Annotated in this window: 59 protein-coding genes (1 of these 59 running past the window's edge); 25 read left to right on the top strand and 34 right to left on the bottom strand. The window is 70.9% G+C overall.

Annotated elements, in window-relative coordinates; genetic code table 11:
- The 6 genes in view from AB0E94_RS03360 to AB0E94_RS03335 are tightly spaced (at most 38 nt apart) and all read right to left on the bottom strand, a layout consistent with a single transcriptional unit that may run on beyond the window.
- Nucleotides 1-593, bottom strand: partial view of a Clp protease N-terminal domain-containing protein gene (locus AB0E94_RS03360; protein WP_360321809.1) — the 5' portion only. The gene continues 103 nt to the left of window position 1, outside the view; 593 of the gene's 696 nt are visible here — the first part of the coding sequence; its start codon is at nucleotides 591-593; the stop codon falls past the left edge of the window.
- A gap of 38 nt (nucleotides 594-631) precedes the next feature.
- Nucleotides 632-985 carry a DUF6204 family protein gene (locus AB0E94_RS03355; RefSeq protein ID WP_360321806.1) on the bottom strand — a complete coding sequence of 118 codons (354 nt, stop codon included), beginning with the start codon at nucleotides 983-985 and terminating at the stop codon, nucleotides 632-634.
- Nucleotides 986-1007: 22 nt separating this feature from the next.
- Complete coding sequence (locus AB0E94_RS03350; RefSeq protein ID WP_360321803.1) at nucleotides 1008-1829, bottom strand: sugar nucleotide-binding protein; 822 nt, start codon at nucleotides 1827-1829, stop codon at nucleotides 1008-1010.
- A complete protein-coding gene (locus AB0E94_RS03345) occupies nucleotides 1826-2518 on the bottom strand; it encodes a hypothetical protein (protein WP_360321800.1) in 693 nt (230 codons plus the stop codon). The genes AB0E94_RS03350 and AB0E94_RS03345 overlap by 4 nt, the downstream gene beginning before the upstream one ends.
- On the bottom strand, nucleotides 2515-3381 hold the full coding sequence (locus tag AB0E94_RS03340) for an ABC transporter ATP-binding protein (RefSeq protein ID WP_360321797.1): 867 nt from the start codon (nucleotides 3379-3381) through the stop codon (nucleotides 2515-2517). The genes AB0E94_RS03345 and AB0E94_RS03340 overlap by 4 nt, the downstream gene beginning before the upstream one ends.
- Nucleotides 3378-3746: a GntR family transcriptional regulator gene (locus AB0E94_RS03335; RefSeq protein ID WP_360321794.1), complete on the bottom strand. Its 369-nt coding sequence runs from the start codon at nucleotides 3744-3746 to the stop codon at nucleotides 3378-3380. Before AB0E94_RS03335 ends, AB0E94_RS03340 begins: the two co-directional genes overlap by 4 nt.
- An 88-nt stretch (nucleotides 3747-3834) precedes the next feature.
- Between AB0E94_RS03335 and AB0E94_RS03330 the strand changes: the two genes are divergently transcribed.
- Together AB0E94_RS03330 and AB0E94_RS03325 are read left to right on the top strand one after the other, a co-directional pair.
- A complete protein-coding gene (locus AB0E94_RS03330) occupies nucleotides 3835-5424 on the top strand; it encodes a methyl-accepting chemotaxis protein (protein ID WP_360321791.1) in 1590 nt (529 codons plus the stop codon).
- A gap of 183 nt (nucleotides 5425-5607) precedes the next feature.
- The gene (locus AB0E94_RS03325) at nucleotides 5608-6120 is read left to right on the top strand and encodes an N-acetyltransferase (protein WP_360321788.1); all 513 of its coding nucleotides are present in this window, start codon (nucleotides 5608-5610) and stop codon (nucleotides 6118-6120) included.
- Nucleotides 6121-6219: 99 nt separating this feature from the next.
- Here AB0E94_RS03325 and AB0E94_RS03320 read toward each other — a convergent pair whose 3' ends face one another.
- Complete coding sequence (locus AB0E94_RS03320; protein WP_360321785.1) at nucleotides 6220-7113, bottom strand: LLM class flavin-dependent oxidoreductase; 894 nt, start codon at nucleotides 7111-7113, stop codon at nucleotides 6220-6222.
- 49 nt (nucleotides 7114-7162) lie between these two features.
- Here AB0E94_RS03320 and AB0E94_RS03315 point away from each other — a divergent pair, with 49 nt between their 5' ends.
- The 5 genes from AB0E94_RS03315 to AB0E94_RS03295 are packed head-to-tail and all read left to right on the top strand — an operon-like array spanning nucleotide 7163 to nucleotide 12177.
- Nucleotides 7163-8017 (top strand): hypothetical protein, encoded by an 855-nt coding sequence (locus AB0E94_RS03315; protein WP_360321782.1) that lies wholly within the window; start codon nucleotides 7163-7165, stop codon nucleotides 8015-8017.
- Nucleotides 8014-8580 carry a DUF4129 domain-containing protein gene (locus AB0E94_RS03310; protein WP_360321779.1) on the top strand — a complete coding sequence of 189 codons (567 nt, stop codon included), beginning with the start codon at nucleotides 8014-8016 and terminating at the stop codon, nucleotides 8578-8580. Before AB0E94_RS03315 ends, AB0E94_RS03310 begins: the two co-directional genes overlap by 4 nt.
- Nucleotides 8577-9902: a DUF4350 domain-containing protein gene (locus AB0E94_RS03305; RefSeq protein WP_360321776.1), complete on the top strand. Its 1326-nt coding sequence runs from the start codon at nucleotides 8577-8579 to the stop codon at nucleotides 9900-9902. The genes AB0E94_RS03310 and AB0E94_RS03305 overlap by 4 nt, the downstream gene beginning before the upstream one ends.
- Nucleotides 9899-10861 carry a MoxR family ATPase gene (locus tag AB0E94_RS03300; protein ID WP_360321773.1) on the top strand — a complete coding sequence of 321 codons (963 nt, stop codon included), beginning with the start codon at nucleotides 9899-9901 and terminating at the stop codon, nucleotides 10859-10861. Before AB0E94_RS03305 ends, AB0E94_RS03300 begins: the two co-directional genes overlap by 4 nt.
- Nucleotides 10861-12177: a DUF58 domain-containing protein gene (locus AB0E94_RS03295; protein ID WP_360321770.1), complete on the top strand. Its 1317-nt coding sequence runs from the start codon at nucleotides 10861-10863 to the stop codon at nucleotides 12175-12177. Before AB0E94_RS03300 ends, AB0E94_RS03295 begins: the two co-directional genes overlap by 1 nt.
- On the opposite strand, the gene AB0E94_RS03290 is transcribed toward AB0E94_RS03295, so the two are convergent.
- Nucleotides 12144-13106: a stage II sporulation protein M gene (locus AB0E94_RS03290; RefSeq protein WP_360321767.1), complete on the bottom strand. Its 963-nt coding sequence runs from the start codon at nucleotides 13104-13106 to the stop codon at nucleotides 12144-12146. The genes AB0E94_RS03295 and AB0E94_RS03290 overlap by 34 nt on opposite strands.
- 23 nt (nucleotides 13107-13129) lie before the next feature.
- Here AB0E94_RS03290 and AB0E94_RS03285 point away from each other — a divergent pair, with 23 nt between their 5' ends.
- On the top strand, nucleotides 13130-13978 hold the full coding sequence (locus AB0E94_RS03285; protein ID WP_360321764.1) for an RDD family protein: 849 nt from the start codon (nucleotides 13130-13132) through the stop codon (nucleotides 13976-13978).
- Between the two features lie 49 nt (nucleotides 13979-14027).
- Here the strand turns inward: AB0E94_RS03285 and AB0E94_RS03280 are convergent, their stop codons facing one another.
- Together AB0E94_RS03280 and AB0E94_RS03275 are read right to left on the bottom strand one after the other, a co-directional pair.
- The gene (locus tag AB0E94_RS03280; protein WP_360321762.1) at nucleotides 14028-15188 is read right to left on the bottom strand and encodes a hypothetical protein; all 1161 of its coding nucleotides are present in this window, start codon (nucleotides 15186-15188) and stop codon (nucleotides 14028-14030) included.
- 53 nt (nucleotides 15189-15241) lie between these two features.
- Nucleotides 15242-16768 carry an FG-GAP-like repeat-containing protein gene (locus AB0E94_RS03275; protein WP_360321759.1) on the bottom strand — a complete coding sequence of 509 codons (1527 nt, stop codon included), beginning with the start codon at nucleotides 16766-16768 and terminating at the stop codon, nucleotides 15242-15244.
- Between the two features lie 158 nt (nucleotides 16769-16926).
- Here AB0E94_RS03275 and AB0E94_RS03270 point away from each other — a divergent pair, with 158 nt between their 5' ends.
- Nucleotides 16927-17658 carry a hypothetical protein gene (locus tag AB0E94_RS03270; protein ID WP_360321756.1) on the top strand — a complete coding sequence of 244 codons (732 nt, stop codon included), beginning with the start codon at nucleotides 16927-16929 and terminating at the stop codon, nucleotides 17656-17658.
- Nucleotides 17659-18058: 400 nt separating this feature from the next.
- Here the strand turns inward: AB0E94_RS03270 and AB0E94_RS03265 are convergent, their stop codons facing one another.
- A complete protein-coding gene (locus AB0E94_RS03265) occupies nucleotides 18059-18691 on the bottom strand; it encodes a metal-dependent phosphohydrolase (RefSeq protein ID WP_360321753.1) in 633 nt (210 codons plus the stop codon).
- A gap of 35 nt (nucleotides 18692-18726) precedes the next feature.
- On the opposite strand from AB0E94_RS03265, the gene AB0E94_RS03260 reads away from it, so the two are divergent.
- Nucleotides 18727-19176 carry a hypothetical protein gene (locus AB0E94_RS03260; RefSeq protein ID WP_360321750.1) on the top strand — a complete coding sequence of 150 codons (450 nt, stop codon included), beginning with the start codon at nucleotides 18727-18729 and terminating at the stop codon, nucleotides 19174-19176.
- Nucleotides 19177-19182: 6 nt separating this feature from the next.
- On the opposite strand, the gene AB0E94_RS03255 is transcribed toward AB0E94_RS03260, so the two are convergent.
- Nucleotides 19183-19767, bottom strand: coding sequence for a hypothetical protein (locus tag AB0E94_RS03255; protein WP_360321747.1), 585 nt, complete (start codon nucleotides 19765-19767; stop codon nucleotides 19183-19185).
- A gap of 159 nt (nucleotides 19768-19926) precedes the next feature.
- On the opposite strand from AB0E94_RS03255, the gene AB0E94_RS03250 reads away from it, so the two are divergent.
- Complete coding sequence (locus AB0E94_RS03250) at nucleotides 19927-21309, top strand: helix-turn-helix transcriptional regulator (RefSeq protein WP_360321908.1); 1383 nt, start codon at nucleotides 19927-19929, stop codon at nucleotides 21307-21309.
- A 31-nt stretch (nucleotides 21310-21340) separates the two neighbouring features.
- Here the strand turns inward: AB0E94_RS03250 and AB0E94_RS03245 are convergent, their stop codons facing one another.
- Nucleotides 21341-22102, bottom strand: coding sequence for a hypothetical protein (locus AB0E94_RS03245; RefSeq protein ID WP_360321744.1), 762 nt, complete (start codon nucleotides 22100-22102; stop codon nucleotides 21341-21343).
- 173 nt (nucleotides 22103-22275) lie between these two features.
- On the opposite strand from AB0E94_RS03245, the gene AB0E94_RS03240 reads away from it, so the two are divergent.
- Together AB0E94_RS03240 and AB0E94_RS03235 are read left to right on the top strand one after the other, a co-directional pair.
- Nucleotides 22276-22455, top strand: a complete 180-nt coding sequence (locus AB0E94_RS03240; RefSeq protein WP_360321741.1) for a hypothetical protein — start codon at nucleotides 22276-22278, stop codon at nucleotides 22453-22455.
- Nucleotides 22452-22865 carry a hypothetical protein gene (locus AB0E94_RS03235; protein WP_360321738.1) on the top strand — a complete coding sequence of 138 codons (414 nt, stop codon included), beginning with the start codon at nucleotides 22452-22454 and terminating at the stop codon, nucleotides 22863-22865. Before AB0E94_RS03240 ends, AB0E94_RS03235 begins: the two co-directional genes overlap by 4 nt.
- Nucleotides 22866-22921: 56 nt before the next feature.
- Here AB0E94_RS03235 and AB0E94_RS03230 read toward each other — a convergent pair whose 3' ends face one another.
- Nucleotides 22922-23929, bottom strand: coding sequence for a DUF808 domain-containing protein (locus AB0E94_RS03230; protein WP_360321735.1), 1008 nt, complete (start codon nucleotides 23927-23929; stop codon nucleotides 22922-22924).
- A 104-nt stretch (nucleotides 23930-24033) separates the two neighbouring features.
- Nucleotides 24034-24447, bottom strand: coding sequence for an NUDIX domain-containing protein (locus tag AB0E94_RS03225; protein WP_360321732.1), 414 nt, complete (start codon nucleotides 24445-24447; stop codon nucleotides 24034-24036).
- 78 nt (nucleotides 24448-24525) lie between these two features.
- On the opposite strand from AB0E94_RS03225, the gene AB0E94_RS03220 reads away from it, so the two are divergent.
- The gene (locus tag AB0E94_RS03220) at nucleotides 24526-25146 is read left to right on the top strand and encodes a helix-turn-helix domain-containing protein (protein WP_360321729.1); all 621 of its coding nucleotides are present in this window, start codon (nucleotides 24526-24528) and stop codon (nucleotides 25144-25146) included.
- Nucleotides 25147-25230: 84 nt separating this feature from the next.
- Nucleotides 25231-26757 carry an FAD-dependent monooxygenase gene (locus tag AB0E94_RS03215; RefSeq protein WP_360321726.1) on the top strand — a complete coding sequence of 509 codons (1527 nt, stop codon included), beginning with the start codon at nucleotides 25231-25233 and terminating at the stop codon, nucleotides 26755-26757.
- Nucleotides 26758-26767: 10 nt separating this feature from the next.
- Here the strand turns inward: AB0E94_RS03215 and AB0E94_RS03210 are convergent, their stop codons facing one another.
- The 9 genes from AB0E94_RS03210 to AB0E94_RS03170 form a co-directional block, all read right to left on the bottom strand.
- A complete protein-coding gene (locus AB0E94_RS03210) occupies nucleotides 26768-28417 on the bottom strand; it encodes a hypothetical protein (protein ID WP_360321723.1) in 1650 nt (549 codons plus the stop codon).
- 201 nt (nucleotides 28418-28618) lie between these two features.
- Nucleotides 28619-29653 (bottom strand): amidohydrolase family protein, encoded by a 1035-nt coding sequence (locus AB0E94_RS03205; RefSeq protein WP_360321720.1) that lies wholly within the window; start codon nucleotides 29651-29653, stop codon nucleotides 28619-28621.
- Nucleotides 29650-30279: a helix-turn-helix domain-containing protein gene (locus AB0E94_RS03200; RefSeq protein ID WP_360321905.1), complete on the bottom strand. Its 630-nt coding sequence runs from the start codon at nucleotides 30277-30279 to the stop codon at nucleotides 29650-29652. The genes AB0E94_RS03205 and AB0E94_RS03200 overlap by 4 nt, the downstream gene beginning before the upstream one ends.
- A gap of 34 nt (nucleotides 30280-30313) precedes the next feature.
- A complete protein-coding gene (gene dmpG, locus AB0E94_RS03195; RefSeq protein WP_360321717.1) occupies nucleotides 30314-31330 on the bottom strand; it encodes a 4-hydroxy-2-oxovalerate aldolase in 1017 nt (338 codons plus the stop codon).
- A complete protein-coding gene (locus AB0E94_RS03190) occupies nucleotides 31327-32247 on the bottom strand; it encodes an acetaldehyde dehydrogenase (acetylating) (RefSeq protein ID WP_360321714.1) in 921 nt (306 codons plus the stop codon). The genes dmpG and AB0E94_RS03190 overlap by 4 nt, the downstream gene beginning before the upstream one ends.
- Nucleotides 32244-33029 carry a fumarylacetoacetate hydrolase family protein gene (locus tag AB0E94_RS03185; RefSeq protein WP_360321902.1) on the bottom strand — a complete coding sequence of 262 codons (786 nt, stop codon included), beginning with the start codon at nucleotides 33027-33029 and terminating at the stop codon, nucleotides 32244-32246. Before AB0E94_RS03185 ends, AB0E94_RS03190 begins: the two co-directional genes overlap by 4 nt.
- Before the next feature lie 23 nt (nucleotides 33030-33052).
- Nucleotides 33053-34651 carry a bifunctional 3-(3-hydroxy-phenyl)propionate/3-hydroxycinnamic acid hydroxylase gene (locus AB0E94_RS03180; RefSeq protein WP_360321711.1) on the bottom strand — a complete coding sequence of 533 codons (1599 nt, stop codon included), beginning with the start codon at nucleotides 34649-34651 and terminating at the stop codon, nucleotides 33053-33055.
- Nucleotides 34648-35667, bottom strand: coding sequence for a VOC family protein (locus tag AB0E94_RS03175; RefSeq protein ID WP_360321708.1), 1020 nt, complete (start codon nucleotides 35665-35667; stop codon nucleotides 34648-34650). Before AB0E94_RS03175 ends, AB0E94_RS03180 begins: the two co-directional genes overlap by 4 nt.
- Nucleotides 35664-36560, bottom strand: coding sequence for an alpha/beta fold hydrolase (locus tag AB0E94_RS03170; protein ID WP_360321705.1), 897 nt, complete (start codon nucleotides 36558-36560; stop codon nucleotides 35664-35666). The genes AB0E94_RS03175 and AB0E94_RS03170 overlap by 4 nt, the downstream gene beginning before the upstream one ends.
- A gap of 729 nt (nucleotides 36561-37289) precedes the next feature.
- On the opposite strand from AB0E94_RS03170, the gene AB0E94_RS03165 reads away from it, so the two are divergent.
- From AB0E94_RS03165 to AB0E94_RS03155, 3 genes are all read left to right on the top strand, one after another.
- A complete protein-coding gene (locus AB0E94_RS03165; RefSeq protein WP_360321702.1) occupies nucleotides 37290-37874 on the top strand; it encodes a helix-turn-helix domain-containing protein in 585 nt (194 codons plus the stop codon).
- Complete coding sequence (locus AB0E94_RS03160) at nucleotides 37874-39130, top strand: MFS transporter (RefSeq protein ID WP_360321699.1); 1257 nt, start codon at nucleotides 37874-37876, stop codon at nucleotides 39128-39130. The genes AB0E94_RS03165 and AB0E94_RS03160 overlap by 1 nt, the downstream gene beginning before the upstream one ends.
- A gap of 162 nt (nucleotides 39131-39292) precedes the next feature.
- Nucleotides 39293-39988: a class I SAM-dependent methyltransferase gene (locus AB0E94_RS03155; protein WP_360321696.1), complete on the top strand. Its 696-nt coding sequence runs from the start codon at nucleotides 39293-39295 to the stop codon at nucleotides 39986-39988.
- Nucleotides 39989-40122: 134 nt separating this feature from the next.
- Here the strand turns inward: AB0E94_RS03155 and AB0E94_RS03150 are convergent, their stop codons facing one another.
- Together AB0E94_RS03150 and AB0E94_RS03145 are read right to left on the bottom strand one after the other, a co-directional pair.
- Nucleotides 40123-40341: a hypothetical protein gene (locus AB0E94_RS03150; RefSeq protein ID WP_360321693.1), complete on the bottom strand. Its 219-nt coding sequence runs from the start codon at nucleotides 40339-40341 to the stop codon at nucleotides 40123-40125.
- A gap of 35 nt (nucleotides 40342-40376) precedes the next feature.
- On the bottom strand, nucleotides 40377-41075 hold the full coding sequence (locus AB0E94_RS03145) for an alpha/beta hydrolase (RefSeq protein WP_360321690.1): 699 nt from the start codon (nucleotides 41073-41075) through the stop codon (nucleotides 40377-40379).
- A 127-nt stretch (nucleotides 41076-41202) separates the two neighbouring features.
- Here AB0E94_RS03145 and AB0E94_RS03140 point away from each other — a divergent pair, with 127 nt between their 5' ends.
- Nucleotides 41203-42693, top strand: a complete 1491-nt coding sequence (locus tag AB0E94_RS03140; RefSeq protein ID WP_360321687.1) for a S1 RNA-binding domain-containing protein — start codon at nucleotides 41203-41205, stop codon at nucleotides 42691-42693.
- Between the two features lie 39 nt (nucleotides 42694-42732).
- Here the strand turns inward: AB0E94_RS03140 and AB0E94_RS03135 are convergent, their stop codons facing one another.
- The 5 genes from AB0E94_RS03135 to AB0E94_RS03115 all read right to left on the bottom strand — a co-directional run bounded on the left by AB0E94_RS03135 (nucleotide 42733) and on the right by AB0E94_RS03115 (nucleotide 46026).
- The gene (locus AB0E94_RS03135) at nucleotides 42733-43575 is read right to left on the bottom strand and encodes a hypothetical protein (RefSeq protein WP_360321684.1); all 843 of its coding nucleotides are present in this window, start codon (nucleotides 43573-43575) and stop codon (nucleotides 42733-42735) included.
- A 3-nt stretch (nucleotides 43576-43578) separates the two neighbouring features.
- Nucleotides 43579-43929 carry an S-adenosylmethionine decarboxylase gene (locus tag AB0E94_RS03130; protein ID WP_360321681.1) on the bottom strand — a complete coding sequence of 117 codons (351 nt, stop codon included), beginning with the start codon at nucleotides 43927-43929 and terminating at the stop codon, nucleotides 43579-43581.
- A 117-nt stretch (nucleotides 43930-44046) separates the two neighbouring features.
- Nucleotides 44047-44688, bottom strand: a complete 642-nt coding sequence (locus AB0E94_RS03125) for a nucleotidyl transferase AbiEii/AbiGii toxin family protein (protein WP_360321678.1) — start codon at nucleotides 44686-44688, stop codon at nucleotides 44047-44049.
- 29 nt (nucleotides 44689-44717) lie between these two features.
- On the bottom strand, nucleotides 44718-45062 hold the full coding sequence (locus AB0E94_RS03120; protein WP_360321675.1) for a hypothetical protein: 345 nt from the start codon (nucleotides 45060-45062) through the stop codon (nucleotides 44718-44720).
- A gap of 31 nt (nucleotides 45063-45093) precedes the next feature.
- On the bottom strand, nucleotides 45094-46026 hold the full coding sequence (locus AB0E94_RS03115) for an aminoglycoside phosphotransferase family protein (RefSeq protein WP_360321672.1): 933 nt from the start codon (nucleotides 46024-46026) through the stop codon (nucleotides 45094-45096).
- A 57-nt stretch (nucleotides 46027-46083) separates the two neighbouring features.
- Between AB0E94_RS03115 and AB0E94_RS03110 the strand changes: the two genes are divergently transcribed.
- On the top strand, nucleotides 46084-46800 hold the full coding sequence (locus tag AB0E94_RS03110; RefSeq protein ID WP_360321670.1) for a class I SAM-dependent methyltransferase: 717 nt from the start codon (nucleotides 46084-46086) through the stop codon (nucleotides 46798-46800).
- Nucleotides 46797-47285, top strand: a complete 489-nt coding sequence (locus AB0E94_RS03105; protein ID WP_360321668.1) for an HAD domain-containing protein — start codon at nucleotides 46797-46799, stop codon at nucleotides 47283-47285. Before AB0E94_RS03110 ends, AB0E94_RS03105 begins: the two co-directional genes overlap by 4 nt.
- Here AB0E94_RS03105 and AB0E94_RS03100 read toward each other — a convergent pair.
- Entirely contained in the window at nucleotides 47273-48259 is a 987-nt protein-coding gene (locus AB0E94_RS03100; RefSeq protein WP_360321665.1) for a DUF2867 domain-containing protein, read from the bottom strand. The two genes, AB0E94_RS03105 and AB0E94_RS03100, sit on opposite strands and share 13 nt — an antisense overlap.
- Nucleotides 48260-48308: 49 nt before the next feature.
- Here AB0E94_RS03100 and AB0E94_RS03095 point away from each other — a divergent pair, with 49 nt between their 5' ends.
- Together AB0E94_RS03095 and AB0E94_RS03090 are read left to right on the top strand one after the other, a co-directional pair.
- Nucleotides 48309-48905, top strand: a complete 597-nt coding sequence (locus tag AB0E94_RS03095) for a TetR/AcrR family transcriptional regulator (protein ID WP_360321662.1) — start codon at nucleotides 48309-48311, stop codon at nucleotides 48903-48905.
- A gap of 18 nt (nucleotides 48906-48923) precedes the next feature.
- On the top strand, nucleotides 48924-49625 hold the full coding sequence (locus tag AB0E94_RS03090) for a GNAT family N-acetyltransferase (RefSeq protein ID WP_360321659.1): 702 nt from the start codon (nucleotides 48924-48926) through the stop codon (nucleotides 49623-49625).
- Between the two features lie 4 nt (nucleotides 49626-49629).
- Here the strand turns inward: AB0E94_RS03090 and AB0E94_RS03085 are convergent, their stop codons facing one another.
- Entirely contained in the window at nucleotides 49630-51642 is a 2013-nt protein-coding gene (locus AB0E94_RS03085) for a galactose oxidase-like domain-containing protein (RefSeq protein ID WP_360321656.1), read from the bottom strand.
- A gap of 311 nt (nucleotides 51643-51953) precedes the next feature.
- Between AB0E94_RS03085 and AB0E94_RS03080 the strand changes: the two genes are divergently transcribed.
- Both AB0E94_RS03080 and AB0E94_RS03075 read left to right on the top strand, forming a co-directional pair.
- Nucleotides 51954-52688: an aminoglycoside phosphotransferase family protein gene (locus AB0E94_RS03080; protein WP_360321653.1), complete on the top strand. Its 735-nt coding sequence runs from the start codon at nucleotides 51954-51956 to the stop codon at nucleotides 52686-52688.
- Complete coding sequence (locus AB0E94_RS03075) at nucleotides 52685-53284, top strand: SRPBCC family protein (RefSeq protein WP_360321650.1); 600 nt, start codon at nucleotides 52685-52687, stop codon at nucleotides 53282-53284. Before AB0E94_RS03080 ends, AB0E94_RS03075 begins: the two co-directional genes overlap by 4 nt.
- Here the strand turns inward: AB0E94_RS03075 and AB0E94_RS03070 are convergent.
- The gene (locus AB0E94_RS03070) at nucleotides 53268-53828 is read right to left on the bottom strand and encodes a HEAT repeat domain-containing protein (RefSeq protein ID WP_360321647.1); all 561 of its coding nucleotides are present in this window, start codon (nucleotides 53826-53828) and stop codon (nucleotides 53268-53270) included. The genes AB0E94_RS03075 and AB0E94_RS03070 overlap by 17 nt on opposite strands.
- Nucleotides 53829-53995: the final 167 nt, after the last annotated feature.

Raw genomic sequence — 53995 nt, 5'->3', positions numbered from 1 at the left:
TGCTCCTCCAGCAGGGCGAGCAGGACGTGGCCGGTGCCGACACGGTCGTGGCCCAGCCGCAGCGCCTCGCGGAAGGACAGCTCCAGGGCTTTACGGGCGTGGGCGTCGAACGGGATCAGCGGGGCCGGCTCGGACTCGCCGGGCAGCGCGGTGACCGCGGTGCGGATCTCGTCGAGGGTGCGGCCCTGGGCCAGGACGGCCTGGGCGGCCAGCCCGTCGGCCTGATCGAGCAGGCCGAGCACCAGGTGGCCGGGGCTGATCTCGGCGTGGCGCAGGCGGGCGGCGTGCGCCATCGAACCCACCACGGCGGCGCGGGCCAGATCGGAGTAACGGCTGAACCCCTGGGAGGCGTCCTGCTTGGGTGCCGGGACGAACCGTTTCTGGGCAGCCTGTTTGGTGACGCCCATGCTGCGGCCGATGTCGGTCCAGGAGGCGCCGGAGCGGCGGGCCTGGTCGACGAAGTGGCCGACCAGGTGGTCGGCGAGCTCGCCGAGGTGGTCGGAGAGGGCGACGGCGCCGGCGACCCGGTCCAGGGGGCTGTCGGGGTGGCCGGCGGTCACGGCGTGGATGAGGTCATCGAGACGAACAGTCATGCCGTCAACCTTAAGTTGACGACACGGCTGCCGTCAACTCAGAGTTGACGCTTGCGGCCGGCTTTGCCCATCGGCACCTCCGACAGGTCGACGGTCTGCGAGGTGATCCGCTTGAACCCGTACCCCCGCTCGGTCATCCAGGCCGCGGCCTTGGCCTCGGCCCGGGCCGTCACCTTCGGCACCTCCCGCTCGTCGTCGACCTGCTCGGCGAACCGGAAACAGAAGAACGGCCGGGCCGCGAGGTCGTAGGTCAGATGCCCGTCCTCGGTGTACTGCACCGCCAGGATGTCGGCATGGTCGGCGCCGGCCGCCATCAGCTGCGCCTTCTGCTGCTCGGACAGGTTGTCGAAGGACCCGCGGACGGTGACGCGGATCGTGCGGCTCGTGCTCATCGCGCCAGTATCTTGCCCACGCTCACGACGGGCGAACGAATTCCGTGGCCCCGCGCAGCCGCGTCGACAGCAGCTTGGCCGCCCGGGTGGTCGTCAGCCGCAGATCCGGCGGCCGCGACAGCCCCAGCGCGGCCAGGCTGGCCGCCGGGATCAGCGCCGGATCCAGCCCGTCCCGGCGCGCCACCAGCACCCCCAGCTCGTAGCGGCTGATCGCGTCGGCGCCGGCCACGTTCAGCACCCCGGCGTGATCGCCGGCCGCCAGCTCCAGCAGCGCGTCGGCCAGGTCGTCGACGTGCACCGGCTTGCGCACCTCGTCGGTGAACAGCGCGCCCCGCACCCGCCCGGCGATCAGGTCGTGGGTGAGGACCTCGTGCGCGCCACGGCCGTCGCCCAGGATCAGCGAGGTACGCACGACCGCCGCACCCGGATCGATGGCCCGCACCGCGGTCTCGGCGGCCGCCTTGGCCGCCCCGTAGGCGTACACCGGATCGGGCAGCGCGTCCTCGTCGTACTCCCCCAGCCGGCCGGAGAAGATCGCGTCACTGGACACGTGCACCAGCCGGATCCCGGCCGCGGCCAGCGCGACGTGCGCCGCGCCGTCGGCGGTGGCCGGCCAGTCGTTGCGGTCCCGGCCGGCCGCGGTGTGCACGATCGCGTCCGGCGCCACCTGCGCGATCACCCGGCGCACGTCGGCCGGGTCACGGATGTCCAGGCGCACCGTGGCCGTCGGCGCGCCCGCCGACACAAAGGTGCCGACCGGATCCCAGCCCGCGGCGGCGGCCCGGGCCATCACCCGCCGGCCCAGCGAGCCGGTGCCACCGGTGACGAGCAGCCGTCCGATCATGCCGACACCCTAGTGCGCAGGGAGACGTCGCGGACGCTGAGCCACAACAGGACCGCGCCGCCGGCCACCGCGGCGGCCGTCACCGCCAGCACGCCCGGCGCCCCGGACACGCCCGGGTCGACCAGCGGCAGGTCGAAGAAGCCGGTCATCGTCCCGCCGCCGGTCAGCAGCAGCGCCGCCGGCAGCAGCACCAGCACCCCGCCGCTCTCCCACCGGTAGAAACCGGTCGCGGTGAACGCCCCGGCCACCAGGCACAGCGCCAGCATGCACAGATACGCCACGAAGATCAGCGGGTAGTCGCCACTGCCGAAGATCCGCTGGTCCTGGAGGTTGCGGGTCCAGCCGGCCGCCCGGTACAGGGCCGCCTCACCCGCATACACGCCGGTGATCAGGCCGGCCAGCACCACCGCGGTCACCAGCTGGAACACCGGGTACTGGACGGCGAACTCGCGCCGGGTACGGCCGTGCGCCACCACCGTGGACAGCAGCCCCGCCGCGCCGTAGCCGTAACCGGCGGCCAGCCAGAACACCACCTGCCCGGCGATGTCCACCGCCGACAGGGTGACCGGCCGCCACAGCGCGAACACCGGCACCACCAGCACGGCCAGCAGATAACCACCGGCCAGGAACAGCAACAGGAACACCAGGTGCTCCGTGGTCAGGAAACGCAGGATCGGCCAGCGGCTCACGCGGCACCTCCGGTCAGGTGGATGAACAGGTCCTGCAACGCCACCGGGCCCAGCTGCAGCCCGTACCGGCCGGCCAGCGAGCGCCGCTCGTCGTCGAGGTCACCGAACACGGTCACCTCCTTGGTCGGGCCCAGCTGCCGCTGCGCCAGCACGGTCAGCCCGAACACGAAATCGTCGACCACGGCGTGCGGCCCGGTCACCGACACACCCCGCGAGCGCAGCTCGTCGACGTCGGCGCGCAGCAGCAGCCGGCCCTCGTGCAGGATCAGCACCTGCTCGAACAGCGGGCTCTGCTCCTCGATCAGATGCGTGGACAGGATCACCGTGCGGGGATGGGCCACGTAGTCGCGCAGCAGCTCGTCGTGGAACAGCTGCCGGCCGGGCGCGTCCATGCCCAGGTGGGCCTCGTCGAACATGGTCAGATCCGCCCGCGACGCCAGGCCCACCACGATCCCGAACGCCGAGCGCTGCCCCCGCGACAGCGTGCGCAGGGTGCGCTTGCGCGGCAGCGCGAACCGGTCCATCAGCTCGGCGGCATAGCGGGTGTCGAAACCGGGGCGCAGGATCGCGGCCATCGCCAGGATGTCGCGCAGGCTGTCGGTGGGATCGCCGGGGACGCCGTCGTCGCGGATCAGGCAGATCCGGCTGGTGGCGCGCAGGTTTTCGAAGATCGGCAGGCCGGCCAGCGTGGCCGTACCGCCGGAGGGTTTGCGAAATCCCGCCAGGGCGGACAGCAGGGTGGTCTTGCCGGCGCCGTTGCGGCCCAGCAGGCCGTAGATGCGCCCGGCGCTCAGGTCGAGGTCGAGGGGATGCAGGGCGGTGGTGTCACCGAACCGGACCTGCAGGGCACTGGTGCTGATCATCGGCTGTCTCCCGGGATGAGCTGATGAAGGCGGGCCACGATGTCGGCGACCGGGACGCCCAGAGCCCGGGCCTCGGCGGCCATCGGCTCGAGCACCTCGGCGAAGAACCGCTCCCGCCGGGACGTGCGGATCTGCTCGCGTGCGCCGGCGTGCACGAACATGCCCACACCACGGCGCTTGTAGATCACGCCCTCGTCGACGAGCTGCTGGAACGCTCGGGCGGCGGTCGCCGGGTTGATGCGGTAGTAGGCGGCGTACTGATTGGTCGACATCACCTGGTCGTCGGCGGCCAGCACCCCGCGCAGCACGTCGTCCTTGATCTGGTCGGCGATCTGCCGGTAGATCGGGCTCCGGTCGTCGAACACCCCAAGGCTCCCTGGTTCTTCGGTCAACCAACTAACCATAGAACATGCGGAAGCTTAATTCACGGCCCGAACATGCCGAATGAGGGGCATGAAGAACTTGACCATCGGAATGCGGCTGGGTGCCGGATTCGGCGCCGTTGTGCTCGCCATGGTCGCGCTGGTGGTCGTCGGCGTGGTCCAGGTAAACAAGATCAACAACGAGCTCAGCATCATCAACGACCAGAACGCCGTCAAACAGCGCTACGCGATCAACTTCCGCGGCAGCGTCCACGACCGGGCCATCTCCCTGCGTGACCTGGTCTACTCCGTCGACGACGCGGGCGTGGCCAAGGCCAAGGACGAGATCGCCGCCCTCGCCGCCAAGTACGCCGAGTCCGAGACGAAGATGAACAAGATCTTCGCCGACGACAGCCTGGTCAGCGCCGACGAGAAGAAGGCCTTCGACGGCATCAACGAGATCCAGGCCAAGACCAACCCGATGGTCGAGCAGGTCACCGCCCTGCGCGAAGCCGGCAACACCGCGCAGGCCATCGCCCTGCTCAACGAGGCCAAACCGGCCTTCAGCGCCTGGCTGAAGTCGATCAACGTGCTCATCGACCTGGAAGAGGCGATGAACCAGGGCGAGACCGCCACCGCCCGCAGCACCGCCGAGAACTTCAAGATCCTGATGATCGTGCTGCTGGCCGCCGCCGTCGTGCTCGCCGCCGCGGTCGCCTGGTGGGTCACCCGTACCATCACCCGGCCCCTCGGCGAAGCCGTCGACGTGCTCGCCGCCGTTGCCGACGGCGACCTCACCAAACGCCTCGACGTGCACTCCGCCGACGAGGTCGGCCGGATGAGCACCTCGATGAACGCCGCCCTGCAGTCCATCGGCACCGCCCTGAGCAGCATCGCCGCCGGCACCGACACCCTGTCGACGGCCAGCGAGCACATGGGCCGGCTGACCACCCAGCTCGCCGACGGCGCCAAGGAATCCTCCCGCCAGGCCGACGTCGTGGCCGCCTCCGCCGACGAGGTGTCGCGCAACGTGCACACCGTCGCCGCCGGCAGCGAGGAGATGGGCGCCTCCATCCGCGAGATCTCCACCAGCGCCGCCGAGGCCGCCACCGTCGCCTCCCGCGCGGTCGCCGCCGTGCAGACCACCACCGCCAGCGTGTCGCGCCTCGGCGAATCCAGCCGCGAGATCGGCGACGTCGTCAAAGCGATCACCAGCATCGCCGAACAGACCAACCTGCTCGCCCTCAACGCCACCATCGAAGCCGCCCGCGCCGGCGAGATGGGCAAAGGCTTCGCCGTCGTCGCCGGCGAGGTCAAGGACCTGGCCCAGGAGACCGCCCGCGCCACCGAGGACATCGCCCGCCGCGTCCAGGCCATCCAGGCCGACACCGCCGGCGCCGTGCACGCCATCACCGAGGTCGCCGAGGTCATCGAGCAGATCAACGACTACCAGACCACCATCGCCTCCGCCGTCGAGGAGCAGACCGCGACCACCCAGGAGATCAACCGCAGCGTCGGCGAGGCCGCCAGCGGCTCCAGCACCATCGCCGCCAACATCGGCACCGTCGCCACCGTCGCCCGCGACACCACCGAACTGGTCAACCAGTCCCAGCGCGCCGTCGGCGAACTCGGCCAGGTCACCGGCGACCTCAAGGCCCTGGTGTCACGCTTCCGGTTCTGACAACGACAGCACCGTCGTGGCCGGCGCCTTCGCGGGCGCCGGCCACGACGCGTTTCACGATCAAAGACCATCATCCGGTACGGGCACGCCGGCAACCGTGGCCGTCCCCACGCGTCTTTCGGGCGCAGGACGGCCCCTTTTGTAGACTCCGGGTCCGCCCACCGCGCTCGAACGGACACCACGTTGACGACCTGGACCACCCGCCCCGAAACCGCCGCGGACATCCCGGCGATCCACGGCATCGTCGCCGCCGCGTTCCCCACCGCCGACGAAGCCCACCTGGTCGACGCGTTACGCACCGACCCCGCCGCCTGGATCGACGGCCTGTCCATGCTCGCCGTCGACCCCGGCGGCACCCCGGCCGGGCACGCCCTGCTCACCCGCTGCCACATCGACGGCGAACCCGCCCTGGCCCTGGCCCCGTGCGCGGTCCTGCCCGCCGCCCAGCGCACCGGAGCCGGAAGCGCCGCGATCCGCGCCGTCCTGGCCGCCGCCCGCACCCGCAACCAGGAGAACCTGGTCGTGGTCCTGGGACACGCCGGCTACTACCCGCGGTTCGGCTTCACCCGGGCGTCGGCCGCCGGGATCACCGCCCCCATCGAGGTCCCCGACGAGGCGTTGATGACCCTGGCCCTCGACCCAGCCCGCCCCACCCCCACCGGAACGATCCGCTGGGCATCCGCCTTCGGCATCTGACCCCCGCATCAGCCCGGCGGCCGCGTTTCGGCCCCAGGCACCGGATCAGCTCGCGGGGTAGCCACGCGACCCTGCGTAGCCGTACCGAAAAAAGGAGTTTCAAGGTTTGACGATCGCCAGAATCGTGTCGAGGGCCTTCAACTTCCCGGCACCCGTGCCGAGCAACCCGTCCGGGATGATCAACTCGTCGAGGCCCAGCTCGCGATAGCCTTCCACGGTCGCCGCGATCGCCGACGGCGAACCACCGAAGACCGGCGCCCCCAGATCCGCCGGCACCGGACCGTCGACCACCACCAGCGCCTGCGCGGTCCGTTTGACCGCCTTCGGGTCGCGGCCCACCGTCGCGCAGTGCCCGTCCAGCACCGCCGACTTGTGGGCGATCACCTCCGGCAGGCCCCACGCGTTCCACTCGTCGGCGTACTCGGCGACGACTTTCAGCATCCGCTTCTCGCCCTTGGCGCCGATCAGGATCGGCAGCGGGTCCTGGACCGGTTTCGGATCGCAGGTCGCACCGGTCAGCTGGTAGTGCTCGCCCTGAAAATCGGTCACCGGAGTACGCAGCAGCCCGCGCATCACCTGCAAGGCTTCGACGAACCGGTCCAGCAGCTGCCGGACCGGCGGCAGGCCGATGCCGTACTGCGCGTGCTCGTTGACCTGCCAGCCCGCACCGACACCCAGCACGAACCGGCCACCGGTGATGTGGTCGACAGTCGCGGCCATGTTGGCCACCACCGCCGGATGCCGGTAGGTGTTGCCGTACACCAGCGTGCCGACACGCACCCGCGGCACCGCCGCACCCAGCGCCGCCACCAGCGAACCCGCCTCCAGCACCGGCAGGTCCACCGGCTCACCGACCGGCTTGTTGGCCATGAAGTGGTCAGCGATCCACACACCGTCCCAGCCGGTGCCGGCCGCATGGGCGGCCACATCGAGGATTTCCGAGTACGGCTGGGCGGCGCTGGGCCAGATCGAGAGTCGCATGCCGGCAACCATGCCAGACCGGACGCAGGACCTGATGCCCGGTTAACTTAGGATGCCCGCCATGCGGGTGGACGGGGAGACGGCGGTCATCCCCCTGCGGGCGATGACCGCGGGTGAGATCCTGGACGCGGCGGTCGCGCTGTTGCGCCGGCACGCCGCGCCGCTGCTCGCCCTGTCGCTGACGCTGGCCGCCGTGGAGCAGCTGATGCTGGCGCAGCTGCGCACGTTCGCCGCGCTGAACCCGCCGCTCTACTACTGGCGGATCAACTCCGAGGACATCGACTGGGTGCCGGTGGTCGCGGCCGGCCTGGCCAGCGAGGCGTTCATCATCGCGATGCTCGGCGCGGTCGCCGGCGCCGCCGCCGGCCCGGCCCTGCTCGGGCGCCGCATCGGCAACCGGGAGCTGTTCGCCCGGGTCCGGCCGCTGCCCGCGCTGCTGCTGGCCGTGACGCTGGCCGCGCTCACCTTCGGCGCCGCGATCGCCGGATTCCTCGGTGTGATCTTCGTCTACGGGCTGGCCGGGCTGGCGACCGTGGTGCTGACCGTGGACCGCACCGCCAACCCGTTCACCGCGATGGGCCGCGCCGTCGGCCGCGCCACCCGCGGCGGCATGCGCGGAGCGCTGCTGCGGCTGCTCGGCTACCTGGTGTGGCTGGCGATCCGGCTGGCCCTCGGCAGCGGCTGGGTCATCGCGGCGAGCACGGTCACCTCGGTCGCCGGCTGGACATGGTGGCTCGACTGGGCGGTCCCGGTCGCCTGGGCGATGGCCAACGCCGTCGCCTACGCCGCACTGGCCTGCCTGGACGCGGTGCTGCTGCTGGAGATCCGGGTCCGCACCGAGGGCCTGGACATCTCGGTCAGCCGGGCCCGCAGCCTCGGCCGGGACCCGGCGGCCGCCCTGGTGGTGCGCCGGTGAGAGGCTACGACGACTTCGTCGGCGACATCTTCACGATCATCCCGCCGGCCGTGCTGCTGCTGGCGCTGCTGGTGGTCACCGCGCTGATCGCCGCCGGCTGGTACTGGTTCCCGGCGTGGATCCCGCGGCGGCTGCCGCGGCTGCGGTTCCCGCGGTTCAGCCTGCCGAAACGCCGCCGCCGCAAGGCCAAGCACGGCACCGAGCCGGCCACCCGCCCCACCCGGCGCGCCAAAGCCGACACGACACCTGCCGCGGCCCGCGGGTCGCTTGCCGACCGGCTCGCCGCCGAGGGCCGCTACGCCGAAGCCATCCGCGAACGGCTGCGTGACACCGTCGCCGACCTGACCCGCGCCGGGCTGCTCACTCCCGAGCCGGGCGACACCGCCGCCGAACTGGCCACCGCGGCGAGCGCCGGCCGACCCGCCGTCAGCCCCGCCCTCGACGGCGCCACCGGCCTGTTCTCCGAGGTCTGGTACGGCCATCGCCCCGCCGGCCCGCCCGAGGACGAACGGATGCGCCACCTGACCGCCGAGATCCGCGACGGCCTCGGAGGCCCGCGATGAGACGCTGGATGCGCGCCGCGATCCCGTTCGCCGCCCTGACCGCCCTGATCACCGGCACCCTGATCGTGCACGCCGTCGAAACCCCGGACGACGACGACCCGGACTACCTGGCCCCGCAGCAGGTCCACGGCATCAGCGGCGGCACCCTCGCCGAACGGCTGCGCGCCCGCGGCATCACCATCGACCGGGCCGCCACCACAGCGGAAGCCGTCGACCTGCTCAGCGGCACCCCGGTCACCGTCTTCGTCACCACCCCCGACCTGGCCGACCTGACCCGCCTGCGGACCCTGCCGGCCGGCAGCCACCTGATCGCGGTCAACCCGTCCGCGTCGGCCCTGCTGCGCAGCGGCTGGCCCGCCGAGGTCAGCCGCACCTACTGGAACACCGGCGTCGCCGACCCGATCTGCGGCGACCAGATCGCCGTCGCCGCCGGGCCGGCCGCCGTCCGCAAAACCGAGTACGTCGTCACCCGCGGCGGTGTCTGCTACAACGGCGCGGTCGCCACGTTCCCGGTCAACCAGTACACCGTCACCGTGGTCGGCTCCCCCGACCCGTTCCGCGACGACCGGATCGCCGAACACGGCAACGCCGCCCTCGCCGTCGGGCTGCTCGACCGGCACGACCAGGTGATCTGGCTCGACGTGCACGAACGCGACAGGCCGAGCCCCGCACCGACCACGCCTCCCACCCGTCCCACCGAACCCACCGAGGCGTTCACCCCCACACCCGGCGGCACCGAATCCTACGAGCCGTGGGACAACGGCGACGGTGAACCCGGCGGCCCCGGCAACGGTCAGGGCAACGGCAACGGCCAGGGCAACGGACCGGGACAGGGACAGGGGGAAGGCGAAGGGGAAGGACAGAGCACCGGGGGCCTGCCCGACGACCCGCTGCTGCAGAGCCTGCCACCGGCCCTGCTGGCCACCCTGATCCTGCTCGCGCTGATCCTGCTCGCCCTGGCCGCCGCCGCAGCCCGGCGCCTCGGCACGCCGGTCGCCGAACCGCTGCCGTCCAAGGTCCCCGCCAACGAGACCATGCTCGGCCACGCCCGCCTCTACCAGCGCGCCCGCGCCCGGCAGGCGTCGCTGGACATCCTGCGCGCCAACGCCCGCCGCCGGCTCACCACCCACCTCGCTCTGCCCCCGAACGCCGACAGCGAACAGATCGCCACCCACGCCGGCCTGCCGGTCCGCTACGTTCGCGACATCCTCGACGGCGACGCACCGGCCAGCAACGCCGACCTGGTCGAGGCCGCCACCCTGCTGCAACGCCTGGTCCGCGACGTCACCACCCCACCACCGGTTGAAGGAGAGCAGTCGTGACACCCGATTCCCACCAGGCCCGCGAAGCACTGGGCCGGCTGCGCGCCGAGGTCGGCAAAGCCGTCGTCGGCCAGGACGCGGTCGTCGGCGGGGTGCTTGTCGCACTGCTCTGCGGCGGCCACGTGCTGCTCGAAGGCGTCCCCGGGGTGGCCAAGACACTGCTCATCCGGGCCCTGTCGACAGCCCTGGACCTGGACACCAAACGCGTCCAGTTCACCCCCGACCTGATGCCCGGCGACGTCACCGGCTCACTGATCTACGACGCGCACAGCGCCGCGTTCAACTTCCGGGCCGGGCCGGTGTTCACCAACCTGCTGCTCGCCGACGAGATCAACCGGACCCCGCCGAAAACCCAGGCCGCCCTGCTGGAAGCCATGGAGGAACGCCAGGTCACCGTCGACGGCAGCCCCCGCCCGCTGCCGCAGCCGTTCCTGGTCGCCGCCACCCAGAACCCGATCGAGTACGAAGGCACCTACCCCCTGCCCGAAGCGCAACTCGACCGGTTCCTGCTGAAACTGTCGGTGCCGCTGCCGCAACGCGACGAGGAACTCAACATCCTGCGCGCCCACCACCACGGCTTCGACCCCCGCGACCTGAAATCGGTCGGCATCACCGCGGTGGCCGGGCCCGCCGACCTGATCTCCGGCCGGTACGCCGTGCAGCGCGTCGCCGTCGCCGAACCGGTGCTGGCCTACATCGTCGACCTGTGCCGGGCCACCCGGACCGCCCCGGCCCTGGAACTCGGCGCGTCCCCGCGCGGCGCGACCGCCCTGCTGGCGGTCGCCAAGGCCAACGCGTGGCTGCACGGCCGCGACTACGTGCTGCCCGACGACGTGAAAGCGTTCACCGTGCCGACGCTGCGCCACCGGGTGCGGCTGCGCGCCGACGCCGAACTCGACGGCGCCACCGTCGAAGGTGTGCTGGCCGCGGTCCTGGCCGCCGTGCCCGCACCCCGCTGATGATCACCCGCCGGTTCGCGGTCCTGCTCGCCCTCGGGCTGCCGTTCACCGCCCTCACCCCACAGCCGTGGTACGCGCTGGCCGCGATCCTCGGCGGGGCGCTGCTGCTGGCCCTGCTCGACGCGGGCATGGCCGGCTCGCTGGCCGGGCTGCGGCTGCGCCGCGACGGCGACCGGACCGTCTGGCTCGGCGGCAGCGCCCGGGTCATCCTGACCGTCGCCAACACCGGACACCGCACGGTACGGCTGCACCTGCGCGACAGCTGGGTGCCGTCCGCCGGCGCCGGCCCACTGTTCCACACCGCCGTGCTGCGCGAGGGCAGCGAACACTCGGTCACCACCACCCTGACCCCGACCCGCCACGGCGACCGCCCGGCCGTACGGGTCACGCTGCGCTCGGCCGGCCCGCTCGGACTGGCCTACCGCCAGCGCCGCCGCACCTGGAACGAACACCACACCCCCGCCTGGTCGCTGCGGGTGCTGCCGAGATTCCCGTCGCGGCGGGTGCTGCCGGAAAAACTGGCCCGCCTGCGTGTCGTCGACGGCAGCGTCGTCACCCGCGGCCGCGGCCACGGCACCGAATTCGACGCGCTACGCGAATACGTGATCGGCGACGACGTCCGCTCGATCGACTGGCGGGCCAGCGCCCGCGCCCACGACGTGGTGGTGCGCACCTGGCGCCCGGAACGCGACAGGCGGGTGTTCTGCATCCTGGACACCGGCCGCACCTCGGCCGCGCTGATCGGTGACGCCCCACGCCTGGACGCCTCGATCGACGCCGCCCTGCTGCTGTCGGTGCTGGCCACCCGCGCCGACGACCGGGTCGACCTGCTCGCCCTGGACGCCAAGGTCCGCACCAGGGTCGAAGGCGGCGGCCACCGCAGCAAACTGCCGCGGCTCATCGACGCCATGGCCAGCCTGCACCCGCAGCTCGCCGAAACCGACTTCACCCTGCTCGGCCAGGAGATGCTGCGCCGCGACCGCAAACGCGCCCTGCTGGTGATCTTCACGGCGCTGGACACCGCCCCGATGATCGCCGGGCTGCTGCCCCTGCTGCCGAAACTCACCGCCCGGCACAAGGTGATCGTCGCCGCCGTCCGTGACCCGCTGGTCAGCCGCCTGGCCGAACTGCCCGACCTGCCCGGGCCGGGCGACGTGCACCGGGCCGCGGCCGCCCAGCGGGTGCTCGCCGACCGTGACCGGGTCCGGGACGTGCTGGCCCACTCCGGGGCGACCGTCGTCGACGCCGACGCCGACACGTTCGCCGGGCAGGTCGCCGACGTCTACCTGCTGCTGAAGGCCTCCGGACGGCTCTGAGCCGTCCGCCCCCAGACCAGCGCGTAGCCGAGGAACAGCAGCCACAGCACCGCGCCGATCCCGACCCGCAGCGCCGCGGGCAGCGGCGACGGCGTCACATAGGCCTCCAGAATGCCGGACACCAGCAGGATGAACACCAGCCCCACCGCGACGATCATGCCTTCGCGCGCCCAGTGCACCAGCGACTCCCGGCGGGTCATCACCGGCCCCGGCGCGATCCACGACCAGCCGATCCGCAGGCCCACCCCGCCACCGATGAAGATCGCGGTCAGCTCCAGGAAACCGTGCGGGGCGATGTAGGTCAGATAGATGTCGCCGGCCCCGGCGTCGAACATCGCCGCACCCATCATCGCGATGCTGATCAGGTTGGTGGCCAGCAGATAGAACACCGGCAGGATCAGCACCCCGGAGGCCAGGCACTGGGCGGCCAGCATCGCATTGTTCACGAACACGGCGCTGAAGAACGTCTCCGCCCGGTACTCGCTGTAGTAGCCGACGAAGTCCTGAACCAGCCGCGCCTCGTCCGGGTGCGCGCCGAACCACTGCTCCAGCACGGCCGGATACCGCTGCACATACTCGATCAGCCCCCACGCCGCGCCGACCATCACCACCATCACGGTCAGCCACCACCAGCGCGTCCGGTACAACGCGGCCGGCAGCCGCACGGCGAAGAACGCGGCGACCGGCCGCCACGACATCCGCTCGCTGCGGTTGATCGCCGCCCGCCCGGCCAGCACCAGCCGCGACAGGTCGGCCAGCACCACCGCGTCCGGGGTGCGGCTGCGCACGATCGACAGGTGGGTCGCGGCCCGCTGATACAGCAGCACCATCTCGTCGACCTCAGCCGGATTCAGCCGGCGGCGCCCGGCCAGCACCTCCAGCCGGCGCCATTCGCCACCGTGCTCGGCCACGTACGCATCGAGATCCACCCTCGCAGAGTAGAGGGCCGATCGTGTTGACTGTCCGGGTGCTCACCACCGCCGAAGCCGTCGAGATCGACGTGCGCCCCGCCCGGCTCGGGTCCCGCGCCATCGCCCTGATGTTCGACATCCTGATGCAGGCGATCGTCTTCGGCTTCCTGACCGCGCTGTACTACATCGTCACCGACATGCTGCCCGAGGCGTACGCCGATCTGCTGCGCCCGGACACCGCCTACCTGATCGGTATCGCGATCGTCGCCGTCGGCTACCCCACGACCGCCGAGACCCTCACCAACGGCCGCAGCTTCGGCAAAATGATCATGGGATTGCGGGTGATCCGGGAGGACGGCGGCCCGATCCGCGCCCGGCACGCGTTCACCCGCGCCCTGGTCGGCCTCGCCGTCGAATGGCCCGGGCTGCTGCTGCCGCTGGTCACCTGGGCCGGCAGCCTGGCCACCATGATCGCGTCCCGGCGCGGCCGCCGCCTCGGCGACCTGGCCGCCGGCACGCTGGTCGTGCACGAACGCCGCCCGGTCCCCTGGAACCTGGTCCCCGGCATGCCCGCCGGCCTGGCCCTGTGGGCCGCCGACGCCGACCTGTCAGCCGTCGACGACGACCTGGCCGAGGCGATCCGCCAGTTCGCCGCCCGCTCGATCAACTTCGCCGAACCGTACCGGTCCATCCTCGGCCAGAGCCTGCACGCCGAAGTCAAAGCCAAGGTCACCCCACCCCCGCCGTCCGGCACCCCACCATGGCTGTTCCTGGTCGCGGTCCTCGCCGAACGCCGCCGGCGTTCCGCCGTCCAGCTCGCCGCCACCAGGGCGGTCACCCAGCGGGTCCTTCCGGGCTTCGGTCAACTCCCGGCAGGCACCCGCAGATAACCCCATCTATTTGGTACGGCTACCCGAACCCGCCACACACGAGAGGCAGTCACACCCGCCCGGACATCCCGCCAGCCGACCCGGCCCGCCCGCCGATCTCGAGAACCTCCTTCTCGCAGCTCACGACGACCCCACCCGGCCGGTCCAGACGCGCCGCACGCACCGGCCACCGCCCGCCGGCCGGCTCGGCGAAGTTCACCCGCACCCCGTCCTGGCCGGCTCCGCACGACACGAACGTCAGGCACGCGCCGTCGGGCACCAGGTCCTCACCCCGCGGAAGATCCGCTATCGCACCCCACGAGCCGGCCATCGACTCGAACTCCCTTTCACGGTCGGCGCCCCGCAACCGCGACGCCTCCCACGCCCGGGTCCCGGCCCGGGCCAGCGGTGTCACCAGCTGTTCCAGCGCCACCTGCCCGACATGCCCGGAGAACCGCACCCGCCGGATGTGCAGCATCGACTCGCGAAACTCCAAGGCCGCAGCCGAAGCCGCCCCCACCGCCCGGCGCGCCGGCGCACGGTCCGGTTTGCGCTGCCGCCACGGAGCAACCTGATCCTCGACCGCACGGGCGGCCCGCGACAGGTGCCACTCCCGGTCGTCGAACCAGACCGTCACCGGCCCACCGGAGAGCAGCCCCGCCCCGCCGATCCGGATCTCCCCACCGCTCAGCCGCAGCCCGACGGCGTCCCTGCTGTCGAAGACCGCCCGGGAAACCGGCATCTGCAGATGGAACTCACCAGCCCCGTCCGCGAACACCCGCGCCGCCCGCACCCGTACCGAACCGGAGAATCCGTTCCCGGCCCGCTCGATCTGCACCAGCTGGGCCGTCGCCCGCCCCAGGTCGTAGTCGTCTTCGAGCCCGGCCACCGCTACCGGGAGCACACTCGCGCAGACCTGCCCCGCCGAGTCGCGGTAGTAGAGCGGACGCTCCGGCACCGGCACCAGCCGCCGCATCGGCTCGCCGCAGACCTCGACCATCCAGTCCCGGTGAAACGAGCCCATCCACCGCAGACCGGCCCGCGCCGCCCGTTCCCGCAGCCACCGGTTCCGGATCCCGAGCATCCCGAAGAAGTGCGACGTGTTGTTGTCCCACACGTCAGCAAGACGGGCGACCTCCCGCCGATCGAAACGCCGCCCGTCCGCGACGATCTCCGCGATCCGCTGCACCGACCGATCCACCAGCTGTACGAACATGCCGACCGCGCTCATGACACGGCAGCGTAGAACGGTGGGGCCGGCGCGAAACCGGCCCCACCGCCCGGTCAGCCGATCGCCAGGTAGTTGGCGAACGCGCCGCCGACCGGCCACATCGCCGTGTAGCCGAGCAGCCTGCCCGCGCCGTTACCTGGGAAGAACAGCATGTCGTTGTTGTTGTTGATGCCCGCGAGGTCGAGCTTGCCGTCGGTGTTGAAGTCACCCGCGGCGATGCCCTTGTAGGCCGCGAACGCCCCACCGGTCGGCCACATCGCCGTGTACGACGGCAGCTTGCCCGCGCCGTCACCCGGGAACAGCAGCATGTCGTTGTTGTTGTTGATCGCCGCGATGTCGAACCGGCCGTCACCGTTGAAATCCCCGGACGTGATCGCCTTGTAGTTGGCGAACGCGCCACCGGTCGGCCACATCGCCGCGTACGTGGTCAGCCTGCCCGTCCCGTTGCCGGGGAAGAACAGCATGTCGTTGTTGTTGTTGATCCCGGCCAGGTCGAGATGACCGTCGCCGTTGAAGTCACCGGCCGTGATCGCCTTGTAGTTCGCGAACGCCCCGGCGGTCGGCCACATCGCCGTGTAGCCGAGCAGCTTGCCGGCCCCGTCCCCGGGGAAGAACAGCAGCGTGTTGCTGGCGTTGATCCCGGCCACATCGGCCTTGCCGTCGTTGTTGAAGTCACCCGTGGCGATGCCCTTGTACCCGCTCCACGCGCCACCGGTCGGCCACATCGCGGTGTACGACGGCAGCTTGCCCGCGCCGTCGCCGGGGAACAGCAGCAGGTCACGGTTGTTGTTGATCGCCGCGATGTCCGGGTTGCCGTCACCGTTGAAGTCACCACGCGGCTTGATCTCGGCGGCGGTCTGCGCCACCCAGCCGGCGATGTCGTCCAGCCGGGTCTGGGTGCCGCCGGCCGTCGCGTCGGCCGGCGCACCGAGGCAGCCGCCCTGACCACCGGCGGCGGTGATCGCGACGAGCTCGAACCGGCCGGCCACCGCCCGCAGCCCCGGCCCGCCCGCGTCACCCTTGCACGGCCCGGCCTGCCCTGCGGTGGCCGGTTCGATACCGGTAGCCGCCGTGCTGACGGCTGACACCGTGAAGGTGCCCAGATGCGCCTGACCGGGCACCCATTGGGTGGCGGTCCGCCCGTACCCGATGACCGACAACGTCTCCCCGGCGACCGGCGCCGTCGTGGCCACCTTGACCGGGGTGACACCGGCCGCCGAGGTGGCGAGCTTGACCAGCACCACGTCACGGCCCGGATGCGGCACCACCCGGGTCGCTTTCCGCCCGGTGCCGCCGACGGTCACCGTGGTCGCCACCACCGGCGCACCGTCGACGACGGCCTGCCCACCGGCTTCGAAGCACGATTTCGCCGTCACCACCCACCGGGTGTTCACCAGGGCGCCGGTGCAGGAGAAACCGACGCCGGGGGCGCCGATCAAAACCTTCGCCAGGTACGGGTGGACAGCACCGTCAACAGCAGTCCCACCGACAGCACCGACCGGAACCGGGAACAGCATCGCCGCGATCGACACGGCGGCCACCGCTCCGCCGGTCAGTCGCGTTCGCCAGATCCCCCGCATGAAACCTCCATCCATCGACGCGCCTAAAAATAGACACTATCCGATCTCGACGTTGCGCACGATACACGGACGAGCCAGCACACCAGGGACACCCGCAGCCCCACCACCAACCCCGAATTCCGTTTCCCGGCACCACCACCCAACTGTTGAATACGCAGATGCTGACCATCCGCCCGGTGATCGAAGTGAATCCGTGGGCCATAGCCGAGTCCACCAACAGCGAGGTGCTCGACGACGGCCCCGACGGGCCCACCGTGCGACAGCCCGCCGACCGTCCCGGACCGTGGCGGGTGGCTTCCTTGCCGGCTTGGTCCTGGCTCCCGCTGGACGGCGCCCGCACACCCGCCGAGGTGGCCCTCTTCATTGCGGCGGTGGCCGCGTCCACCCACCCCGCCGAAGAGTGGCCCAGCCAAGCGGTCGACAGGCTGCTGGCCGCGCCGCATCTGATCGTCTCCGGCGGCCTACAGGTCCACGACAGCACCACCGGGGTGACGATCACCCCAGGCTGCTGCTGCGGCCTGGAGACATGGCGCGAATGGCTGGCCCTGCCCGACGGCGACGCCCCCTGGCTGGGCCACGACCCCACCCCGACGATCCAGGACCTCGGCCCCGTCCTGCGCCTATGGCAGAACGCAGAGACCGATGGCCGACACGTCGACATCCCCCGAGCCGCTCTTCGCGCCCTGCTGGAGCAGGCACACCGTGACCTGAACGACTTCCTCCTCCTGACCGGCGCATGGGCCATCACCTGGACGACCTCCCGGCAGTCCCGGGCCCTGACAGCCGCCCTCGACCGGGGCTTCGCCGTTACCGCCCCGCTGGAGTTCCCGTGCGATACCGCTACGCTGGCCCCGCCGACACGCCCAGGCGGGCCGGCGCTTGGGGACTAACGTTCGGGAGAAGTCACGCCAGGTCAAGATCAGCGACAATCATCAATAGTGGCAGTCTTCGGCCGGTTCACCGGCCCCGCCCGACTGTCGGCGTACACGCGTCGGCACATCAATGTCCACGGTCACCACTCGTTCCGGCTGCCCGAACTGGGCGGCGTGTGGCGTCCGCTACCGGATCCGGACCAGAGCGACCCCGATGAACAGGACTGATCGGGGCCTCGTCGCGGTAGTTGCCCCTCTCGTCGCGGTCAGTGTGAGCCCAACGGGGTCGTCGATCTGCGCGACGATCGGTCTGAACACCGGATCGCCGCTGGCCTTCCTATCATTGAAGGCGCCGGATGCCTTCCCCGTGGGGCGCCCGGTCCGCAGGAGGCCCCACAGGGAACGGCCGGCCGGTGTTTCACCAACCGCTGTTGGCTGCGAACGGGGCATTCCCGGGGCTGCCGGGTGTCGCGTGCCGGGCGCGGTGCGCGGCGAGCGCTGCGTCGATCTGGGCGATGACGTGCCCGTATCCGTCGGTCAGCGTCACCGGGAGCAGGCCGATGCCGGCCTGGTGGTAGCGGCGGAAGTAGTCCAGCAGCCCGACCAGGGCGGTCTTGGCGGCGAAGTAGGCGGGCGCATCGCCGGTCTGCTCGGCCCTTCGGATGTTCGAGGCGAAGGCGACGGTCTTGTCGACGGTGGACAGCAGCAGGACCGGGTAGTCGCCGGTCTCGATCAGCGGGTCCGGCCGGTCGAGGGCCTGGTGCTCGCCGGCGAGTGCCAGCACGACGTGCGCCGTTTCTTCGCCGTACCGGGCGGCCAGGAACGCTTTCGCGTCGACGCCGGCCGGGGCGAACTCGGGCAGATCGTGCAGCAGCGCCGCGGCAGTGAGTTCGGCGCTGACATCGGGCACATGCCGGACCAGTGCCGCGGCGACCGCAGCGGAGTGGGCCAGGGCGGGCCGGCCCTCGATCAGGTGATCGCCGTAGAGGGCACGGGCGTCACGGTAGGCGGCGACGACCAGCGGATGGCGGGGATTGGACAATACGGTCATGGCGACCCTCTCTGCGTGTGGCTACCATGCGGGCTATGGCGGGTCCGTTGCCTCGCTGGGAGGCCGATACGTGCGCGGTGTGCCCGGCCCAGGTTCTGGGGCCGGGCACTTTCGACGTGCTGGCCCGGCCCGGCCCGCGGTACCCGTACCGCCCTGAGCTGGGCTGGCGGGCCGATCCGGACGGTGTGCCGGTGTGTGTGCACCCGTACCGGGTGGGGATGCCCGTCGGCGAGTACAAGTCGGCCGGGGTGCCGGTGCCGGACCTCGACAGCCCGGCGCCGGCACCGACGCCGGAGGCTTTGGAGCTGCCGGAGCGCCTCGAAGACCTCGAAGGCTGGCTGGTCGCGATACTGCGCAGCGTTCCGGCCGAGCGGATGTTCGGCGCGGTCGCCCGCGCCGAACGCGAGGCCGCCACCCGGTTCACCTCCCGCGACGTGGTGAAGGCGATGCGCAAGGTGATGTCGCGGGAGCTGACCCGGGCCTGAACCATGTCAGGCCGAAGCCGGGACCGGCCCGTCGAAGTTGATCCGGGTCGAGGCGCCGTGGCCGTGGATACCGATCGACTCGTACAGCCGGCCGAGCACGTCGAGACGGCGGTTGACCTCGCTGGTGGGCAACCAGTACCGCATCGGCTTCGGACCCCAGCCCGCGGCCGCGTACAGCTGGTCGGTCTCGCCGCCGACCTCGTAGCCGGACTCCTCCAGGTCGGTGGCGTGGTTGAACCGGACCCCGAGGTCCTCCTGGATCCTCGTCATCACGTTCCACTGGGCGAGGATCGCGTGGACCATCTCGTCGACCGGCGCGGCGACCAGCAACTCGGCGCGGTCCTCGTCGCCGGTGGCCTCCAGCACCGCTGCTTTGAGCGCGAGCACCCGCAGACCCTCGATCGCCAGCTTCGGCGAATCCTGCTCCACGTTCCAGTCGCTGATCGTGGCGTAGCCCGTGGTGGTGAACCAGCAGCACGTGTACTTCAGCGAACTCTCGGTCAGGTGGGTGTACAGCGGGTGCGCCTCGATCTGGGCGAGGATCTGCGCGGCCCGGGCGCCGACGGCCGGGATGTCCAGGTCGGTGGTCATAGCGGTGCTCCTTCCAGAAAATGGGGAGAGGATCCGGCCGGTCCGGCGTGAGTACGTCGGCGGCCGATGCACTCAGCGTCATCGGACGGCTGCGGGTTGAGAAGCCCTCCGGTGTTGCGGCAACATCGGAGGCAACGGATTCCGAGGGGGCGGCCGGTGATGGACGCCGACAGCGACGCCGTACGCCACGTCTTCGGCGTGGTCCTGCATCACCTGCGCACCGAGGCCGGTCTGAGCCTGCGCGCTCTGGCCGCGAAGGCTTGCTACGACCACACCCGGCTCAGCCGCGCCGAGCACGGCGAGCACCTGCCCGCCGCCGACTGGGTCGAGGACATCGACACCGCGCTGCACGCCGGCGGCCTGCTCACGCTGCTGCGCTCACTGGCCCCCGCACAGGTGCCGTCCGAGAAAGGGCGTACGGCTCTACCGCTGGCCGGCTTGCGCGTCGATGATGGCCCCAGCGATAGCGTGACCTTGCAGATGTGCACACCGGACGGAAGGACGGTGCAGGTGAAGCTGTCCCGCCGCCAGCTCGGCGAACTACTGGCCACCGGCCTGCTTCGCACGGCGCTGCCCGCCGGGGTCACTGACCCGGACCAGGCCGACCGCGTCGCCAAGGTGATCGCTGAGCAGTATCCGGTCGACACACAGGTGCTCGGCTACTTCTCCCGGCTGCTGACCGAGCACTTCACCGCCGACAAGATGATGGGCCCGCGGCAGCTGCTCGGCACCGCCCTCGCCCAGGTCCGGGTGCTCGACCGGCTGCGGCGCACTGCCTCACCAGACAGCGCCGAGGCGCTGCTACGGCTGCTGGCCCAATACGCCGAGTTCGCCGGCTGGCTCCAGCAGGACCTCGGCGACACCACGGCCGCCCGGTACTGGTCCGACCGTGCCACCGGATGGGCGCAGGCCGCGGGCGACTACACCATGGTCGCGTACCTGATGATCCGCAAGTCGAACATCGCACTGCTGGACAACGACCCTCGTGAAGTCATCGAGCTGGCGGCTGGCGCCCGCAAGGTGCCCGGCGCGACCCATCCCCGGCTGCACGCCCTGGCCGCGCAGCAACAGGCCCGCGGCTGGGCGCTCTACGGTGACGCCACCCAATTCCAGCGGCAGATCGAGGACGCTGCCACCCTCCTGCGTGAGCACCCCGCCGACCACGACCCCGCTGCGCCGGTCTACCTGCACCAATACAATCTCGACGTGCTGCAGGAGCAGTCCGCTGGCGGCTACCGGGCCTGCGGGCAGGCCGCTACCGCCGTCCGCATCCTCGAAGACAAGATCAAGGCGACCGGCGATCACCTGCGCCGCGACCAAGGGCACCTGCTGGCCAAACTTGCCAACACGGTGCTCGCCACGAAGGACCCTGAGCCGGACCGGGCGATCGCGCTTGGGCTGCGCAGCGCCACGGCGGCCGCGTTCACCGGCTCGGCCCGCATCGGCACGGAGCTGCGCACCCTCGACACCGTGCTGGCGGCCCGCTTTCCGACAGCCCCGGGCCGACACGAACTGCACGAGGCCGTCGCCGCACTCGGCTGAGTTCTTCCGTGCCGTCCCAGAATCGGGCAGGTCAGAAGGCGCCGCCGCTGTCGGCCCAGCTCTCCTGGTGGGTGTCGGGCGGGTCGACATACTGCACGCTGGCCCGCAGCCGGTTGCGCTGCTCGGTGTCCAGGGCCTCCAACGCCGGATGCGGTGGCAGTTGCGCGCAGTGCCGCTGGAAGTAGTCGTGCCGTAACGGCCACAGTTGCACCGCCACGAACGCCAGCACCAAGCCGAGCGGCAACCCGAAACAGATCAGCCGGAACACCGCGAACCCGAACCCGCCCGGATGGTCCTCACCCAGCAGCAGGAACGGCGCCAGCCCGGCGAACCCCAGCGCCAGACCGGTCAGCACCGCCGTCGTGATCAGCGCGTCGCCCTCCCGGTCGGCCCACCGCGGCACCCGTGCGTCCTGCTCCCGCAGAAACGCCGCAGTGCGCTCGTCGGCGGCGGTGAACGACCGCAACCGGCGCAGCGCGAGCGGCCGCTCACCCCGGTGCAGCGCATCCATCAGCACCGCCTCGACCGGATGCGCCGGTGGCTCCTCGTCGTAGCCGGCCGGCGACAGCAGCCCCTGCTCGTCGACGGTGACCCGACCGGCGAGCAGCAACGAGGCCGCGGCCGCCTCATCCATGTCCGCCGGCGAACCGGCCGTCGCCCGCACGTGATAAGGGTCGATCTCGATCGACGGCAGCACCGCGGCCGCGGCCCGGTCGACGCGGTCACGCACCCGCCAGGCCACCGCCAACGCCACATACACCAGCACCGCGGCTCCGAGTGTCACGATCGCCATCGGCGTCACCCCCGTCCGTACCTTCTCTATCGCCGAGAAGCCCGCATCCGGTTCACGCGCCGACTGTACGAACGAGCCCCAACCTCGTCGATCGACAACTGATGTCATCCGACATCACCCCGGAGAGTGATCGGGCCCTGTCCGGGGCACCGGAGCGTCGATAGAATCGCGGCGTGCCAGAAGAACCCGACACCGCCGACGTCCCGCCGAGCCGGCAGCTCGCGGCCCTGCTCGGGCTGCCCGAGCCCAAGCCGTTCGACGAGGCCGAGGAGCGCGCCTTCCAGGAGAAGATGCGCCGTGCTGACGACGAGGTCGCCGCGATCATCGCCAGGCGTAAGCGCCGCGCGGCGTGACCGCGCTGAGCCGCCCACGGGTGCTCGACGCGTCAGCGCTGGTGGAGGTCTTCTCCGGGCACCCGGAGATGATGGCGCTGCTCGACACCGCAGCAGCCGGTGACGTCCTGTTGATCGTGCCGACCCTGGCGATCGCCGAGGCCCAGACGGCACTCGACGTGACCTCGTCGCTGTGGGATCACATTCTCGGGTTCCCCGGCATCCGCACCCTGGATCTCAGCCAGCACGTCGCGGTCGAGGTCGGCCGCCTCGCCGGGCCGCGGATGCGCAATCACCCGGTCCACACCGCACTGATCGGCCCGCTGATGGCCGCTCAGGTCCTGTATGAGGCCACCACCATGAACGCCGCGATCGTCACCAGCATCCCGGAGGCGTACGGCGGGCACGACGTGGCCATCTACCCGATCTGACTCTGGACGGACAACGGCCCGCCACCGTGGTCGGTGGCGGGCCGTTGTCCGTCCGGTTACTTGGTCTGTTCGGGTTCGGCGGACGGCTCGGGTTCGGCGGAAACCTCAGCTGAACCCTCGGCGCCCTCGGCCGGGGTCTTGGAGTGCGACTTGCGGTGGAAGGTGACCGCCATGAACGCCACGATCAGCGCCCCGATGAACAGGCCGACGACCGCGCTGGCGAGGGTGTTGGTGAACCAGCCGAACACCGCGCCGAGCGGACCGGTCGCGTCGTGGACGGCCTCCTCCATGTGGTGCACGACCGAGTACGGCCCGTGCCAGCCCAGGTCGTCCGCCCCGACCAGCAGGATGTGCCCGCCGACCCACAGCATCGCCGCGGTGCCGATGACGCTCAGCGCGGTCAGCACCTTCGGCATCGCCTTGACCAGGCCACGGCCGAACTTGGCGACTCCCTTGCCGGGCTTCTCGGCCAGGCGCAGGCCGACGTCGTCCATCTTGACGATCAGGCCGACCGCCCCGTACACCAGCACCGTCATGAGCACCGCGACGATCGACAGGATGATCAGCCGGTACCAGAACGTCTCGCTGGCCACCGAGTTCAGCGAGATCACCATGATCTCGGCCGACAGGATCAGGTCGGTGCGGATCGCGCCGGCCACCAGCGTCTTCTCGTCGACGCGTTCCTGGCCGTCGTCGGCGTGGTCGGCGTGGGCGATCCTCTCCCAGATCTTCTCGGCGCCCTCGTAACACAGGTAGGCGCCACCGATCATCAGCAGCGGTGTCAGCAGCACCGGCAGGAACTGGCTGAGCACCATGATCACCGGCAGGATGATCAGGAACTTGTTGCGCAGCGAGCCGACGGCGATGCGTTTGACGATCGGGATCTCCCGCTCGGCGGCCAGGCCGCGCACATACTGCGGGGTGACGGCGGCGTCGTCGATGACCACACCGGCGGCCTTGGCCCCGGCCTTGGCGGCGGCGGCCCCGACGTCATCGACGGACGCGGCGGCCGCACGCGCCAGCACCGCGATATCGTCCAGCAGGGCTGCGAGTCCAGCGCTCAAGGAAGAGGTCCCTTCAAGTCGGATAATTTTCGTGCAGGGTCATTCTCGTCCAGGCGGGCCAACCGCGCATGACCCACCCTGGGTTAGCGACAGCACAAACCGATCTACGTCGTAGAGTCGGCGCGCAGCAGCCCGGTCCGGTACAACTCGTCGAACACGAGCTGATCCACCGGCGACACCCGGTCGCGGTCGGCATAGGTCAGCCGGGCCACCTCCTCGATCTCGTTGTCGGCCCGCAACTCACCGTGGAAGTCGGCGGTGTAGCAGGTCATCCGTACGACAGTGCCCGCCGGATGCGCGTGCGCCTGCGCCTCGAACGTGCCGACATGGGTCTGGCTGCCGGCCACGATGGCCACACTGAGTTCCTCGCGGATCTCCCGCACCAGGGTTTCGAGGTCGCTCTCGCCCGGTTCCCGTTTGCCGCCGGGCAGGTAGTAGACGTCCCGGCCGGCCGATCGGGTGCTGAGGATCGCGCCGTCGTCCACCTGAATCCAGGCGATCTTGTCAATCAAGCTCACCAGAGGATTCAACCAGCCCGACGAATTCTGCGTGGCACGCATCTTTGCGTGTCACGCAACTAATGCTAGCGTGGGGGCATGACGGGGCTGCGTGCGCGCAAGAAGGCCGAGACCAGGGCGGCGCTCGGCTGGGCCGCCATCCACCTCACCGCCGAGCGTGGCTACGACAATGTCCGCGTCGAGGACATCGCCGAGGCGGCGGGCGTCTCCCCGCGTACGTTCAACAATTATTTCTCCAGCAAGGCCGAGGCGATCGCCTCGCGCCACCTGGACCGCAGCCTCCGCACCGCCGCCGCCTTGCGAGAGCGTCCCGCCGGCGAGCCGCTCTGGACCGCCCTGACCGTGGCCGCGCTGGCCCAGTTCACCCGGGGCCCCGAGGTCGAGGCGATGCCCTCACCCGGCCACGCGCAGTGGGTGGCCGGCGTGCGCACCATGCTCGCCGAGCCCGCCCTCCAGGGCGAGCGGCTGCGCGCCGTCGCGACCGCCGAGGCCGAGCTGGCCGCCGCGGTCGCCGAGCGCACCGGCACCGACCTGACCACCGACATGTACCCGCGCCTGGTCGCGGCCGCCGCCAGCGCCGCCGTCGCCGTGGCCATGCAGCACTACCTCGACAGCGCCGACCCGCCGCCGGCGATCGACCAGCTGATCACCGACGCGTTCACCCAGATCGCCGCCGGCCTCCCGGCGCCACCCCGCTGACAAAGCAGCTCTCACCGCTCTCACCGCTTCACAAGATCGAGCCGGCCGAGCGGCGATGACGCACGCCCCGAAAGGACCACGAACATGATCGATGTACTGATCGCCGGAGCCGGCCCCAACGGCCTCATGCTGGCCTGTGAACTCGCCCTCGCCGGCGTCCACCCGGTCGTCCTGGAACGCCACCACACCCCGACCGGCGAACCCCGCGCCAACGGCCTGGTCGGCCAGGTCGTGCGGCTGCTCGACCGGCGCGGCCTGTACACCCGGCTCACCGGTGACAGCAACCCGCCCGCCCCGCTGCCGTCGTTCACGTTCGGCGCGTTCCCGCTGGACCTCACGATGCTCGCCGACAACCCGCACTACGTCATCGGCGTGCCGCAGGCCCGGCTGGAGGCCACTCTCGCCGCCCGCGCCACGGAACTCGGCGTCGACATCCGCCGCGGCCACCGGGTCACCGGATTCCATCAGGACGAAGACCAGGTCAACGTCAACCTCAGCGATGGTACGGAACTCAGCTGCCGTTTCCTGGTCGGCGCCGACGGCGGGCACAGCACGGTACGCAGGCTCGCCGACATCGGGTTTCCCGGCGTCACCGAGGACCGGTCGGTCTCACGCACCGCCACCGTGACGGTGCCCGCCTCGCACCTCGACCCGGACACCGGCGGCCTGCTGATCCCCGGCTACGGACGGCTCACCCCGTTCCAGCACACCCGCACCCCGCACGGCCTGATCACCTGGGCCCCGTTCCCCGGCCGCCCGGCGATCCTGAGCACCAAGGAGTGGCCGGACACCCCGGTCACCGACGACACCCCGATGGACCTGGCCGAACTACGTGCCAGCGCGGCCCGGGTGCTCGGCGCGGACCTGCCGCTCGCCCTCGACGGCCCCGGCCTGCTACGTCGCCTGACCAGCGGGAACACCCGCATCGCCGACCGCTACCGGTCGGGCCGGGTGCTGCTGGCCGGCGACGCCGCACACGTACACCCGGCGATCGGCGGCCCCGGCCTGAACCTCGGTCTGCAGGACGTGGCCAACCTGGGCTGGAAACTCGCCGCCACCGTTCACGGCTGGGCGCCGGACGGACTGCTCGACACCTACGAGACCGAACGCCGGCCGGTCGCCGAACGGGTCGTGATGTCCACCCAGGCCCAGTCGGCGCTGATCGGCCCCGGCGACGAGATCACCGGACTGCGTCAGCTGTTCGCCGAACTGCTGCGCAAACCCGAGGTCACCGGCCACATCGCCGCGCTGATGTCCGGCGCCGACGTCAGCTACCCCGCCGAGCCGGCCGACCCGCTGGCCGGGCGCACCGCCCCCGACGTGATCGTGCACGGCGAGCACGGCCCGGTCCGCCTGGCCGAGCTGACCCGCACCGCCCGGCCGCTGCTGCTGGACTCCACTGCCACGTTCGCCGAGACCGCCGCGCCATGGCGGGACCGGGTCGACGTGGTCACCGGCAAACTGGAAGGCACGACAGCGAGCGCGTTGCTCGTACGCCCGGATGGTTTCGTGGCGTGGTCCGCCGGCGACGCCGCAACGCTGCGCAGCGCCTTGACCCGTTTTTTCGGCGGCCCGGCCGCCGGTGCGGGTCAGGGCCGCAACCGGCCCTGACCCGCACCGGTCAGCCGATGACGAAGGTCCGGCCGGTGGCCGAGGACTTCTTGCCGTACGCGTCGCCGGCGAACTTGACGACCAGGTGGTACTGCACGTTCTTGTTCGCCGAGCGCAGCCCGATGTAGTAGCCGCCGGAGGCGTCCAGGGTGAACTTCTTCTTCTGCAGCGTCTTCCACTTGCCACCGGCGCGGCCCTGCAGCAGCGCGGTGACCTTGCGGCCGGGCACCGGCGACGACACCGCCATCTTGATGACGACGTCCTTCGGGGCGTGGAAGTAGGCGACCTTGCGCACCGTCTTGTACTGGCCGTACAGGGTGACCCCGGCCTTCGTGACGGTCTTGTAGCCGGCCGAGGCCGACGACGGCGCGAAACTGTCGTCGCCGTCGTAGTAGGCGGTGACCACCCCACCGGCGGGCGCCGGCATGGCGACGGTGGCGGCGCCCGCCGCGTCCGTCGTGGCGGTCATGGTGAGCTCCCCCGCCGCGCTGCTGCGCACGAACCGGACCGGGACACCCGGGCGGCCGGCCACGGTGGCGGTCGCCCGGACCTTGCCGCCGGCCTTCGCGGGCGCGGCGAGCTTCAGCCTGGTCGTCGTCGGGGCCTGGGCGGCAACCGTCTCGAAGCCGATCGCCAGATAGTAGAAGTGCGGGTGCGCGGCCTGGCCGGTGAAGTCGTCGATGATCGAGTACAGCCGCGAGTCGTCAGCCGACCAGGTCAGCGTGCCGGAGACCGGTCCCGGCCGGTTGTAGGCGGCCTTCGGGTGAGCGTTACCGGACAGCACCGGGCTGCCGTCGACCACGTTGTACGCGACGAGGTTGCCACCCGGCCCGTAGGTGCTGTCGACCCCGCCACCGATCATCGTGCCGGAGTGGGAGTAGGCGACGTCGTCCGGCCACGTGCCGGTGTCGTACGACCCCGCCATGCTCAGGGTGGCCGCGTCGTACTGCGCCAGGTGGTCGGAGCCGCCGGCCACCGCGACCTTGGTGCCGTCCGGGCTGACGTCGACCCGGTCCAGGAAGCCGCTGGTGTCCTTGTGCGCCAGCGCGGTGACCGCGGCCCCATCGACGGCGAACGTGTAGACAGGCCCGCTGCTGATCCCGGCCACGCCCGCGACCAGGGTGTTCCCGGCTCCGGCGAGCAGCGGGGCGGACGACATCCGCTCGGTCTGCACCGTCTGCGGGTCGGCGCCGGTGGCGGCGTCGACCGAGGCGAGAGTGCCGTCCCACTGGTCACAGCCGGCGCCGTAGAACAGCCGGGACCCGGCGAACGCCAGGTGCACCGGGCATTCACCGGTCGCGTACCGGGCCACCTCGCTGAGCGTGCCGGTGTCGATGACGGCGATGGCGCCGGCCTGGCTGAGCGCGACATAGACCCGGTCGCCCGACGGCGAGGCCAGCACGTCACGGGCCCCGAACATCGCGGTGATGCTCTTCTGTGTCACCCCGTCGGTTCCCAGGACGGCGACGGTGTTGCCGTCGGAGACGAACAGCCGCCCGTTCGCGGCGGCCATGCTCTTCGGCGCGGCCAGCGTCGTGAGCTTCGTGGGGACGTCGGTCACGGCCGCGGCGGCGTGCGCCGGGCCGGCCGTGATCAGGGTGGCGGCGACGACACCGGCGGTGGCCAGTGCGGCTGCTGCCGGGCGGGAACTCAGAGGCATCGGGTCGGTTCGTCCTTCAGGTCGGTCACGGACAGGCGCGCCGCACGATCGGCTCCGGGCGAACCGCATTTAGCAGAACCGGCACCCCGCCCCGGTTCGGCCTACCGGGGCCCGGCCACCCCGCCTCGGGTCGGTTCGCTCGTCGGGGCCGACGGCTTCACCGGGCCGGCGCCGCAGTAGAGCTGGCTCGTGGGCCGAGAGCTATCGCGGCTGGACGAGCCGGAATACTGCCCGCGCCGCCCTGTGCTGGACCGCGGCGCGCATCCGGTCACGGGCCGAGGCCGCGGCAACGGGCGTGGGTGTGCGCCCGAGGCGCGGGAAGAGGGCGGCGGCGTTGCCGTGGTTGATGGCGTCGCGGCCGGCGGGGCTGAGGCCGGGGTGGGTGTCCAGGCCGTTGGCGAAGTACTGCCCAGCGGCGGCGGGGGCGAACGGCCAGTCGCTGCCGAACAGCACGTGGCCTTCGCGGGCGAAGGCGAGCAGGGTCGGCAGGGCAGCGGGTGAAGAGGACAGGGCGGTGTCGAAGTAGAAGCCGCGGAAGTCGTCGAGCACGTCGAGGGGGCTGCGGCCGGTGTCGGCGGCGATGGTGAGGGCCATACGGTGGCTGGAGTAGGGGACGAAGCCGCCGGCGTGGCTGAGGATGAACCGGATGCGCGGGTAGCGGCGCACGATGCCGTGCCGTACGAGCAGGTAGGCGGCGCGGGTGGTGTCGAGCAGAAAGTCCGCGGCGAACGGCGGGAGTCCGTCCACGGCCGGTGCCGGAAGTTCGGCGGGATGTATGAACGCGACGGCGCCGCGCTGGTCGAGTTCGGCGAACAGATCGTCCTGGCCGGGGGCGCCGAGGTAGTTGCCGCGGTTGTTGGCCAGCAGGACCACACCGTCGGCACCGGCGTCCAGCGCCCGGGCCGCTTCGGTATGGGCGGCGGCCACGTCAGGCAGCGGCAGGGTGGCGAACCAGCCGAACCGGCCAGGATGCTCGGCGGTCAGGGCTGCGCAGTATTCGTTGAGGCGGTGGGCCATGGCCGCTGCGGCGTCGGGGTCGTCGAGGAATCCGGTGCCGGGAGTGGAGATCGACAGGATCGCGGTGGCGGCGCCCAGGGTCGCCATCAGCTCCAGGGCACCCTGTGGGGTCCAGGCCGGCAGGTCACGGCCGCCGGCCTGGCCGATGCCGGCAGCGGCGAGGGCTTCGCGGTAGAAGCCGGGGATCAAGTGCTGGTGGACGTCGATGCGGGTGGTCATGGGTGTGGTCTCTCCGGGTCGGTCAGGCGAAGAGCGGCGTCGAAGAGCAGGCGGGCGTGCAGTTCGAAAAGGCCGATCAGGTCGATGGCGTCGTGGTCGGTCTGGTGGGCGATGAACAGGCCGTCGGCGGCGGCGACGGCGTAGGTCGCCAGCAGGTCGATCGACGCGTCGTCCAGGTCGGGCAGCAGGGCGGCGGTGATCTCGGCGACCCTGCGGCGTGCCACCTGGCGTACCTGGAGGAACACGGTGCGGCCGCGGGGTTCCTCGGGGCGGCGTTCGAGGGCGAGCATCAGGCCCAGCCGTAGGAAGTCGGGCGCGTCGACCAGAGATTTCGCAACGCTGGCGGCCATCTGTTCGACCCGTTCGCGGGGGGTGCCGCTGTGTTCGCCGGGCAGGTCCATCGCGCTGAGCCAGGCGTCGAAGCTGCGTTCGATGACGGCGGCGATCAGGTCGTCCTTGTCCTTGAAATGCCAGTAGATGGAGCTGGCAGGCAGCCCGCAGCGGGCGCTGACGGCGGCGATACTGGTGCCCTCGTAGCCGCGTTCGCCGGCGATCTCGACGGCTGCGTCCAGGATGCGCCGCCGCGACTCGATGCCATTGGCGCGCTGCTTGCGGGGCTCACCCATGAAGGTCACGTCCTATCCGTCGTTGCTGTAGTGGTCACTCCATATTCTGGGTCAGCCCGAGCGCGATGTCGACGATCATGTCTTCCTGGCCGCCGACCAGGCCCCGCCGGCCGGCCTCGATGAGGATGGTGCGGGTGTCCAGGCCGTGCTCGGCGGCGGCGTGTTCGGCGTGGCGCAGGAAGCTGGAGTACACGCCGGCGTAGCCGAGGGTCAGGGTTTCGCGGTCGACGCGCACGGGCCGGTCCTGCATTGGGCGTACGAGGTCGTCGGCTGCGTCCTGCAGGGTGAACAGGTCGCATCCGTGTTTCCAGCCGTGCAGGTCGGCGACGGCGATGAACGCTTCGATCGGGCAGTTCCCGGCGCCGGCGCCCTGCCCGGCCAGGGAGGCGTCGACGCGGGTGACGCCTTCCTCGACGGCGACCACGGAGTTCGCGACCGACAGCGAGAGGTTCTCATGGGCGTGGATGCCGATCTGCGTCTCGGGTTTGAGGACATCGCGGTAGGCGCGGACCCGATCGCGGACACCGGTCATGGTCAGCCGGCCGCCGGAGTCGGTGACGTACACGCAGTGCGCGCCGGCGGACTCCATGAGCAGGGCTTGGCGGGCGAGCTCGGCCGGTGGTGCCAGGTGCGACATCATGAGGAAGCCGGAGACGTCCATGCCCAGTTCGCGGGCGGTGGCGATGTGCTGGGCGGCGATGTCGGCCTCGGTCGCGTGGGTGGCTACCCGCACCGACCGGACGCCGAGGTCGTAGGCCTTGCGGAGGTCGTTGACCGTGCCGATGCCGGGCAGCAGCAGGGTGGTCAGCACGGCGTTCTGGATGACCTCGGCGGCCGCGGCGATCCATTCCCAGTCGGTGTTGCTGCCCGGCCCGTAGGTGAGGCTGGCACCGGCGAGACCGTCGCCGTGGGAGACCTCGATGGCGTCCACCCCGGCCGCGGCGGCGGCGGCGGCGATCGTGGCGACCTGGGCGGGGGTCATCCGGTGCCGGACGGCGTGCATGCCGTCGCGCAGGGTGACGTCCTGGATGTAGAGGTGCGGAGTGTTCATGCGACGATCCCAGCGGTGAGCAGTTCGCCGGTGCGCAGCGCGGCGGAGGTCATGATGTCGAGGTTGCCGGCGTAGGCGGGCAGGTAGTGGGCGGCGCCTTCGACCTCCAGGAAGGTGGCGACCTTCCACACGGGCCGGGCGTCACCGACCAACGTGGTGAGCGGTTCGCCGGGATCGACCGGAGTGATCTGGACGGCCTGTTTGAGCCGGTATCCGGGCACATATCCGGCCACGTCAGCGGCCATCGTCTCGATGCTCGCGCGGATCGAGGCCGGATCGGCGTCGCCGGTCAGGCACAGCACGGTGTCCCGCATGATCATCGGTGGTTCCGCGGGGTTGAGCACGATGATCGCCTTGCCACGGTCCGCGCCGCCGACGACCTCGATGGCCTTGGCGGTGGTCTCGGTGAACTCGTCGATGTTCGCCCTGGTGCCGGGACCGGCTGAGCGGGAGGCGATGGAAGCGACGATCTCGGCGTAGTGCACGTGCGTGACCTGGGAGATCGCGGCGACGATCGGGATGGTGGCCTGCCCGCCGCAGGTGACCATGTTGACGTTGCGGGCCCTGGCATGCCGATGGAGGTTGACCGCGGGCACCACGAACGGGCCAATCGCCGCCGGAGTCAGATCAACCAATACCTTTCCGTACGGTTCGAGGCGCGCGGCATTGACGCGATGGGCCTTGGCGGACGTGGCGTCGAACACGACCTCGATCTCGTCGAAGCCGGGCAGGCCGATCAGCCCGTCGACGCCGCCGGCGGTGACCGGGATGCCCAGGCGGCGGGCGCGGGCCAGGCCGTCGGAGCCCGGGTCGATGCCGACCATCGCGCCCACCTGGAGCGTGCCGGAGAGACGGAGGATTTTCAGCATCAGGTCCGAGCCGATGTTGCCCGAGCCGATGATCGCAGCTTTCGTCACAGGTCGCTCCCGTCGGTGAATCGCGCGTGGACACTGCCCAGGCCGGTCAGGGTCGCGGTGAAGCTCGAGCCGCCGGTCACCGGCACCATCGGGCCGAGCGCACCGGAGAGCACGACGTCTCCGGCGCGCAGTGGGGTGCCCCGCTCACGGGCGGTGCGGGCCAGCCACGCCAGGGCGGTGATCGGGTCGCCCAGGCAGGCCGAGCCCGTCCCGGCGCTGACCACCGTCCCGGCGGAATCGGTCATCTGCATGCCGACCTCGCGCAGGTCGATTCCACCCAGGGGCGTGTGGGTGGTGCCGAGCACGTAGAGGCCGCTGGAGGCGTTGTCGGCGATGGTGTCGGCGATGGTGATGTCCCAGCCGGCGATCCGGCTGTCCACGATCTCCAGCGCCGGCACAGCCACGCCGACGGCGGCTCGAGCGATCGTCTCGTCGATGTCGCCGCGGTCGAGACCATCGGCGAGGATGAACGCAATCTCGGCCTCGATGCGTGGTTGCATCAGCCGGCCGTAGGAGATCGGGGTGTCCGGCGGGCAGGACATGTCGGCGAACAGAACCCCGAAGTCGGGCTGGTCGACGCCGAGCTGGGCTTGCACCACCGCCGACGTCAGTCCGATCTTGTGGCCGGTGATCGTGCGCCCGGCGGCCAGGGCGTGGCGGGTGAGAAGGGACTGCACGCCGTATCCGGCCGCGGCCGACGGGTCGTGCAGCAACTCGCGTACCGGCCGGCACGGCTGGCGGGTCCGGGCGGCGTGCCGCAGCCGATCGGCGGCGGCACGCATCTCGTCGGTGATCGTCGCGAAGGTCATGGTGTCGGCACCTCTTGCTCGGGCTGTTCGGTCATCAGGCGCAGCGGTGGGAGCTGCGGCGCTGGTGGTGGGGGCAGCTCTCGGCCGCGGCTGGTGGCGGCGTAGACGATGGCGTCGGGGCGTAGCGCCAGCGCGGTGACTTTCCGGTCGAAGGCCCAGTCGATCAGGACGTTGTCGATGTCGACCAGCGCGCCGGGGCCGGGGTCGGAGCCGGCCGCGCGCAGGTCGAGGACGCGCACGCCGGCGTCGCGCCAGGCCTGCTGCCCGGCGCGGGGCCCGGGTCCGATCTGGAGCACGGCCCAGCCGAGGTGGCCGAGAGCGTCGTCGAGCCGGGTCCGGTGGCCGTATTCGTCGAGCACCCAGGGCTGTGGTGCGTGGGCGCCGATCGCCCGCCGGGGTCCGGAATTGGCCAGGAGGCCGTCGCGGTAGCGGGTGGTCGGGAACCAACTGCCGTTCTGCAGGAAGGTCCCGATGCCGGGTAGCCGCATCACGGTGCGTACAAGGGGATCCCGGACGGCTGTGATGTGGCGTCGCCGTTCGGTGATGATCCGTCCGACGGCTACTGCGGCTTTCGTCATCGCCCGCACGTGCGGCATGCGTTCGGTCTCGTACGAGCCGAGGATGCTTTCGGTTGATCCGTTACCGGCCAGGACGGTGGCGAGTTTCCAGCACAGGTTCTCCACGTCGCGTACGCCGGAGGCCATGCCCTCGCCGATCCACGGCGGCATGACGTGGGCGGCGTCACCGGCCAGGAAGATCCGTCCGCTGCGCCAGCGGGCGGCGAAGCGGACGTGGTGGCTGTAGACCACGGCGCGCAGCACCTCGACCTGGGCGCTGCTGATGCCATGCCGCGCCAGCAGCTGGTAGACGCCGTCGGTGCTGGTCAGAAAGGTCTCGTCGTCGCCGGGCAGGACCGGGAACTCCCACCGGTGGTGTCCCAGCGGGGTGGGACAGTCCACGGCCGGGCGGGCCGGGTCACAGTGGAACCGCAGCCGACCGATCTCCGGCCACGCCTCGATGACCTTGGTGTCGATCACGACCCACCGGTCCTCGTACGTACGTCCTTCGAAACCGATGCCCAGGCGGGTGCGGGTCGGGCTGGAACCGCCGTCCGCGGCGATCACGTAGGTGGCGTACGCGGTCTGCTGCTCGCCGTCGGCCTCGCGGAAGGTGACGGTGACGTGTGCGGCGTCCTGGCGCAGGTCGGTGCATTCGTGGCCGAGGCGCACCTCGACGTTCGGGTAGCGCCGCACGCCCTCGCGCAGGGTGCGTTCGAGCGCCGGCTGGTAGATGAACCATTGCGGGTGGTAGCCGTTGCCGTAGGTCTGCGGGGTGAACTGCAGGAACGTGCGGCCGGCGGCGTCGACGAAGGTCAGCGGCAGGTCGGCGAGCATGTCGGCGGTCAACTGCTCGGCCAGGCCGACGCGTTGCCAGATCCGGATGACCTCCTCGTCGGTGGAGATGGCCCGTGCGCGGGCGTAGATGTCGGGGTCGCGTTCCAGGACAAGCACGCGCAGGCCGAGCCGGCCGAGCAGGTTCGCGGCGGTGGCGCCGACCGGGCCGTAGCCGATCACCGCGACGTCGTAGTGGTTCATCGGTGTGCTCCCCGGGGGATCGATGACAGGGCGGGCACGGTGGCCTCGCGTTCGCGCAGGGAGCGCACGGCGCCCTGGAATCGGCTCATCAGCGTTGCCACCTGGTTGCCGACGACGGTGTGACCCCAGATCGAGATGCCGTCGTAGTGGCTGGGTTCCCAGGTGGCTTCGAGTTCAGGAGTCACCACGACCGGGTTCCAGCCGACTTCCAGTTCGAAGCCGGACGGGGTGACGCTGTAGAAGGACAGCTCGCGGTCGTTGGTGTGCTGCCCGATCGACCAGGCCATCGCGAACCCGAGGTCGGTGACCCGGTGGAACGCCGCCAGCAGGTCTTCGAGAGTGGCGATCTCGATGTTGACGTGTTGCACGGCGGTGCGGATCGGGTCCATGCGCAGGCCGGCGACGTTGGCCAGCGCGACCGAGTGGTGGCGCTGGCCGCTGCGCAGGAACCGGATCTTCAGTTTGGCCGGGCCGATCCGCTCGGTGATCCGGTCGGACAGCCTTAGGTCGAGCAGGTTGTTCCAGTAGGTGTGCAGTTGCTCGGGCCGGGTGGTGGTGATCGCGACGTGCCCCATCCCGGAGCGGCCGGTGACGAACGCGGTGTTGCGCATCCGCAGCGGTGCGCTGGTGGTACGGGCGTGGGTGAAGATCTCGGTGGTGACGTTCTTCGGCCCGGGGAAACGCCACAGCCGTTCGACGCCGCGCAGCGCGGCCTGCTCGGCGGTTCCTTCGGTGATCGGCAGTCCGGCAGCGGTGACCCGCCCCAGGATTTCGTCGAAGGTGCCGTGGTCGTCGATCTCCCAGCCGGTCGCGACGACGTCCTCGGCGTCGCCGCGCTGGATCAGGAACCGGCATTGCCGGTCGTCGAGCCGGAACCGCAGGGCGTCGCGGGTCAGTTCGTCGACGTGCAGGCCGATCGCGTCCGCGCCGAAGCGGTTCCAGTCGGTCAGCCGCTGCGACTGCACGACCAGGTAGCCCAGCCGGGCGGCGCCGAAGATGTCCGGGCGCGCCGTCACCGGGCCAGCCAATCCAGCAGCAGCGTGTTGAAGCGGTCGGCCTGTTCGTACTGCACCCAGTGGCCGGTGCGGGCCAGCAGGTACAGGTCGCAGTGCGGCATGGTGTGGGCCAGCCACGGGCCGCCGGAGGGCCGGTTGACCTTGTCCTCGGCGCCCCAGACCACCAGGGTCGGCACCGGGCAGCGCGCCACCCGGGCCCGGTCCCGGGTGAAATCCATCCGCCGGAGGGTCCGCAACGCCTTCGCGGCGCCGGCCGGACGCCGCAGCGGCGGATTCGCGATCACCTCGGGGTCGATGCTCGCCTGGTACCGCAGATCGATCAGCTCGTCGGGCACCCCGGACGGGTCGAAGACCAGGTAGTCGCGCAGGAAACTGCGCAACTTGTCACGCGACGGGCCGTCACCGCCGTAGTAGCCCAGTAGCGCGTTGAGGCCCTTGGTGGGCAGCGCCCGGGTGGTGCCGATCCCGCCGGGGCCCATCAGGACCAGCCGTGCGACCCGGTCCGGGCGGTCTAGCGCCAGCCGCAGAGCGGCCGCCCCGCCGTACGAGTTACCGACCAGGTGCGCTCGGTCGATGTCGAGCGTGTCCAGCAGAGCGCGCACGAAGACGGCCAGGTCCCCGAACGGGTCGCTGTGGTCGAGGGACTTCGACGAGCGGCCGTAGCCGGGCATGTCCGGCACCAGCACCCGATAGCCGGCCGCGGCCAGCACGTCGATGTTGCGCCCGTAGTTCGAGGCCCCGGTCGCGCCCGGCCCGCCGCCGTGCAGCAGGACCAGCGGATGCTCCCGGGTCGGCCCGGCGGCTGGGACGACCTCGGTCAGGAAGATGTCCCGGGCACCGGCCCGCACCGTGGACTGCGTACGTATCAGATCGGTCGTGTCTGCCTGGAGCATCCATTGCCTCCTCACGAGCCCGCGCAACCGTTGCTGTATCGGTCACTACAGTTGGAATGATCGCTACGTTAAGGTGGCGTTACGGAGACCGTCAAGAGCTCTCGACCGACAACCAAGCAACACCCCGCCAGACGTCAGCAGAGCGATTTCAGCGCCGGGAGCAGTGAACCTGCCCTTCGTTCATGCCGCGCTGCAGGTCCGCTTTGGCCTTGCGGCGCCGACCCCGGTCGGCCAGGCCGCCGAGGGGCATCGGAACGAGAACTGGCGCTACGGATGACCTTGGGGCGTCGACACGTTCAGGGCACGTCGGTCGCCGTGGTCGGCTGACCGTTAGCAACGGCGACTCGTTGAGGTGGGAACTCGCGACAGTTGGATGGGCGCTCTCCCCCAGTATCAAACCCCACGTCCGCGGAGCCGGGGCCCTTGGTGGATGCCCCGGCGAGAATCGTGAGCCCCGTCGCGCGCCCATAACAGGCATTATGATGTACGTCCAATATGTCCGATTCAAGGATTATTGGATTGCCGGTAACAGTAATCTGATAATTCGCGAGGCTGGTGCTCGCGACAGTGGTTCTGAGAGACGGCTTCTCCTGGCGTTTCGCCGCGGCCGGATTTGGCGAAGGGACCCGGAGCAGACCCGCGCGGTTCACTGCGCGTAGACGGCAGCCTGTGCTCTGCTTCGCATCCATGTAGGTTTACGTCCGCAATGTGAGAGACTACTCTCGAGAGATGTCTCTCACGAATCCGTTTGGTGATGCCGCGATCACCGATCCACAAGCGATGCGGGCGCTCGCCCATCCGGTACGCCTTGCCGTCCTGACGTTCTTGCAGCGCAATGGGCCGATGACGGCCACGCAGCTCTCCGCTCATGTCGGGGCGACGCCGTCAGTGACCAGCTGGCATCTGCGGCATCTCGCGACATTCGGCCTGGTCATGGACGCAGACCCCGGCGAGGTGCCGAGCGACGGACGGCAGCGGTACTGGAAGGCCGCCGCCCGCGGCTTCTCCCTCGAACTCGGTGAAGGTCAAGAGTCGCAGACCGCTATGCGGATGCTGGCATCCCAGATGGAGGAGAACGGCCGTAAGCAGGTCGAACGTTGGTGGGCGGCGACCGAACCGGAACTCGACCACACGTGGCGACGCCTGGCAGGGATGGCCAATACCGGTGTCCGGCTGACTGCCGGCGAGCTCGAGAAGCTCCAACGCGACATGGATGAGCTACTGGCTCACTACGCGCAGCGCTCTGACGACGACACTCCCCCAGACGCCCGCCGGGTCCGCGTGCTGCGCCACTACCTTCCGGAGGCGCAGTGATGACAGCGGCCACGACCTCGCTGTGGCGCAACAACCGGTTCACCGCCTTCTGGGCCGGCGAGACCGTCTCGCACTTCGGTGACCGCATCAGCGAGCTGGCGCTGCCGCTGATCGCGGTCACCATGCTGGCCGCGACGCCTACCCAGGTCGGCCTGCTGACCGCTGCCATCTGGGCGCCCAACCTGCTCTCGGCCGTGGTCGGGACGTGGGTGGATCGCCGAGCCCATCGCAAACGGCTGCTCGTCAGCGCCGATCTGCTCCGCGCCGCAGCACTGCTCAGCCTGCCGATCGCCTACTGGTGCGGCCTTCTCGGCCTGGCCCAGCTCTTCGCGGTAGCGCTACTGGCCGGGGCCGGCCAGGTGCTGTTCTCCTGCGCGTACTCCTCGTTCTTCGTGACCCTGGTCGACCGCGACCAGTACGTCGACGCCAACAGCAAACTGAGCACCAGCCGATCGGCGTCCTTCGTCGTCGGCCCGGCAGCCGGCGGGTTCCTCATCCAGGCGCTGACAGCTCCCGTCGCGATCGTCATCGACGCGGTCTCCTTCCTGGTCTCGGCGCTGTTCATCGGCCGCATCACGGCGGCGCCGACACCGGTCGGTGAAAGATCGTCGCTGGCCGCAGATGTCGGTGCCGGGTTGCGCTACGTACTCGGCCACTCTTATCTGCGGGCCGCGCTCGCGTGCGTCACGACCGTCAACTTCTTCGGTTTCATCGCTCAAGCGCTGGTCATCTTGTACGCCAGCCGCGAGTTGGGTCTCCCGGCCGGGTTGATCGGTCTAGCGTTCGGTATCGGTGCGACGGGTGCCGTCGTCGGCGCGGTGATCGCGCCGAGGCTCTCGGCACGGTTCGGCGTGGGCCGCATGATCGTCGTCGGCGCGGTCCTCTTCCCCGCCCCGACTGCGGCGATCGCCCTGGCCGACGGCCCGCATTGGCTGATCGCCACCACCATCGCCGTGGCCGAGGCGGTCTCCGGCGCGAGCGTGATGCTCTTCGACATCAACCTGAACTCGGTCCAGACCGCTGTCATCGCCGATCACATGCGCAGCCGCGTCTCCGGCGTCTTCGGCACCATCAACTACGGCGCCCGCCCGGTCGGCGCGATGATCGGTGGCCTGCTCGGCAGCGGCCTCGGGCTGCGGCCCACCCTGCTGATCGCCGCCGCCGGTGGGATGCTGTCGTGCCTCTGGCTGTTCAGATCACCGATCCCACGTCTCCGGGCATTGTCGTCGCTGAGCGATCAGCCAAGCCGGCGATGACTCAACGGAGGATGTCATCGGGCGGGGACGCGACGGCTCGTTGGCATTCATCTATATCCTGCGTTGGTGGAGGCTCGGAATCCTGCTCGGGTTTTCGGCGAGGTTGCCGACGACTACGACCGTGTGCGTCCGGCTTACCCCGCTGAGTTGTTCGGTGACGTGATGAGGTTCAGCCAGCCGGACATCGGCGGCCGGTGGGCGCTGGACGTCGGAGCGGGCACCGGCCGGGCCACCGAGATGTTCGCCCGGGAGGGTCTGCCCGTCGTCGCCCTGGAGCCAGACGACGCCATGGCCGAGGTCCTCGCCCGGCGGGTGACCCGGTTTCCGGACGTGCAGGTGGTACGCGGCAGCTTTGAGGAGTTCCGTCCCACGCGGCGGTTCGGGCTGTTGTTCAGTGCGGAGGCATGGCACTGGACCGTGCCCGAGACGCGCTGGTCACTGGCTGCGGACGCTCTCGCGGACGGCGCGACGCTGGCCCTGTTCTGGAACACCGAGCGGATCAGTACACCCGCCCTGCGGACGAGCATGCTGCAGACATTCGCCGAGCATGCTCCCTCGGTGGTCATCAACGACGAGCCGGTGACCGCCGAACAGGTGTGGCATCGCTGGCCCGGCGACGAACTGTCCGGCATCACCGCGTTCGAGAACCTCACCAGCCGCCACTACCAGCGCCGATGGAACATGCCGAAGGCGGACTACCTGGATCTGGCCCGGACCAGGTCGCAATTCCGGATGTTGCCGCCGCCGGTACGCGAGGAACTGCTAGCGGCATGGGCGACGCTGTTCACCGACGAGGTGCCGATCATGATCCACACGACGCTGCTCCTGGCGCGACGCCGGCCGCCTGCTCATCAGTGAGGAACTCAACCGGCACAGCCCGAAACGCTGGAACCGAAGCGGGCAGCATGGCCGGCAGCGCGACGGTGGTGATGAAGGCCGCGCGATGGGTGGGCATGGTGACCTTCTCGGGTTTCGGCGGCGGGTGCCGCCGGTCAGGTGGTGTGGAAGGTGGCGATGCGGTTCCACATCGCGACGGGGTTGGCGTACCTCGGCCAGTGCCCGCTGCGCGGGGTCGGCGCGAGTTCGACGCCCCCGGCGGCGGCGAGGGCAATCGATAGGTACGACGACTTGATCAGTGAGGTGGAGGCATGGCCGCCAAAGAGTTCAGGCGTCGACCAGGAGCAAGGACCGCGTTTGCCCTGGACAGCCATATCCGTTGCTTTTCCGCCAGGATTATGGGGAGCCCTCACCGGGAAGAGCAGGCGTCCGTGACGGTGCGAACCCACAGCTCGGGGTGAGTGAACCAGAAGTCGTGCGGGACGTCCGGCACCGTGGAGAAACGTCCGTGCGGAACGAGCGCGGCCAGCTGCTCGAGAGGCCACGATGGGCGAATGTCGCCGCCCGCGGCGATGAAGTGCATCGGTACCTGGCAGGTGGCCAGGCCACGCCAGAGGTCAGGTCGATGAATCCAGTCGGTGAACGACGCGCCGAGAGCCGCATGCACGTCAGGCGCGTATTCGATCTCGACCACGGGCTGCGTGGGCTTGCCGGCCTCGTAAGCCTCGGACCACGTGCGGTCACGTTGTGGCCCCCGTCCGGCGATGCCGACCAGAGCGGCCACCGCGTCCGGGTGCTCCACCGCGTAGCGCACGCCGAGGTCACAACCCCAGGAGTGGCCGACCACGATCCAGGTGCGGACACTCACTGCTGTGCGAATCTCCTCCAGGTCGGCGATCGCTTTCTGCATGGTGTGGGGGCCGCCGCCCGATCGGCCGACGCCGCGTGGTTCGGGATACCAGGCGCGGTAGCCCCGCGGGGCGAGGTCGTCGTGCTCCAGGTACTGCACGCACCCGGGGCCGCCGGTCAGGACGACGACGTCCGGCCCATGGCCGGTCACGCCGACGTGCAATGCCGCAGTTCGTACCGGGATCATCCGCGACTGCATGTCCGCGAACGCTATCAGCGGGCTGCGGTCCGTTGTCGAGGCATCTGCCGGCAGCGTCTCATTTCAGGCTGTTCGATGATCGATCTGTACGCTCCAGCCATGAGCGAGCGCGTCGGCCGGCTCCCCGGTGGGCAATGACGTGCTGCCCTACGTCTATCAGGTCACCAAGTACGACCCCGCCGACCGCGACCAGCACGGCCACTACGTCGGCGCTGAGGACACGATCAGCGACCACGGGCCGGTCGAATCCGCCTACCTGCAGGCCGTCGCCGCCTTCGCCGAAGACAGCGGCGTTGAACAGCTGGCCATCCGCGAGCCGCAGCTCGGCGGCTTCGCCCGCTTCGGCCTGGAAGCACCGGTCGACGGCTACGGCCTGGCCGGCCTGTTTCCCGCCGGTCCTGCCGGGTTCCACGACGGGGCGCTGGTGCCGATCGGTGTCGGCGTGGCAATCGTCCGGGCGATGCTCCGCGACAACGGCGCCTGGTGCCGCCTGGAAGCGGAAGGAGAGCTCACCGTCCACGTCGGCTGGGACCAGTACCTTTACCTAGGCAGCAGCCGGCCCTGCGAGGCCGCGCTGACCCGGGCCCGGGCACTCGGCCTGTTCACGCAACGCCTGGACGCATCGCCGTACGACTTCGCCCCCGACGACCCGGCATACGTGCAGCGCCCTGCTGACGCCGACTTCTGGGCCCGCCTCGGCTGGACCGTCAGCGCCCACCGTGCCACGTTCCTGCAGGAGACCTTCGCCCTCGGCGCCTCCCGATGGCACCGCCTGAGCCGCGACAACATCGAGACCGTGCGCTCCCGGCTGACCCCACGCGCGCAGTTGTCCGTCTGGCCGGACCTGCTCACCGACGTCGACACGGCCGTGGCCGCCCTGCCCGGCGAAGGGCTGGTGGAGATCGTCTGGGAGAAGGAGGACGGGCAGGTCACCAGCACAGTCGTGGACGAGACCCGGTTCGAGGACGTGACCTCCCAGCTTGCCGGCGCGCGTGCCGCCGGCGTCGTGTCCAGGTACGCCGGTGAGGATCTCCCGCTGTTCACCGCTGTCCTGCCCGACAGCGACGGGGTGCTCCGCGCGCGCTGGCAGACCGAGCCGACACCCAGCGACCGGGACTGGGCGTTCCTGAAGACCCTGCGGCGCGGCCAGGTCGTCACCGGCACGGTGACGTCCATCGCCGGTTTCGGCGTCACCTTCGTGGACATCGGCGGCTTCACCGCGATGATCAACATTCCGGAGTTGTCCTGGCGTCCGTTCAACCACCCGTCCGACGTCGTCAGCGTCGGCCGGCAGGTCACCGCTGAGATCCTCGACGTCGACATGGTCGGGGAGCGAGTGCCACTGTCGATCAAAGCAGTGCAGGAAGACCCGTGGCCGCAGGTGGCGCAACGGGTCGGGCAGCTGGTCACCGGGCCGGTCACCAGGATCGTGCCGTTCGGTGTCTTCGTCCGCATCGAGTCCCGGGAGGACGGCTTCGAGGGACTCGTCCACACCGACGAACTGGAGCAGTCGCCACCGGACGCCATCGAGGTCGGCGACGTTCTCACCGTCAAGATCATGGATGTCGATCTCGTACGGCGCCGCATCGCCCTGTCACAACGGCAGGCCGGCCGGTGACCGCCGTCACCAGCGACGATCAGGAACGAAACCGACGTGTCAGGTGGCGTAGACGATGTTCTCGTCGAGGGTCCGGCCGGTGGCGATGCGATGGGCGACCCGTGCCGCCACCAGCCGGGCCAGGGGCTTGCGCCAGCCCTGGCCGGGAATGCGGCCGGCATGCCGGCCACCGAAACCGAGCAGCGCCGCGGCCTGCCGGGTCATGTCGGGTACGAAATCCGGGATCCGCGCGTACAGGGCCCGGGTGTCGGCCGACCCCAGGTAGGCGAACGGCGCCGAACCGGCCAGCGGGTACAGCCGGTTGCCGATCAGGGTCATGTTGCGGTGCGCGCGGACGTCCAGCATGACCACCGCGTGTTCGACGCCGGCGCGGGTCCCGGCGACCGCGAACGTGCGGTACAGCAGGGAGCTGACGGTCAGCCCGTACCGCCGGCCCCGGTATTGCGGCAGGACCGCGACGGTGGCGAAGTCCCAGATCGTCTGGCCGCGCATGCCGTGGGCGTCGAGGATCTCCTCGACGCTGCGGCCGATGTGGCCGGGCGCGTCGGCGATGGTCTTGACCTCGTCGCCGGTGCCGGCGATGACCCGGGTGGTGCCGGCCGGCAGGCCGGTCTGCCGGTCGAGGACGACGAAGAACCGGCTGCGATCCTCGTACGGCCCGTATTCGCTGGTCATCACGTCGGCGTTGTTGCCGAACGCGGGTTCGAACACGGTCCGTTCGACGGCGCGGCCGACGTCGGCCAGCGGGTGCCCGTCGGCGGCGATCACGGTCAGGAACCGGCCGGGCCGGCCGGGGCGCAGCGGCTGCCTCGGCGGGCCGTCGAGGAACGCGCGGCAGGTCACGGCGATGTCCGCGGCCGACAGGCGGTAGCCGACGCTCATGTTTCAGAACTCCTTCGCCACGATCTCGGAGGCCCGGAAGAAATCCTTGGTGTACGCGACGACGACTGCCGGGTCGAACGCTTTGCAGGTGTAGATGTCGACGCTGAAGAAGGAGATCGGGCGTTCCCAGGAGTAGAAGTGCGCGCCGGAGGTCTCCCAGTGGATCCAGCCGGCCCAGCCGTACAGGTCGCTGATGTGGGTCACCGGTTCGATCAGGGTGGTCATGGCGGTGACCTCGGACAGTTCGGTCAGGTACCGCTTGATGTGCTGGTCGGTGATCGGGTACGCGGGATAGCCCTCGACCACGAGGCGCTGGCGCAGGATGCCGGGGGCGAGGTCGGTGCAGGAAGGCACGGAGGCGGGGTTCTCTCGTCGGCGGTCAGACGTTTGCCTGACCGAACCTAGTGCCGCCGGGCGCCCGCGTAACCCGTCTGACCAGCGGGTTCGCGGTGACGTTCGGCCCACCGGTGATCAGTTCTGGTGGCGGGGCCACCTGGCGAACCGGGCTCTGATCCCGGCCACGCCGGCGGGGTCGACGCCGTAGGCGAGGAACGCGCGGTCGGGGGTGCGGTCCAGGCGCCGGCCGGCTGCGGCGACGTCCTCGGGCTCCAGGGCGGGGTCGACCCGGCGTGCGCAGCTGAGCAGTTGGTCGACGTCGCGGTCGGCCAGGAACACGGCCACGTCGATGAAGTCGCGGACCTCGGCGCGGCCGGCCAGGGCGGCGACCTTCCAGGCGATCAGGTCGTCGACGGCCATGACCGGGCCGATGTCGAGCACCACCGGCGGGTAGGACCGGTCGAGGAATCCCAGGCTCACCCGTAGCCCGTCCGGGTCGTCGGGGCCGCTGAAGACGGCCAGTTCGGCCATCTGGTACGCCATCCCGGCGATGAGGTCGTCGAGGTCGCTGTCGTGGCCGATGGTTTCGACGCGCAGCCCGGCGGCCAGCAGCGCGCCGGTCACCGCGGTGGTGGCCGCGGCGACCGAGCCTTCACCGGAGGCGAACAGGTCGACGTCCTCGGTGGGCCGCACGACCAGGCCGTGCTCGATCAGGGCGAGGCCGCCGCCGAGGACGAACCCGTACCGGTAGGCGGCGGCCAGGGCGGTGCGTGCCACCAGTTCGTGAAACGGGTCGGGAGCGCCGGTCAAGCGGCGGCCAGATCCGGGTGACGCTGCTGCCAGGCGGCCCGGACACCGCGGGGCAGGAACAGCTGCGGCCACATCCGGGCGAGCAGACGTGCGTTCAGCAGGGTCCGCAGCTCGTGGTGCTGGACGGCCTCGCGCAGGACGATCTCATACATCCGCAGGCTGTCGTAGTCGTCGGTGAGGTCGAACCGGCGGTGCTGCGGTGGCAGCCACAGCATCCGGTGCGGCAGTTCCACCACCCCGGTGGCGGGGCCGCGCAGCTGGGTGAGGTCGGCGATGACCAGCGCGGCCCGGCCCGGCCGGGTGGCCAGACGGTTCGCGGAGCTCTCCAGCGCCGAGGTCATGACGCCAAGACTAGGCGACCGGCCGCCCGGTTCACCAGGACGGCCGGTCGGCGGTGAACTCGGCGAGCAGTTCGCTGATGTAGGTGAGGCTGTCCTGGACGTCGTCGGGGCTGCTGCGGTTGCGGTAGTACGGCAGGGCGATCACGGCCAGCGACAGGGCCCAGCCTCTGGCCCGTACCCACGTGTGGTCGTCGGTTTTGAGGGCGTCGCGGAACGCCTGCCGTGCGTCGCCGTCGAACAGCAACCAGGCGGCCATGATGTCGGCGGCCGGGTCGGCCGCCCAGGCGGTGCCGAAGTCGATGACCGCGGTGAGCCGCCCGCCGGCGGTCAGCACGTTGCCGGGCATCAGGTCGCCGTGGATCCAGCGGGGCGGCCCGGTCCAGGTGCCGGCGGTCAGCGCGTGGTCCCAGGCGGCCAGCAGCAGGGCCGGGTCGAGGTCGTCGCGCAGCGTGTCGACGGCGTCGCGGTAGAGCCGGTCGCGGGGCGCGAGCGGCGTGCCGCGGCTGAACGGGCTGTCGGGTGGGGCAGGCGCGCCGGTGGTGTCGATCTGCTGGAGGTGGTGCAGGAAGTCGGCGAGCTGGTGGGCGGCGGCCTGCGGGTCGACGGCGGCCGGGTCGAAGGTGTCGCCGGGCAGCCATCGGTAGACGCCCCAGGTGAACGGGTATTCGCTGGTCGCCGCGCCGAGGGCGAGCGGTTCGGGGATGGCCAGCGGCAGGTGCGGGGCCAGTCGCGGCATCCAGGTCAGGTCTTTCTCGGCCTGGCCGGTGGTGCGGGCGGTGCGGGGCAGCCGCACCGACAGGTCGTCGCCGACGCGGAAGGTGACGTTGTCGGTGCCGGACGTGGCGACATACCGGATCGGGTGGCCGGACCATTGCGGGAACTGGCCGGCGAGCAGCCGCCGTACCAGGGTGGTGTCGATGTCGGTCTCGTCGTCGTGGAGTTTGGTGACCTCGGTGTCCGGCACAGCCGGTAGCCTGCCGCAGGGTGCCCGGTTTCGTCCACCGGATTGTAGGGTGCCCGGATGCAGGTTTTCGGTACGGCTGCGGCCGCTTATGCCCGGCATCGCCCCGATTATCCGGCCGACGCGGTGCGGTGGGTGCTGGCGGCCGCGCCCGGCCGGCGGGTGCTGGATCTGGGCGCGGGGACCGGCAAGCTCACCGCGGCTCTGCTGTCGGCGGGCGCGTCGGTGACCGCGGTGGAACCGGATCCGGCGATGCGGGCCGTGCTGGCCGGGCAGTTTCCGCAGGTCCGGGCATTGCCGGGCAGTGCTGAGGCGATCGGGTTGCCGGACGGGTCGGTGGATGCGGTGGTGGCCGGCAACGCGATGCACTGGTTCGACATGACGGTGGCCGGGCCGCAGTTCGCGCGGGTGCTGGCGCCCGGCGGGGTGGTGGCCGGGTTGTGGAACGTTCTCGACGATACGGTCGGCTGGGTCGCCGAGCTGGCACGGGTGGCCGGCAGCGCGGTCATCGGGCCGCGGGACACCCCGGAGGCCTGGCAGGCCGCGACGGCCGGGATGCTCGGCGCGTCGGCGGTGACGGCCCGGTTCCGCAACAGCCAGCGGCGCACCGCCGACGAGCTGGTCGCGACGCTGGCGACCCGGGCCGGGGTGCTGATCATGCCGGAGCCGCAGCGGGTACAGACGCTGGGCCGGATCCGGGAGTTCCTGGCGGGCCGGCCGGAGACCGCCGACGGCGAGTTCGCGTTGCCGATGCTGACGATGGTGTTGCGCGCTTGACCGGCCGGCCGCTGGTGTTCCTCGATGTGGACGGCCCGCTGATCCCGTTGCGGGCCCGGCCGGGCACGCCGGCCGGCGTGCCGCCGGCGGATCCGTCGGGGCATCCGCTGATCCACCGGCTCGACCCGGCCGACGGGGCCCGGCTGTTGGCGCTCGGCGGTGACCTGGTGTGGGCGACGACGTGGGCGCACACGGCCAACGAGCTGGTCGCGCCGCGGCTGGGGCTGCCGCAGCTGCCGGTGGTGAGCTTCGAGGACGGCCCGCCGGCGGTCGCCGGCCTGCACTGGAAGACGATCCCGCTGATGCAGTGGGCCGGCGGCCGGCCGTTCGTGTGGCTCGACGACGAGGTGACCGGCGTGGACCGGTGGTGGGTGCACGATTTTCATGAGGGCCCGGCGCTGGTGCACCGGGTGGATCCGCTGGCGGGGCTGACGGCCGCCGATTTCGCTGCGGTGGGCGCGTGGCTGCGTGCTCAGGTGGCGTGAGCCGCCCGGGTTTGCGGGCGCGGCTGGACGGCTTCGGTGGCGGCCCGGCGCAGCATCGCCCGGACGACGACCGGATGGAACATTCGCACCAGCGCCAGGTAGACGCGGCCGCCGCGGGTGCGGGCGGCCGCGTGGGTGCTCAGGGTGACGGTGACCCCGTCGTCGTCCGGCGTGACCAGGACCGAGGCACGGAAGTCGAGGTGGCCGGCGTCGGTGCCGAGCAGCACTTCCCGGTCGGTGCGGGTGATGGTGTCGAAGGCGGACCGGTCGCCGCGTTCGATGCCGAACGGCGCGACCAGCACGTTGCGTAGCCGCAGCAGGGCGACCACGGCGGCCGGTGGGTTGCGGAAGATCGCGTCGGCCCAGGTCTGCGGGTCGGTTGCGGCACCCGGACCGACTCGCGCGGCGTAGGCGTCGGCGAGGTCCGGCCGCGGCAGCGCCGCGGCGATCAGAGATTCTTGCGATGGTACGGACGTGGCGCTGATCTGCACGGACTCGAAGCGGACCGCCAGTCGCGCCCGCCACGGATAGCGCACCGGGTGGCCGACCGTGCCGCCGGCGGCGTGCTCGGCGTTGTCGAGCAGGTGCTCGAGCACGGTGTCGTGGCAGGCGCCGATCAGCGTGGCCCAGCCCAGCCGCATCCACCCGGTGGCCTCGGCGGTGAGCCGGTGGCGCAGCACGCACGCGTTGTCGCCGTGGTCGTCGATCTCGAAGGTGTGGGTGCCGGTCAGGCCGATCCGCGGGTCGAAGGTGAACTCGACCATCCGGCCCGGCCGGTAGGCGCTGACCTGGTAGCGGACCGGTCCGTGGCCGCCGGTGGCGCCGACGGCGACCGGCTGGTCCAGGCGCATCGGCAGCCAGGTGGGTGACGGCCAGAGTGGGTCGCCGGGACGGCCGATCCGGTCGAGCAGGGCTCCGGCGACGGTGGCGGGGACCGGCAGGAGCCGTTCGTGGGTGTTGTCGATGACGCTCATGACACCTCCATACGGTGGCGTATGTTCTTCCGTACCGTACCGTATGGAGATGGTTGAACGCCGCACCCGCAAGCCCACAGCGACCAGGCTCACGGCCGGCGACTGGACCGCCGCGGCGCTGGAGGCGATGGCCCGCGGCGGTCTGGCCGCGGTCGCCGTGGAGCCGCTCGCGGCCCGGCTCGGCGCCACCAAGGGCAGCTTCTACTGGCATTTCGCGAACCGCGACGCGCTGATCGAGGCGGCCCTGCAGCGCTGGGAGACCGACCACACCGACGCGGTGATCGCCCTGGTCGAGGCCGAGCCCGATCCGCTGGCCAGGCTGCGGACCCTGATCGGCACGGTGATCGAGTCGACGGCGATCCCGGGCGCCGACGCGATCGAGCTGGCCATGCTGGCGACCGCCGGCCATCCGCACGTCGCGGCGGCGCTGGCCCGGGTGACGGCGCGCCGGCTGGCGTACACCGCCCGGTTGTTCGAGGATCTGGGCCTGCCGCCGCAGGAGGCCGGCCATCGGGCGCTGGTGGCGGTGAGCGCCTATCTGGGGCATGCGCAGCTGGCCCACGCCACGCCGGGGCTGGTGCCGGGCACGCCCGAGCAACGCCGTACGTATGTCGATCGGCTCATCGGGCTCGTCACGGGCCCGTGATCGGCTACCCTGCCGGGCGTGATCTACCTGCGGAATGCCGCGGCCATGTGGACCGCCCTGTTCCCCGCGGCGCGTCTGGACGAGCGGCTGCTGCGGGTGGACCGGCCCGGCACGACCCGGGTGATCCTGCGGCAGCCGCCCACCGCGGCGACCGTCGCCGAGGTCGCCGGGATGGCGTTGCAGAGCCGCGTCGTCGTCGAGGACGTGTTCACCAGCCCGGACGCCGACCCGGTGTTCCCGAATTCGCGGGCGGTGTGCATGCCGGTGATGAACCGGCCGCCGGGCGGCCTGAAGGCCGCGGCGGCGCCGGTGGTCGAGGTCCGTGACCCGGACACCCTGGCGCAGGCGGAACGGGTGATGGTCGACGGTTTCCCGTTCCCCCAGCTACAGCCGTGGGTACGCGCGCAGGCGCTCCCGCCGAGAGTGCTGGACCTGCCGGGCTGGCGGGTGTGGCTGGCCTACGACGGCGGGGCGCCCGCCGCCGCGGCCTACACCTACGACGACGGGCACGCCACCGGCCTGTACTGGCTGGCCACCCTGTCCTCCCACCGGTCGCGGGGGCTGGGCCGGGCGGTGCTGTCGGCGGCGATCGCGGCCCGCCCCGACCACGTGTTCACGCTGGTCGCGACCGAGGCGGGCCGGCCGCTCTACGAGTCGCTGGGGTTCGCGGTGGTGCGGATGGCGACCTGGCACACCCGGCCGCCGATCCTCACCGCCTGAGCCGTCACCACGTCCACTTCTGCAGCGCCGCCCCGGTACAGGTGACGATCCTGACCTGGGCGGCGTTGGTGTTGGCCGCCGCGGCCAGGCACAGGGTCGTCTTGCTGACCGGGCGGACCGTGCCGTCGGTGCGGAACTGCCAGCGTTGCGCTCCGGTGCCGTTGCAGCCGAACTGCCAGATCCGCTGCCCGTTGACGAAGTTGCTGCTCGGCACGTCCGCGCACATCCCGAACACCCGCAGCGTGTTGTCGGTGAACCGGGTCAGCGACTGCGCCTTGGTGTTGTTGCAGGTGTAGGTCTGCAGGTAGGTGCGGGCGGTCAGCGCCGACTTGGGGATGTCGACGCATTTGCCGGTGCTGTTCTTCAGCGGGCTCATCAGCGGCGTCGGCGCTTTGGCGACCTGCACCATCCGGGCGACCGACGGGACACCGGCGGCGTCGGTGACGAACAGCATGTACCAGCCGGGCGGCGCCACCCCGCCGGTCGGCGGCCCGGTCACCGTCAGCGTGGTCCCGGCGACGGTGTATTTCAGCGGGATGTACCGCTGGCCCTGGTCGACGCCGTGGGTGACGTCGGCCAGCGCGACCAGCCCGACCTTGCGGATGGTCGCGGCCTGCGGGCTGGTGAGCGTGAACGCCGCGCCGACACCGACGGTGCCGGGCCCGGCCGAGATCACCGGGCGGGCCGCGAGCTCGCCGCTGCCGTCTTTCTTGTACAGGTACGGCGGGCTGAAGTACTCGACGTTCTTCTCCAGGTAGCCGGCGGTCATGCAGCCGCCGCAGATCCCGCCGCCACCGGTCATCACCCGCCCGTCGGGCAGCAGCGCGGCCGTCGAGTGGTACTGGCGGATGCGTTCGGCGGCGGACAGCACCGTCCACTGGCCGGTGACCGGGTTCCACAGTTCGGCGGTGGTGACGGCCGCGTTCAGGTCGACGCCCCCGTTGACGGCGGCGCTGGTCAGGCCGCCGGTGACCAGCACCGACCCGTCGGCCAGGACGGTGGTGTTGTGCTGGCGCCGGCCGGTCGACATGGAGCCGGTGGTGGTGACCGCCGGGACCAGGCCCTTGTTGCTGTCCAGGATCACCGCGGTGCGGGTGGGCCGTTTCGCGACGCCGTCCTCGGTGATGCTGCCGCCACCGACCACAAGGGTCTTGCCGATGTCGTAGGTGGCGAAGCTGCCGTAGTCGCGGGTGATGCCGTCGCGGGCAGCGGTGCCGGTGATCGCGCCGTTGCCGGCCGTCGTGATCGTCCAGCCCGTATTGTAGGGACCGAAAAGACCCAATTGTGTGTCCGGGCGGGAAATCATGAACGGATAGAGTCTCGCGTTGTATTTCGTGAAGTTCGGCAATTGGCGAATCACACCGTTCGTCTGATAGACCTCCGCGACGGCCGGCCCGCCCCCGATGATCACTTCTTCACCGTTCGCCATTTCCGTCACCGACGGATACCAGCGGGCGGCGGCCATGTCCCGGCCACGGGTCCACGTTTCGGTCTGCCAGTTGAACACGTAGGTGCGCACCGTGCCGGCCAGTTGCGCGTTGGCGTTTCCGCCGGCCACCAGAATGTTGCCGTTGGCCAGGTGCGCGAACCCGGCACAGAACAGGTTGGTGCCCTGCAGGTCGACGCGTTTCTGGGTGTTGTCGGCCGGGTTCCACACCATCGCCCGGGTGAAGTCGTGGTTCGGGTAGTCCTCGGCCGCGTTGTCGCCGACCGAGTCCCAGATCAGCACCTTGCCGTTGGGCAGCACCGCCGTGAACACCGGCACCACCGTGGTGTCGACGACCGGGCTCCACTGGCCGGACACGCCCGGATCGGCGTCGGCGGCACTGGCCCGCAGCTGGGCCCGGCCTGGTCGCTTACCGGTCTGGCGCTCGATACGCGCGGCGTTCTCGGCGGTCTTCTTCTCGATCTCGTGCATCGGCACACCGACCAGGTCCTGCGCCCGGTGCTCGGCGTCGTCCTCGGCGCTGCCGGCCGCGTGAGCATGAGCGTGCGGCACGGCCGCCGGCGCGGTCACGGGCGCGGCCGAGGGTGCCCCGGCCGCTGACGTGGCGACCAGGAATGATGCCGACAAAAGGCAAGCGGCTATCAACACACGTATTATTCGCATGGCATTGTCGTCCCTTCACCGATCGCGCGGCCGGGACTTTATGCGCAGACTTGATCGTGAATATCCCCGTGATTTGTCTCGTGCCGCCCCCGTCAATGTTCAGTGCGGTCACCATAGCTCTCAACCGAGTTGTCCATCAATATTCACCGGTGGCACTTCCGGGCTCGGACCACTCACCCTTTCGGTCGGCGCGCTGTCGGTTCGGCGATACTTGCCGGATGTCCGAAGAGATCCTTTCCGGCGGCAACACCGGCGGCGCGGTCCGCTCCGGCGACACGGTCCGCCGGCCTGCCGGCCCGTGGACACCGACGGTGCAGCGGTTGCTGGGCCACCTGCGCGGCCACGGTGTGACGTGGCTGCCGCAACCTTTCGGTACGGACTCCGCCGGCCGTGACATCGTGTCCTATCTGCCGGGAACCGTGCTGAACGCAGACCTTCCGGACTGGGTGTGGGCCGACGAGGTGCTGGTCGATGCGGCCCGGATGATGTCCGCGCTGCATGCGGCGACCAGCACGTTCGACCGGGCCGGGGCGGTGTGGCGGATTCCCGTGCACGAGCCCGCCGAGGTGGTGTGCCACAACGATTTCGCTCCGTACAACATGGTGTTCACCGGCCGGACCCTGACCGGGGTGATCGACTGGGACACCGCGTCGCCGGGGCCGCGGGTGTGGGATCTGGCGTACCTGGCCTACCGGCTGGCGCCGCTGACCGATCCGGCCAACACCGAGGCCGTCGACAACGGCATTGCGGAACGGTCCCGGCGGCTGCGGCTGTTGTGCGCGGCGTACGGCGACCGCGCCCCCGATCCGGCGCAGGTGGTCGGGGTCGCCGTCGACCGGCTGCACGACCTGGCGGCGTGGACCGAGGCCCGTGGCCCGCAGCTGGCGTCGCACGTCGCCCTGTACCGGCGTGACGCCCGCTGGATCACCGCCCACACGGGAGCGCTGGCGTGACGGTGACCATCGAGGTCGTGTCGTTCGTCGCAGCTCCCCCGGCCCGGGTGTTCGACCTGAAACTCGACGTCGACGTGCACGCCGCATCCCAGCGCGACAGCGCCGAGACCGCCGCGACCCGCGACGACCGGCGCCGGCTGCTGCTGGGCGACGAGGTGACGTTCACGGCCCGCCATTTCGGGTTGCGCTGGCAGATGACCAGCCGGATAACCACCTATCAGCGCCCGGCCCCGACCGGCGCCGCCGGTTCGCGGCCGGCCCGGTCCGGCGGCCCCGACCAGCAACCGGGCCCGGATCGGTCGGCGGACCCGCGGCCGGCCCGGTTCGGCGAGCAACCGGGCCCGGATCCGTCGGCGGACGCGCAGGCGGGCCGGTTCGTCGACGAGCAGGTTCGGGGGCCGTTCGCGATGATGCGCCATGAGCATCTGTTCGAACCCGACGGCGCCGCGACGCGGATGACCGACCGGATGACGTTCGCCGCGCCGCTGGGCCCACTGGGCGCGGTGGTGGCCCGGCTGGTGCTGGCGCCGTATCTGCGTCGCCTGCTGATCCGGCGGGCGGCGCATCTGGACATGCTGGTCAGGTCGGGCGGCTGAGACGGTCCAGGCCGCGTTGCGCGTTACGGCGGATCCGTTCGACGGGATCGTCGAGCATGATCCGTAGCAGTGGTGCGGCGGTGGCGTCGCCGTGCATGGCCAGGCGCAGGGTGATGACCGACCGCACGTCCTGGTCGGTGTCCCTGGTCAGCGGCAGCAGCGCCTCGGCGTAACCGGGCCGCCGCAGCCACGCGACAAGACTCGCGGCTTGGCGGCGCACACCGGGGTCGGGGTCGTCCAGGAACGCACGGGCGATGCCGTCGATGGGTTCCCGGTCGCGTTGCCCGCCGACGGCTTCCAGCGCGGTGTGCCGCAGCGCCGGATCGTCGAGGGCGGCGACCATGATCGGCAGGTCCCGGGCGTCACCGATCAACCCGAGCGCCCAGACCCGCATCGACGCGTCCCCGGTGAACGCGAGCGCCTCGGCGCGGCTGGTCTCGGCCTCGAACTCGGCCAGGTATTCGATCTCGTCCTCGATCTCCCGGAAGTCGAATCCCTGATCAGCCGCGCTGCGAAGCTGCCGCAGCAGTTCCCCGAACCCCATGGGCGCCCACGCTACGTGACCCGCTTGGGGATCGTTGGGGTGCCGGCGCACCGGATTTCCGCCGGGATGGACGGTAGAGAGAGCGACAGGAAGGAGCATCAACGAAACGTGCGTCCGGTAAAGCCACCGCCTGGATCAACAGCATGGCGAAACTCGGGTAGGAACCG

The sequence above is a fragment of the Actinoplanes sp. NPDC026670 genome, from assembly GCF_040638175.1.
Classification (GTDB): Bacteria; Actinomycetota; Actinomycetes; order Mycobacteriales; family Micromonosporaceae; genus Actinoplanes.
This window is presented reverse-complemented; position numbering and strand designations above follow the sequence as displayed.

Coding starts and splice junctions, on each gene's coding strand:
- AB0E94_RS03205 (WP_360321720.1), bottom strand. CDS start 29,653: ATGACCACCCGCATCGACGTCCACCAGCACTTGATCCCCGGCTTCTAC.
- AB0E94_RS03250 (WP_360321908.1), top strand. CDS start 19,927: ATGGACGCCGACAGCGACGCCGTACGCCACGTCTTCGGCGTGGTCCTG.
- AB0E94_RS03200 (WP_360321905.1), bottom strand. CDS start 30,279: ATGGGTGAGCCCCGCAAGCAGCGCGCCAATGGCATCGAGTCGCGGCGG.
- AB0E94_RS03220 (WP_360321729.1), top strand. CDS start 24,526: ATGACGGGGCTGCGTGCGCGCAAGAAGGCCGAGACCAGGGCGGCGCTC.
- AB0E94_RS03210 (WP_360321723.1), bottom strand. CDS start 28,417: ATGCCTCTGAGTTCCCGCCCGGCAGCAGCCGCACTGGCCACCGCCGGT.
- AB0E94_RS03215 (WP_360321726.1), top strand. CDS start 25,231: ATGATCGATGTACTGATCGCCGGAGCCGGCCCCAACGGCCTCATGCTG.
- AB0E94_RS03135 (WP_360321684.1), bottom strand. CDS start 43,575: ATGAGCGTCGGCTACCGCCTGTCGGCCGCGGACATCGCCGTGACCTGC.
- AB0E94_RS03270 (WP_360321756.1), top strand. CDS start 16,927: ATGCTGACCATCCGCCCGGTGATCGAAGTGAATCCGTGGGCCATAGCC.
- AB0E94_RS03120 (WP_360321675.1), bottom strand. CDS start 45,062: ATGACCTCGGCGCTGGAGAGCTCCGCGAACCGTCTGGCCACCCGGCCG.
- AB0E94_RS03350 (WP_360321803.1), bottom strand. CDS start 1,829: ATGATCGGACGGCTGCTCGTCACCGGTGGCACCGGCTCGCTGGGCCGG.
- dmpG (WP_360321717.1), bottom strand. CDS start 31,330: ATGAACACTCCGCACCTCTACATCCAGGACGTCACCCTGCGCGACGGC.
- AB0E94_RS03255 (WP_360321747.1), bottom strand. CDS start 19,767: ATGACCACCGACCTGGACATCCCGGCCGTCGGCGCCCGGGCCGCGCAG.
- AB0E94_RS03305 (WP_360321776.1), top strand. CDS start 8,577: ATGAGACGCTGGATGCGCGCCGCGATCCCGTTCGCCGCCCTGACCGCC.
- AB0E94_RS03155 (WP_360321696.1), top strand. CDS start 39,293: ATGAGGTTCAGCCAGCCGGACATCGGCGGCCGGTGGGCGCTGGACGTC.
- AB0E94_RS03260 (WP_360321750.1), top strand. CDS start 18,727: ATGGCGGGTCCGTTGCCTCGCTGGGAGGCCGATACGTGCGCGGTGTGC.
- AB0E94_RS03170 (WP_360321705.1), bottom strand. CDS start 36,560: ATGCTCCAGGCAGACACGACCGATCTGATACGTACGCAGTCCACGGTG.
- AB0E94_RS03185 (WP_360321902.1), bottom strand. CDS start 33,029: ATGCGTGCCGCCGCCGATCGGCTGCGGCACGCCGCCCGGACCCGCCAG.
- AB0E94_RS03330 (WP_360321791.1), top strand. CDS start 3,835: ATGAAGAACTTGACCATCGGAATGCGGCTGGGTGCCGGATTCGGCGCC.
- AB0E94_RS03070 (WP_360321647.1), bottom strand. CDS start 53,828: ATGGGGTTCGGGGAACTGCTGCGGCAGCTTCGCAGCGCGGCTGATCAG.
- AB0E94_RS03180 (WP_360321711.1), bottom strand. CDS start 34,651: ATGAACCACTACGACGTCGCGGTGATCGGCTACGGCCCGGTCGGCGCC.
- AB0E94_RS03080 (WP_360321653.1), top strand. CDS start 51,954: ATGTCCGAAGAGATCCTTTCCGGCGGCAACACCGGCGGCGCGGTCCGC.
- AB0E94_RS03145 (WP_360321690.1), bottom strand. CDS start 41,075: ATGCAGTCGCGGATGATCCCGGTACGAACTGCGGCATTGCACGTCGGC.
- AB0E94_RS03315 (WP_360321782.1), top strand. CDS start 7,163: ATGCGGGTGGACGGGGAGACGGCGGTCATCCCCCTGCGGGCGATGACC.
- AB0E94_RS03265 (WP_360321753.1), bottom strand. CDS start 18,691: ATGACCGTATTGTCCAATCCCCGCCATCCGCTGGTCGTCGCCGCCTAC.
- AB0E94_RS03295 (WP_360321770.1), top strand. CDS start 10,861: ATGATCACCCGCCGGTTCGCGGTCCTGCTCGCCCTCGGGCTGCCGTTC.
- AB0E94_RS03150 (WP_360321693.1), bottom strand. CDS start 40,341: ATGGCTGTCCAGGGCAAACGCGGTCCTTGCTCCTGGTCGACGCCTGAA.
- AB0E94_RS03245 (WP_360321744.1), bottom strand. CDS start 22,102: ATGGCGATCGTGACACTCGGAGCCGCGGTGCTGGTGTATGTGGCGTTG.
- AB0E94_RS03355 (WP_360321806.1), bottom strand. CDS start 985: ATGAGCACGAGCCGCACGATCCGCGTCACCGTCCGCGGGTCCTTCGAC.
- AB0E94_RS03165 (WP_360321702.1), top strand. CDS start 37,290: ATGTCTCTCACGAATCCGTTTGGTGATGCCGCGATCACCGATCCACAA.
- AB0E94_RS03340 (WP_360321797.1), bottom strand. CDS start 3,381: ATGATCAGCACCAGTGCCCTGCAGGTCCGGTTCGGTGACACCACCGCC.
- AB0E94_RS03110 (WP_360321670.1), top strand. CDS start 46,084: ATGCAGGTTTTCGGTACGGCTGCGGCCGCTTATGCCCGGCATCGCCCC.
- AB0E94_RS03320 (WP_360321785.1), bottom strand. CDS start 7,113: ATGGTTGCCGGCATGCGACTCTCGATCTGGCCCAGCGCCGCCCAGCCG.
- AB0E94_RS03095 (WP_360321662.1), top strand. CDS start 48,309: ATGGTTGAACGCCGCACCCGCAAGCCCACAGCGACCAGGCTCACGGCC.
- AB0E94_RS03100 (WP_360321665.1), bottom strand. CDS start 48,259: ATGAGCGTCATCGACAACACCCACGAACGGCTCCTGCCGGTCCCCGCC.
- AB0E94_RS03280 (WP_360321762.1), bottom strand. CDS start 15,188: ATGAGCGCGGTCGGCATGTTCGTACAGCTGGTGGATCGGTCGGTGCAG.
- AB0E94_RS03160 (WP_360321699.1), top strand. CDS start 37,874: ATGACAGCGGCCACGACCTCGCTGTGGCGCAACAACCGGTTCACCGCC.
- AB0E94_RS03275 (WP_360321759.1), bottom strand. CDS start 16,768: ATGCGGGGGATCTGGCGAACGCGACTGACCGGCGGAGCGGTGGCCGCC.